Genomic DNA, 57671 nt, shown 5'->3' with positions numbered 1-57671 from the left:
TGACCGTTGTTATTACGACCACCAGTACGTTTTTTAGCTTCTACCAACGGAGCATAAGGCGCACCTTTGTGAAGATGGTCGTGAACGACTTTCTCTACAAAGCGACGTCCTGGAGACGTTGGCTTACATTTTTGAATAGGCATAATTCTCGTCCTTATTCCGCTGTGCTTTCAGCGGTATCGCCCAAGTCAGCCATTTCTACATCTTGGCCAGCTTTCAGGGTGACGTATGCTTTTTTAACATCAGAACGACGTCCGATAGTTTTACCAAAGCGTTTAGTCTTACCTTTAGTGATAGTCGTGTTAACTTTAACAACTTCTACACCAAATAATTGTTCAACTGCTTTTTTGATTTCAAGTTTGTTTGCATCGATAGCAACTTTAAACACTTGAACACCAGCAGTTTCACCTAAAACTTGTGCTTTTTCTGAGAATACAGGTCCTTTTAGGACTTGATAGATACGTTCGTTGTTCATCCGAGTTCTACCTCAATTTTCTTAGCAGCAGCTACAGACATAACAACTTTATCGAACGCGATCAAGCTAACAGGATCGATAGCAGCAGCATCAACCACATCAACGTGTGGAAGGTTACGAGCAGCTAGATACAAGTTCTCATCAACAGCATCAGTAACGATTAATGCACGAGTAGCATTCAAGTCGTTAAGTTTTGCAAGCAATTCTTTAGTTTTTGGAGCAGCTACAGCAAACTCTTCAACTAAAACTAAGCGATCTTGACGAACAAGCTCAGCTAGGATGCATTGCATAGCACCGCGATACATTTTACGGTTTACTTTTTGAGACCAGTCTTGTGGACGAGCAGCAAAAGTTTTACCACCGCCAACCCAGATTGGGCTACGAATAGAACCAGCACGAGCGCGACCAGTACCTTTTTGACGGAATGGTTTTTTACCACCGCCAGAAACGTCTGCACGTGATTTCTGAGCTTTTGAACCTTGACGACCACCAGCTAAATAAGCTGTAACAACTTGGTGTACAAGAGCTTCATTGAATTCACGACCGAACGCAACTTCTGATAATTCAACAGCAGAGCCGGAAACAGTATTTAAATTCACGTTATTTCCCCTCAAGCCTTGATAGTAGGACGAACAGTTACGTCACCACCGGTAGCACCAGGAACCGCGCCTTTAACTACAAGAACTGAACGCTCTGTATCGATAGCAACGATTTCAAGACCCTGTGTAGTTACGCGTTCAGCACCTAAATGGCCAGCCATTTTTTTGCCTTTGAATACGCGACCAGGAGTCTGGTTTTGACCTGTAGAACCTAGAACACGGTGAGAAACAGAGTTACCGTGAGTAGCGTCTTGAGTACGGAAGTTCCAACGCTTAACACCACCTTGGAAACCTTTACCTTTAGACTGACCAGTTACGTCAACGATTTGACCCACTGTGAACAAATCTACACCGATAGTTCCGCCAACTTCACGACCTTCAAGATCAGCTTCTGTAACACGGAACTCTTGAACTAAACGACCAGCAGCAACACCCGCTTTAGCGAAGTGACCTTTCTGAGCATTAGTAACGCGAGATTCGCGACGTTCACCAGTAGTGATTTGAATCGCTTGATAACCATCAGTTTCAAGCGTTTTGATTTGAGTGATGCGGTTAGGATCAACCTCAATCACTGTAACAGGTACAGAAACACCAGCATCTGTAAAGATACGTGTCATACCGCACTTGCGACCGACTAAACCAATAGCCATGTGCATAAACCTCTAAAAAAGCGGCTTAATTAACTTAGAGTGTTAATTAACCGAAAGCCTTAACCCAATGCGATCTGAACGTCTACACCAGCTGCAAGATCTAATTTCATCAATGCATCTACAGTTTTGTCTGTAGGTTGAACGATGTCGATCAAACGCTTGTAAGTGCGGATTTCATACTGATCACGCGCGTCTTTGTTAACGTGCGGTGAAGTTAGAACGTTAAAACGCTCGATGCGAGTTGGCATCGGGATTGGACCACAAACTTGTGCACCAGTACGTTTTGCTGTTTCTACGATCTCTTGAGAAGATTGATCAATTAAACGGTGATCAAAAGACTTCAAACGGATACGGATTCTCTGGTTAGACATACCAGTAAACTCCAAGCCAAATATATAAAGAATCACCCATGACGCATCTCCCCCTGTCCGAAAACAAGGCAAGTGTCAGAGGCAGTGAAAATCACTAAGGTCGTGATCGATGCCACGACTGTAACGATCTAAACAACAATCAACGTTGTTTAGCCCTTAATATCAAAGGGTCGCCCATTATAACGATTGTTTAACTGTTAAGCAAACCTATTTATCATTTTTTCTCAATTTACGGTTAAGCGTTGGCGGCTTTCTTTTGTACACCCTGCCCGAACCCCAATACATAATTAATTGCATCGATCAGCAATTCATTCCCTTTTTGGAACCTCGTTTTTTTTGTTTGTTTTAAGGTATCTAAAGATTGTACATAAGCGCCAGAAAATACCTTCTCATGCTCTTCATTCTCAATATACATTTGTAAAACTTTCGGCGTTATTTCTGGATGAAACTGAAAACCCAGCACATTCTTTCCAATTTGGTACATTTGATTTGCACACACATTATTTTCAGCCAGTCTGACGCCTCCTTTAGGAATCTCAAAAGTCTCACTGTGCCATTGCATTATTTCCAATTCTTTAGGTATTTCAAAGTAATCTGATAAACCATGTTGAGTTCTGAAGACATTAGTCCAACCTAACTCTTGTTGTTCATTTAAACGTACACTTGCTCCCAAAGCATTGGCTATAAGCTGACCTCCGAGACACAAACCAATGGCAGGCTTGCCTAGTGATAAATATCGACGGATCCATCTTTTTTCTATTTTTAGCCATGGATAATTTGCCTCATCATTTACACTCATTGCTCCACCCATGATGATTAGTAAATCAATATCTTCAATTGCTGGTAACGCCTCGATTTCTAATGCCATCTCAACAGGTAATGCAAAAAACTCCGTAGCACTAATTTGTGCTCCAATTGATTTTAAATATTCATAACAACTTCCGAACCCTTCACCAGCAATATGCTGAAAGTAATGCACTTTTAATGGCTTCATTTTCCAACCCGAACTTTTCTTATATTGCACTAGCAGTTGCAAAAATGAAGCCAACCTATAGGTTGTTAAATAATTTTAAACAAAGCACAGCTATGCAGTTTTTTAGTAGTATGTTTTGTTAGTTATAAAATGACGGTTTATACAGGTAAATTGTGAAAATAAATACGCAAACTCAACTCATACATAGCCCTAGAAAAGCACCTCAACTTTTAAATAGTATTCAACCCCCTATTTATCGTGCATCAACGATCATTTTTGAAAATACCGATGCTCTTTTCAATCGCCATTGGACCGATGCTTATGACTTTAGTTACGGAACACATGGCACCCCTACCACGTTTACGCTAGGCGACAATATTGCACAATTAGAAGGCGGAGAATACTGTCTACTTGCACCAAGCGGACTCTCTGCAATCAACTTGGTGAATTCTTGTTTTTTAGCACATGGTGATGAAGTTTGGGTCGCGGACAATATTTACGGTCCAAATATGGAGCATTTGCGAAACCTAGAATCACGTTATGGTATTGCCGTTAAGGTCTATAACCCAATTGATGTTGAGAGCTTTAAACCCAGTGATAAAGCTAAGTTAATTTGGTTAGAGGCTGCAGGATCTGTAACACTCGAATTTCCAGATTTAACGAATCTGGTCAAAAAAGCTCAAACGCATAAGATCCTTACCGCACTTGATAATACTTGGGGAGCGGGTCTAGCTTTTAATGCTTTTGATTTTGGTACAGAACACTTAGCAGTCGATATCACCGTCCATGCACTCACCAAATATCCAAGCGGTGGTGGTGACATTCTCATGGGGAGTGTCGTAACAAAAAACAAGGATTTATACCACAAGCTATTTCGCATGCATGCAATTCAAGGGATTTCTATATCAGGCGATGACACCGCACAGATTCAGCGCAGCCTATCTTCAATGGAACTCCGTTATACGCACCAATCTAAATCAGCGCTAACTTTATTAAGCTGGCTTCTACAGCAAAATGAGTTTGCACAAGTATTGCACCCTGCCAATCCAAAATCTGCAGGTCATACTTTTTGGAAAGAAGTTTGCCTATCAGAATTGAGCGCAGGTTTGATCAGTGTAATTTTTGATAAAAAATATAATCTTCAAGATATACGCTATTTTTGTGATGCGCTTAACCTGTTTAAATTAGGTTTTAGCTGGGGTGGCCCAGTGAGTTTAGTAATGCTCTATCAAATTGATCAAATGCGTGAGCTTGCACATACACATTTACAAGAAGGAATATTGGTTCGTTTTTGTATAGGACTGGAACATCCTCACGATTTGATAGAAGATATTCAACAAGCACTCAAAATAATGCAACAACAAAAGATCGAATAAAAAGGAATAATTATGGGCACACCAATTGTAATCGCAAAAAAAACCTCAGATACATCCCAAGAGATTGTTTTACATTCGCAACTGGCAAACCGACATGGCTTGATTGCCGGCGCAACAGGAACAGGCAAAACATTCACTTTAAAGGTCTTGGCAGAAAACTTTTCTCGTATTGGTGTGCCGGTATTTTTAGCCGATGCAAAAGGTGATGTCTCGAGCCTTGCCAAAGCAGGTGAAAGCAATTCAAAATTTGATGAACGCATCAAGAGCCTCAATATTGAATCAATCCCATTTAGCCCATCACCTGTGGTCTTTTGGGATTTATTTGGCGAACAAGGTCACCCGATTCGGACTACAGTATCAGAAATTGGTCCATTGCTTTTAGCCCGAATGCTGAATTTGAATGACACCCAAGAAGGTGTGCTTTCTGCGATTTTCCGCATCGCGGATGATCAAGGTTTATTACTGATCGACTTTAAAGACCTCAAGGCGATGATCACTTATGTGACTGAGCATGCAGCTGACTTTAAAGCAGAATACGGCAATCTTTCTCCTGCCAGCTTGGGTGCAATCCAACGTAATTTGCTAGCACTGGCCGATCAAGGCGGTGATCAATTTTTTGGTGAGCCTGCATTAGACCTCATGGATTTTATCCAAACCGATACACAAGGACACGGCAATATTAATTTGCTCGCTGCCGACAAATTAATGAACACACCAAAGCTTTATGCGACTTTCTTACTGTGGATGCTTTCCGAACTGTTTGAACAATTACCTGAAGTCGGTGATATGGATAAACCGAAATTGGTATTTTTCTTCGATGAAGCTCATTTACTGTTTGACAATGCCAGCCCTGCTTTGCAAGAAAAGATCGAACAAGTGGTACGCTTAATCCGCTCTAAGGGAGTAGGTATTTATTTTGTCACCCAAAATCCGCTCGATTTACCTGAAAGTGTTTTAGGACAACTAGGTAACCGTGTTCAGCATGCACTTCGTGCCTTCACACCAAAAGATCAAAAAGCAGTAAAAACTGCAGCTGATACTTTTAGAGCAAATCCTGCATTCAAAGTACAAGATGCTATTACGGAGTTGGCAGTTGGTGAAGCGCTGATTAGCTGTCTAGATGAGAAAGGTACGCCACAAATGGTTGAACGCGGTTGGGTTATGCCCCCATATTCATCTTTTACACCTATCACGCTTGAAGAGCGTAAGACGCTCATGACAAACAGTGTGGTTGCAGGTGTTTATGAGCAAGTACTTGATCGAGAAAGTGCTTTTGAAACGCTGCAAAACAAAGTAGTTCAGCGTCAACAACAAGCCGAACAAGAAGCATTAGCAAAACAACAGGCTAAGGAACAAGAGGCCTACGCAAAGCAAATTGCTAAAGAGCAAGAAGCTTTCGCAAAACAGCAAGTCAAAGAACAAGAACGCCTTGCCCGGGAACAACAAAAAGAAGCAGAACGTGCAGCCAAACAACGTGAAAAACTCACCCAAGATATTGTCGGTACGTTTGCTAAAAGCGCTGCACGAAGCCTCGGCGGAAGCACTGGACAAAAAATCGTCCGCGGTCTACTAGGCTCATTATTTGGAAAAAAATAGTCCTCCCTTTACCCATCATTTTTAACTTCATTATGGGATATTTTAATATCCCATAATTATTTTAAGGTTTTCTATGCAAGTCATATTGCAGCTCGACCCTAAAAGATGTATTTTAAATATATCTTTTAATAAAGCCAAAGTTGAAGCTCATGACGCCACAACATATTGAACTTGTAAAAGCGACTGTTCCCGTTCTGCGTGAGAATGGTGTTGCTCTTACGACCTATTTCTATAATCGCATGCTGAACAACAACCCCGAGTTAAAAAATACATTTAACATGGATCATCAAAGTACTGGTCGTCAGCCACGTGCTTTAGCTGCTGCTGTTTTGGCATATGCTGAAAATATTGAAAATCCTACAGTTTTGGCAAAAGCGATTGAGCGAATTACCACTAAACACGTAAGTTTAGACATTCAAGCGGATCAATACTCGATTGTGGGTGAAAACCTTCTGCATTCAATCAGCGAAGTATTAGATGTGCCAATGGACTCTGATCTGATTGCTGCTTGGAAAGCCGCGTATATGCAATTGGCAGACATTTTAATTGGTGTCGAAAAATCAAAATATGAAGCTTTGACTGCACAAAATGGTGGTTGGGCTGGCTGGCGTGAATTTAAAATTACAGCGATTGAAGCTGAAGCTAACACCAAAACCTTCACTTTAGCTGCCAAAGACGGTCACACCATTGCGACGGCTGAAGCAGGTGAATATATTTCGGTGCGAGTCCAAGTACCGGGGCAAGAGATGCGCCAACCACAACAATTTAGCTTTGATGTTGCACAAGCTGATCAGTATCAAATCACAGTAAAAGCGGTAGATGAAGCAACTGAATATTCTGTGGCAAATATCTTATTAAACCACTATCAAGTAGGTGATGTGGTTGAGGTATCTGCACCACTAAAAAATTAATTCATCTAAATCTTTAACCGAAATAAGATTTTAAGAGATCATTGAAAGCTCCGTTCACGGGGCTTTCAATGTTAAGATGGAAATAAGCTATCTTTTATGATGATCTATGCAACTGAATAAATTTACCGACTATGCGCTGCGTATATTGATGTATGTCGCACAACCTCGCGACTTGCCTTATACCATTGCAGAACTGGCAAACCAATTGCAGGTCTCAGAAAACCATGCCATGAAAATCGTTCACTTTATGGCAAAACAAAATTGGCTAATGACCAGTCGAGGCAAAGGTGGCGGTATACGTCTAGCCCCTCAAACTCTGAATATCTCATTAGGGACTTTAGTGAGAACACTTCAAGGCGATCAGCAAATTGTAGAGTGTCATAACCCGCCATGCGTATTAAGAAGTGACTGTGGCTTGAAAGGCATTTTAGATCATGCAGTCCAACAGTTTTATCAGCATTTAGATCAATTTAAACTGAAGGATGTTATACCCACCTCAGGTATAAAATTCAATTCAGATTCACCCATTCCTTTCATTCAAGTTACACCATAGATTGACTCAATTCGATTGAGTATTCGCTTGCATGCGCGACTTCCTTTATAATAGCTGATTGTAAATTGAGTTATTGAAGTTGAGCTATGCATCACAGCAGAGGAAAGTCGAAAAACAGTAAGGCGTCAAATGCCCCAAAGCAAAAGATCAGCTATGAGAAAAAAGCCGATCCAGCGATTACTGAATATTCGGTTCAAGCGCTCAACTGGTTGCGCAAAGCCGAATTCTTAATGAGTGCACCAAAACTGAATTTATGTGTAGAAGACACAGGTTATGAGATTGCTTTTGCAGGTCGTTCGAATGCTGGTAAATCGAGTGCGATTAATGCATTAACTAATCAAAAACAACTTGCACGTGCGTCTAAAAAACCTGGTCGCACACAAATGATTAACTTTTTTAGCATGGGCAATGCCGAACAAAGATTAGTTGATCTTCCTGGATATGGCTATGCTGCTGTACCTGAAAGCATGAAAATCGTTTGGCAAAAAGAGCTTGAAAACTACCTCATTCATCGTGAAAGTTTACAAGGGCTTGTATTGTTAATGGACATACGACACCCTTTACAACATTTCGATGTCATGATGTTAGAATGGGCTTATTCACGTAAATTATTTGTCCATGTTTTATTAACAAAATCAGATAAGTTAAATCGTGGTCCAGCTTCTAAAGCATTGCAAGAAGTCAAAGCTCAATTAAAGAAAATGAAGCTTAACTTCTCTATCCAATTGTTCTCATCCCTCAATAAGCAAGGTCTTGAAGAACTCGCAAGCGTTATTGCTGGTCGTTTAAATTTTACGCTTGAGCAACCTAACGGATTTGATCTAAGTGCAATTCCTGAAGTAAGTGAATCAGACATCGATGAAGATTTTGATCATGATATTCAACAAGATGATGAATCACCAAGCGAAACAACCGAACTAGAATCCAACAAAGCCGAATAGTATCTACCCTACTGAATGGTTAAATCATTACATTCACTAATTGATACATCAATGTCCTCAAATGCTAAGGTTATTTGAGGGCATTTTTTTATACTGAAAAATGATAATCACAACAAAAATTCAGGAAAGTGTGATGAAATTATTGTCTCGATTAAGAAATAGTAAGATTGGATCTTCTATTGAGTATCACATCAAACCTCGTAAAGTTAAATTTGAGTGGGCGGATACACCAGTAGATTGGGTTCCAAATCAGCCTTTCGTTAGTTATTTTATCAATGAAATTAACAATATCTTACCAGCAGGCGAATTTTGGTTTTGTCGTCTGTACAACAAAGTATTACCCAAAATTACTGATGAAAAACTTGCAGAAGATGTGAAAGCTTTTATTCGCCAAGAAGCGATGCACGCTCAAGCACATAATTCAGCAAATAAAGAATATCTCAGCGCACGTCATATCGATATTCAACGTAACCTCGATATCATGGACTTTCTTTTTGGAAAACTTTTAGCGGATAAACCTTTAGGTCTAAACGTCCCAAAAGCCTTAGATCATCAGTGGGATTTATTTAGATTAGGTATTATTGCTACTGTTGAACATATGACTTGTGTCCTCGGCAAATATGCCTTGTACAACAAAAAATGGGGAGAATTGGGTGCTGATGCCAATATGCTCGATCTCGTAAAATGGCATGGTGCTGAGGAAATTGAACACCGTACCGTTGCATTTGACTTATATCGTCATCTTGGCGGTGGTTATATTTCTCGCTATTATCAAAGTGTAGTTGTGATTGCTGCTGTATTAGGTTTATGGGTTGATGGTGCTGCTCATATTATGGGTCAAGACCCTCGCTTTAAATCAATTAAACCAGCTGTTTACAAACCTTGGATTTGGCGTGAATGGGCACGAATTGCCCAAAAAGACAATGGTTTACTTCCTCACCCATTCTGGCTTGTTTCTCAACAACTCGGCTATTTAATGCCTTGGTATGACCCTGTTCATGAAGCAAAAACTGAAGATGCGATCAACTATCTAAATCAGTCACCAGCAGCGGAACGTGCAGCACTGAAAGTTGCATAATGTATTCAATAAAAAAGCAGGGTGATCCCTGCTTTTTTTATATCTGATCTAATCTTTTAAGCTGTATTTTTTTCAATAGGTTCATGATCAGGATTCGTGTAACGATCTACAACAACACTAATCATCATATCCCCCTGCACATTCACCACTGTTCTAACGGTATCTAACAAACGGTCAATCGGCAATAATATCGCGATTGCTTCTGCCGGGAGTCCAACTGATTGTAAAACCATAATCATGGTAACCATACCTGCGCTAGGTATACCTGGTGCCCCTAAAGATGCAATCATTGCTGTCGCACACACAATCAATTGTTGTCCTAACGTTAAGTCAAGCCCCATTAAATTCGCAATAAACAGCGCCGCCGCAGCCTCATACAATGCCGTCCCATCCATATTCAACTGTGTCCCGAGAGGGATCACAAATCCTGCAGTCTGGGGTCTTACTCCTAAATTTTCCTGAGCACACTTCATTGATAGCGGCATGGTTACGGAACTTGAGCTAGTAGCAAACGCCGTAATCAAGGCTGCTCGTGTTCCCTTAAAAAATGTAATTGGATTCATTCTCCCGAAAATCCAGAGCAACAAAGGCAAAACAACTAGGCCATGAAAGATGGTCGTTCCCGTGACTACTGCTGCAAATTCTGCTAATCGACTCAGAACAGATAGGTCCTCCGTCGCGATTAACTTTGCCAGTAACGCAAAAATCCCTATTGGTGCGAGCTTCATCACCCAACCAATCATCAACATCATGATTTCAAAAAATTGCTGACTCAACGCTTTCACTGTTTTAAATTTTTCACCACCTTTAACGAGAGCCACCCCAATTAAAAGTGCAAAAACGACAACGGCTAACACATTACCTTCAGCAAATGCTTTAAACGGGTTTATTAGTGTATTTTGGATAAAGTTGGTAAAAAAACTCGAGGGCGTCAAAGTATCAGGCGTCTGATGCTGATTCATGGTCTCTTGAAAAATAGTGATGTCTACACCCTTCCCGACCTCAAAAAGATGCGCACACGCAAGCCCCAAAATCAGCGCCAACGTTGTGGTTGTGACACAACAAGCGAGGGTAATTTTCCAAGTTCTACCAAGTTGGCCACCAGTCTGTAGATTGGAAACTCCGACAACAATAGAACTAAAAATTAGAGGAATCAGTAATAGTTTCAGTAGGCCGATAAAGATACTACTGGCAATCCCTAAGCCATATAAACTTCCGTTAAAAAATGCTGTATGAGGGAATACATTTAACAAGAAGCCAAAAGCCACACCTAAAATTGCAGCAATTAAAATTTGCGTATTTAGACTCATGTCATGTGCTTTTCATTTTGATTTATTAGTCGCACTATGCCATGAGCGCCCTCAAGAATCGATCATTTTTTCTTGTTAGCTTTGCAACCGAAACGAATAATTTATAAATACAAATATGAAGTAAAAAGCCAAATCTGAAGATTTGGCTTGAAGCATGGATCAATTATCTTATTGCGTTTCGATTTCACGAATTCGAATTAGACCTTCTTGCACTGTACTACAGACCAATTGTCCATTTTGCCACATTCGTCCAAAGTTCAATCCTCTAGAACTTGCACTAATCGTTGCTTCCATGTCATAGAGCATCCAATCATCTACACGAAATGGTTTATGAAAGTACATGGTATGGTCAATACTGGCACATTGTAAACTCGGTGAAATATAACTGAGTCCGTGTGGTCGTAGTGCAGTTGTCATCAAAGTAAAGTCTGAATAAAAAGCAGCGATCGCCTGATGTAATGCATTTTCATCTACATCATCAGCCAAACGATCGTGTGTACGAATATAGTGCGCGTAAGACGGCGCTTCAGGTTGTGGTTGGAATGGATTGACTGGCATTACAGGCTTAATTTCAACATGACGATCACGCATAAAGCTGGCACGCACATTCTCTGGTACGAAATCGACAATCATTTTCTTGAGTTCAGCTTCAGATTTTAGCCCATCTACTGGCGGGTATTCTGGTTCAGCAACTTGATAATTGAGACCCTCTTCTTGGTCTGCAAAAGATACCATACACATGAATATCGTCTTGCCATGTTGAATCGCACGAACTTGGCGACTCACAAAACTACGCCCATCTCGGATTCGATCTACCTCATAAATAATGGGTGCATTAACATCTCCACCAAATAAGAAATATGCGTGCAATGAGTGTGCAGGGCGATCAGTTGTATATGAAGCAGCACGTAACGCTTGACCTAGAACTTGCCCACCAAAGACACGTTTGCCAACCAAATTTTGGCTTTTGCCTCTAAAAATGTTTTCTTCAAGTCTTTCTAGCGTGAGTAAATCTACGAGTTCTTGCGTGAGCTGATTCATATCGGACCTATATATTTCATTGCTACGACATTAAATTGGGCCTGTTGAATTTAAACAGATTTTCCAATTTAATGACTCAATCTCTATATTGCCATAATTTCCGAGTAAACAACTAAACTTTGCTTGACTATATTGTCATAAAACAAATTTGATATTTTGGCTAAAAATACGATTATTAACGAAAATTCATCCAAATTCTGTGCATTTTGTTAGAAAATGACATATTGTTTTGATCACAGATTTAAGAAAATAATTGCCTTCATTCGCGTCATGCGAAATTCGTCTTTGGCTAGGAGTATGTATGTCCAAGAATGGCTTTGGTCAAATGTATCGTCGACTTTCCAGTAAGTTGCTTGACCTCGTAGTAACACCGCATGTTCTTGGAGAGGTTCCTACTGAAACCCAACCTTCAACACCACCCACTGAAAATAATACGACTCACAAAAAAGTGGTGTGCTATGTATTACAAAATTACTCGCGTAGTAATGCGTTAGTGGTTGACGGCGAAACTCGTCGATTAAATCTCGCGCCAGCACTTGACCCACTCATGATCGGGGACCATAAAGAGAAAGCTGCTGTATTATTTTTACAACACCAAGATGAAACAAACTTACTTAATCCGCCACCCCATGCATTTCCACCTCGTCTCCTCAGATTGATCGAGATATTGGATAAGCATCCAGATACTGACATTGAACTTATACCTGTGACTGTATTGTGGGGCCGCTCACCGGACAAAGAAGATTCATTATTTAAATTGCTATTTACGGACACTTGGGCAACGCCAAGTACTGTTAAACAACTGATGAATATTGGTTTACATGGTCGCCAATCTTTTCTTGAATTTCATGAACCAAAATCACTGCGCGAATTGGTAGATTACGCACGTGTAACACATCCAAACTTGTCTCCTGCAACATATATCGTCAATCAACTCAATGATTATCTAGATCGTCAGCGTGAAGTTGTATTAGGTCCAGATTTGTCAGATCGTCGAAACGTGATGCAATCATTGATTAAATCTCAAGATGTTCAGGACGGAATTCGCAAAGAAAGTATTCGCTCTAAAATCAGTTTGATTGAAGCTGAGCGCCGTGCGATCGGCTACGTGAATGAAATTGCATCAGACTATTCTCATGCAACCGTGCGTTTTGCAGAACAAGCCCTGACGCGTCTTTGGACTCAACTCTATGACGGCGTAGAAGTACATAATTTCAATACAGTTCGTGAATTAGCGAAAGACTACGAAATTATTTATACACCTTGTCATCGTAGCCATATTGACTACCTATTACTCTCTTATGTGATTTATAAGCGTGGGATGATGGTACCGTACATTGCTGCAGGTGATAACCTGAATATGCCATTCGTTGGACAGCTTTTACGTGGTGGCGGTGCATTCTTTATACGTCGAACCTTCCGTGGAAATGCGTTATACACCACTGTATTCAAAGAATATTTATACAGCATCCTATCGCGCAACACGCCATTAGAATACTTTATTGAAGGTGGACGTTCACGTACTGGACGTTTATTACCGCCAAAAACAGGTATGTTGGCAATGACTGTGCATAGTCATTTGCGTGGTCGTGCTAAACCTATTGTATTTGTCCCGACCTATTTTGGTTATGAACGCCTGATGGAAGGTGCAACTTACGTCGGTGAAATGAATGGTAAGCCTAAAGAGGCCGAATCTATCTTTGGTATTTTACAAACCTTAAGAAAGATTGAACGCATCTTCGGTAAAGTACACGTAAACTTTGGTGAACCCGTCTTCCTTGATGAGATTTTGAAACAGCATGGTGCTGAACATATCAAAATTGAGAAGAATGATGACCCGATTCCTCAAGAAGTTTCTGATGCAGTCAACACCTCAGCAAATGCAATTCTTGAAAATATTAACCGTGCTGCTGTTATCAACCCAGTTTCGTTATTGTCACTTATTCTTTTATCGACTTCCAAGCACACGCTTGATGAAGAGATTTGTATTAAACAGTTAGATACCTATCGCAATCTTCTAACAGCTTTACCTTATGATCATCGAGTTCAAATCACACCACTGTCTGGTAAAGAAATCATTGCTTATGGTTTAAAACTCAAGTTGATTAAGCGTGTAAAACATGTCCTTGGCGATATCATTGCGATTGAAGATGGTCAAGCAGTATTACTGACATATTTCCGCAATAATATTTTGCATGCTTATGTCTTACCATCACTGATTGCTGCGATGGTCGAGCACAATGGTAAAATTTCACAGGGCGATTTGATTAATGTCATTCGTACACTTTATCCATTCTTGAAAGCTGAACTTTTCCTTAAGTGGAATACGGATGAGCTTAAAGAACAGATCTGTAACTATGTTCAAGGTCTGGTAGAAGCACAGTTGATTACGATTGATGAACATGGAAATTTATGTAGCCCTGCACCTAACTCTGAACAACACAATCAGTTAGTCGTGCTTGCTGCTCCAGTGAAGCAAAGTATTGAACGCTACTACATGACACTTGCCCTAATTACTCAACGTGGCTCTGGAAATATTACGACCAAGCAGGTCGAAGATTTAAGCCATCTATTAGGTCAGCGTTTATCTGTACTTTATGAGTTCAACTCACCTGAATTCTTTGATAAAGCGCTCTTCCAAAGTTTTATCAAAGTTCTGACTCAACAAGGCTATATCAGTAATAACGAAGAAGGCGCAATAGTCTTTGATGCACAATTCAAAGAGGTTGCTCAATATGCCAACTTGGTACTAGATGATGTAACCTTACAAATGTTGCAACATATCACTTCATTTAACGATGAAGAGCTCAAAGAAGCTTTGGATGCAGTTGCTGATCAACAAGCCAAAAAACGCTTAAAACGCAAGAAAAAATAGTATCTAAAACCCTCCCCAGCGAGGGTTTTTTTTATGTCTAAATGAGATCTCGATAATCCTTAAAAAATTGATCATATCTCAATTTAAAACCAGTGCTTAACATTCGAGAGGCATAAATTTTCTTTCCACGCTGTGCCTCACTCAATAATTTTAATGGAGGGATGTTTAACTGCTTTTGGAACCACAGAATAATTTCATGTAATGGAATAGGTTGATTATTACTACAAATATAAGTTTTTTCTGGATGTTCCACGTGAAGTAAATGGACAAGAAAACCCGCTAAATCTTCGATATGAATTCGATTCGACCAATGCACATTGGGATAGGTCATTGTATTTTGAGCAAGCTGCATCATTCTATTCACGGATACGCCATAAATACCAGTGGGTCTCACAATGATACATTGCTGTGGGAAGGCTTCTTGCCAAAGCTTCTCCATTGTGGCTAACACTAATGCTTTCTCATCTTGCGGATTGATCTCTGTTTGGTCATCAATCTCCTCCCCTTGATCTTGTCCGTAAACGCGTGTCGATGAGACAACAATAATCTTTTGGATAGGATGCAGTGCCAGCTGATTTCTCATATGTGGAATCGCATCTATGAAAGCTGCTTTATACCCGTTTAGTGATGGGTCTTTGGGTGCAATCAACACGTATACTGCATCAATAGGCGACAATTTCGATAAATCAAGTTGGTGTATATCTTGTTGAAGATGCATAGCACCTGCTTGATCTTTCCTGCTTAAACTGACTGTGGTAATTTGATGTCCTTGTTGAAATAATTGTTTAGCAACATGTTGCGATGTTTTACCATAACCGATAAATAGAATATGCATGTAAGACCTATTCTCTAGTGTTATAAATTCAATTTAAGCAAAGTTGAGGGGACATGACTGCAGTCCATCAGTTGCAAGGTGTAGGAAACGCCGCTGCCGCTTTACTCGAAAAATTAAATATCTGGAATACGGATGATCTTTTGTTTCATCTGCCTCGAGATTATGAAGATCGCAGTACTATTGTGCCCATGAATCACCTTCAAGTAGGTCGAAGCTATTTACTTGAAGGCACTGTCGCATCAATGGATATGCCGCCCGGTAAACGCAAATCCATGGCAATATTATTACAAGATGATTTTGGAAAAGTCACCTTACGTTTTTATCATATTTATAAAGCATTGATGGATCGCGCAAAGCCTGGAAATCGTTTAAGAGTGTTTGGTGAAATCCGAGTAGGCGCTCGTGGCCTAGAAATGTATCACCCAGAAATTCAATTGATTACTGAACATACACCACTTCCAAAAACGCAGCTAACCGCAATTTACCCATCAACGGAAGGACTCACTCAACCTAAACTGCGCGAATATATTAAACAAGCTTTAGCACAACATGCCTATGATTTACCAGAACTGATTCCTGCAAAATTTACCAATGGGTATGCTTTAAAAGAAGCACTAGAATATATTCATCACCCTCCCACCGATGCCAATATGTTGCAACTGGCTGAAGGACAGCATCCTGCGCAGCAACGTCTCATCTTTGAAGAATTAGTCAGTCATCAAATTAGTTTATTGACTCGTCGTGCATACATTCAGCAGATCTCCGCACCTGCATTTTCAGCCAGTCGAACATTTGCCAAACAACTTCTCTCCATACTTCCCTTTGAAATGACGAATGCTCAAAAACGTGTTTCAAATGAAATTGTGAAAGATCTTAAACAAAACAAACCGATGCTCAGACTAGTGCAAGGTGATGTAGGTGCAGGCAAAACCTTAGTAGCAGGCATTGCGGCATGTCATCCACTCGAAGAGGGATGGCAAGTTGCTCTTATGGCACCGACTGAAATCCTCGCAGAACAACATTATTTAAATTTTAAAAAATGGTTCGAACCACTCGGCATCCAAGTTTCTTGGTTATCAGGCAAACAAAAAGGGAAAGCACGCGCTGCTGCAGAACAGCAGATTAGAGAAGGCTCTGCCCAATTGGTCGTCGGCACTCATGCACTATTTCAGGATAACGTCCAGTTTCATAAATTGGGTCTTGTCATCATTGATGAACAGCATCGATTTGGAGTTGACCAGCGTCTAGCATTACGAAATAAAGGGACACAGGATACGACACCACATCAGTTGGTAATGACCGCCACGCCTATCCCACGTACGTTAGCAATGTCAGCGTACGGCGATTTAGATACTTCTGTGATTGATGAGTTACCCCCAGGGCGTACCCCAATCCAAACAGTCACTATTCCACTCGATCGTCGTGAAGAGGTCCTGCAGCGTATTGCGACAAACTGCGCTGAAGGTAAGCAGGCTTATTGGGTCTGTACATTAGTGGAACAATCAGAGACGTTAGATGCCCAAGCTGCTGAAGCGACTTATCAGGAGATTAAAGAACGCTTTCCGCACCTCAATATTGGTTTGGTTCATGGCAAAATGAAAGCTGATGAAAAACAAGCTGTCATGCAACAGTTCAAAGACAATCAATTACAACTGCTGATCGCAACAACTGTGATCGAAGTTGGAGTGGATGTACCAAATGCATCCATCATGGTCATTGAAAATGCGGAGCGACTGGGTCTATCTCAACTACATCAATTAAGGGGGCGTGTGGGTCGAGGTGCTAAAGCAAGTTTTTGCGCATTATTATATAAAAGTCCTTTATCGCAGAATGGACAAGAGCGTTTACGCATTATGCGTGAAACCAATGATGGCTTTTTAATAGCAGAAAAAGATTTGGAAATCCGTGGCCCAGGCGAACTGTTAGGAACGAAACAAACTGGAGACATGGGTTTTCGCGTGGCTAAATTGGAACGTGATGACCATCTGTTAACTCAAGCGCACTATGTCGCGACTCAAATTTTAAAAGATTACCCACATCAAGCGGATGCTCTTCTTAAACGATGGTTACCAGAAGCACCTAGATATGCGTATGTTTAATATGTTCCTTAATCAACGAGCTCAGTTATAATCATAGGTACTCACAATAAAAATAACTTGAGCCATGATGCTGAGCCCTATTCATAACCTCTATCACACATTATTATCACGACGCGCTTGCCAATTATGTGGATTCTCTCCAACTCAAACCCACAGATTATGTGATGACTGTTGGACAATGCTCCCATGGAAAAGCCCTTCACTCATTCATCGACATGAAAGAAATATTTATGCTTGTTTCGACTATAGCTTTCCTATAGATCGCATTATTCACTTATTCAAATATGAACAACAACTTCATTATCAAACTTTTCTAGCACACACATTGCTAGAACTTAAACTGAAACGTTTTCAAGCGATTGTACCTATGCCTATTTCAAACGAGCGCTTGAAAGAGCGTGGTTATAATCAAATGATGGTCATCGGAAAAATTCTTTCCAAAAAACTGCAAATACCCATTTGGCAGCCAATTGAACGTTCAGCACAACACTCACAGAAAGGCTTAACACTTGTAGAAAGAATCGAGGATATTCAATCTCAATTCAAACCAATACGTTCAGAAAAAGGAAAGTTTAGAAATATCCTGATTATTGACGATGTCGTGACCACAGGGAGTTCAGTCAATGCGTTGGCCAATGCACTAGAAAAGCTCGGCTGTCAGAACGTTCAGATCGCATGCATTGCAGCCGCAGAATATTGACACAGTCACTTTAAGTTTTAATTGGCATTAAAATGCTGCCTACACCAAGGAATCACGATTTCTCGAGTTAACGGTGCTAAAGGCGTAGCATCATCATCTAAATCGATCCATTTCATTTCAGCAATTTCTGCATGAATATGAGGCTCTTGTTTAAGCTGAACTCGATAGAGATAACTAATCAACTGATGATCCGCTTCATTTGCAGCTTTGGTTTCAAAACGACCTATATATTGATCTATTACTGCCTCAGCGCCAATTTCTTCTTTAATTTCTCGCAGAATCGTGTCCTCAGAAGGCTCATTCTCCTCTAACTTCCCACCAACTTGCATGAAAAACTGGGTATTCTTTTTTCGAACCAACAACAACTGCTGATCCTCATTGGAAATAATCGCTGCTGCGACAGTAATGACTTTGCTCATGTATCTATTTTCACCAAATCTTCTCGATCTTGGACACCCCATTTCGGTTGTGGTGCCTGATAAGACTCGAATTTTGACACAATATCCTCGATTGAAGTTGAATTGATTAATGCATTGGTAAAGCGAGCTCGAGTAAACTCTTGATCTGTCGTATGTTGAATGAATTGTAATAGACCATCATAAAACCCGTTAATGTTTAAAAATGCGCAGGGTTTAAGATGAATACCGAGTTGCGCCCATGTCCATTGTTCAAAAATTTCTTCAATTGTTCCTGCACCACCCGGTAAGGCAATAAAACCATCCGACAAATCTGCCATCAGCGTTTTACGCTCATGCATACTGGTAACAACGTGAAGTTCAGTCAAATTTGGATGTGCTAATTCACGATCCACCAATCCTTGTGGAATCACGCCAATGACCTTTCCACCAGCCTCTAATGCACTATCCGCAACAATCCCCATTAATCCTGAACGACCGCCACCATACACCAAGGTCTTGCCTTGTTGCGCTAAATATTTCCCTGTTTTCTTTGCTGCATCAGCATAAACAGGATCGGAACCTAATGTTGAACCACAAAATATTGCAATAGAATTCATTTAAAATTAGCCTTAAGTTTTTATAACAACAATTAAAATGATATGTTCTGTGTTTTTTAACCTAATTAATGATGGAATCAGTTTTTTTTCATGGCATCCTTGTCTAAAATACACCCATCGTTCACACACAAACTGCGCAAGGGAGAAAAGATAAAATGCTTGAAGCCTTTTATGCCACAGAGCGCGGTAGTCTAGAAGATGCAACGATCAATGGTGGGTTTGATTTACACCCTGAATTGGTTTGGATCGATTTAATTGCACCCTCTCAAGATGAGCAAGAATGGGTTTTAGATGCCTATAAACAAAATCTTCCAACACTAAAATCATTAGAAGATATTTCTTCATCTGCACGATTCTACCGTGATGATGATGGCATTTTACATATCAGTACGTATTTTTTAACGAAAAATAAAAACTACCAAGTCGATGGTGACCCTGAAGAGTCATCCAATATGCTAGGAACGGTTCAAACCGTTGCATTTATTTTACATAAAGATCGACTATTTACTTTACGTGGTGAAAAGCTCGTTGCTTTCCGTGCCTTTCGAGCACGTGCTCGCCGTAATGATTACGACATTGACTATAAAGATCCGACTTGGATACTTTTGGGTTTACTCGAAGCTAAACTCGATGAGCTTGCGGATATCTTAGAAGATATCCACAAGGATCTAGAACTCTACTCTACAGAAGTATTGAATGTTCGCCACCGTGAACAAATTCTTGATCTCGATGATATGATTACCCGTCTTGCTCAAAAAGAAGATATGTTGGGTAAAGCACAACTCTGTTTGATTGACTTACGCCGCGTTCTGACCTTCTTAGCAAGACCTCGTGCCTTAGGCAGTCATATTTATGATGCTGATATTCGAGAACTCAGTGAGGATGTTCGCTCATTAGTAGAACATGATGCATTCTTGTTCCAAAAGGTTCGATTCCTATTGGATACCACTTCGGGTTTCATTAATACTGAACAGAATGATACGATTCGTCGATTCTCGATTTTACCTAGCATGCTTGCTCCCCCGATGTTGGTGGCCAGTATTTATGGTATGAACACTGATGTACTGCCCTTTGCTCAAGGAACGACGAGCTTTGTTGTTGTCAGTTTGATTATCCTAGTGTTCTTATTTGGACCACTCATTTATTTTAGATGGAAAAAATGGATTTGAGCGCTTTGATGTCGCGTTTTTTAAACAACGTATGAAGTACCTTCTGTTGAGTAAATTACTATTTTAAAGCGATAAAAAAGCACCCTAAGGTACTTTTTTATTTTTCAATCAAATCAATTTTAAATCATTTTCTAAATGGCAAGATTGAATGATTTTCATCATTTTTTCTGGCACAGATTTAAACTGTAAACTCGATGTTCCAGGTGCTTGACGCAATAAACGCACTAAAACAGCTAGCGCCAGAGTACTACCATGTTCAAGACCTGATAAATTTACAGTAAGTGGAAACTGCTTTGCCTGCTGAATCAACATTAAACCTTGTTGATAATACTGTTCAGCATTGTCGAAACTAATTTTTCCAGAAACCATAATTTCTTGATCTTTGAGTGAAATCACAATTGTTCTCTGTTATTTTTTCTCAACTGCAGCTTCAGCATCAGGCTTGAAGTTTGCAATTGCTTTATTGATATCGCCACCATTACGCTTCACAGTAGCAGCAAACTGATTACGGAATTGCAAACCTAAGTCAATTCCAGAAACGTTGATATTGCGAATCTTCCACTGATCACCTTTATCAGCCAATTGGAACGATACAGGGATCTTCTCACCCTTGTTAATAAAATCAATCGTTACAACAGGGTTTTTAGTGTTAGATGCTTTATACGGACGAATTGTATATGTCTGATTAGAAAACTTAGAGAAAGCACTGCCATAGTTTTCAATCAATGTTTCACGGAAGTTCTTCTCAAACTGTGCGCGTTGAGCAGCATTACTATATTGATTCGTCGCATAAGTTCCCATCACGATACGAGTAAATGATTGCGAATCAATATATGGATCTAAATTTTGACGAACAATTGCGCGTACCGCAGCAGGATTATTTTGTAACTTAGCTTGGTCTGCTTTTAAACGTGAAATTAAGCCATCAGCTACTTTTTTGATAAATGCAGGAGGAGTCTCCGTAGGTGCAGCAAATGCTGTACTCGCAATCATCGTCGATAAAACGCTAACAGTCAGTGTTTGCTTTACGAACGTATTCATTTATTTTTCCTCTATTTAATCATTCAACAAAAGAAGCAGTTTCATCTGTGAATTCTACAGTTTCTGCATCTGATGAACCATTTGAATCTTTTTTCGCAGCTGAATCACCAGCACCACCAGTCACAAATTTAGACACTAAGTCTTCAATTTCCATTGTGCTTTGTGTGTTGCCAATTTGATCACCACGTTTTAAATAATTTAAACCACCACCTGGAACAATTTTGAGATACTTCTCGCCCAGTAAGCCATTTGTCGCTACCATAATGTAAGCATCTTCATCAATGTTGGTGATGGAGTTCATGTTAGCGATCAGTTGCTTTTCCATTTCTTTTTGTTGCGATGGCGTAGCAACTTCATAGTCACTGCTATAACGCAACTCTTCTAAAGCACCTTCTTGCACAGTTTTAAGTTGTTCATCATTGAAAGATGTCAGCTCACCATCTAAATTAATTTTCACTGTTGCAAGACGTGTTAACGGATCTAATGTGATTGACTCAACTTCACCAACTTTTACACCGCTCAGTGCAACTTTAGCACGTGGTTTAATACCATTCACATTATCAAAAGTTGCGGTCATGCTATAACTGTCTTTTAAATTTGTCCCAGCTAAACCACTTACTTTCATTGCCAAGAAAAATAATGCACAACCAAATAGAATCACGAATATTCCAACTGCGAGCTCACTCGTACGTGATTTCATTACACACCTCCAAACATGACCGCAGTCAAAACAAAATCAAATCCTAAAACACATAGTGATGAATACACTACCGTTCTTGTTGTTGCTGTCGCAATGCCTTCTGATGTAGGCTCGCATGAATACCCCTGATATACGGCAATCCACGTACAGATTAAAGCAAATACAAAGCTTTTGATGATCGTGCCATTAAAGACATCTTTATAAAATTGAACGGCACTTTCCATACCACTCCAATACGAACCTTCATCAGCACCTAAAAAATCCACACCGACCATTTTTCCGCCCATGATCCCCACAGCAGCAAAAATTACGGCAAGCATAGGCAAACTAAATATACCCGCCCATAAACGTGGTGAAATAATGCGTTTAAGTGGATCAACACCGATCATTTCCATACTAGACAATTGCTCAGTCGCTTTCATCAAACCAATTTCGGCGGTTAAAGCAGATCCTGCACGCCCCGCAAAAAGAAGTGCAGCAACCACTGGCGCAAGTTCACGCAACAAGGTCAACGAAACTGCTGCACCAAGCATCGCTTCACTGCCGAAAGTGACCAAAATGCTATACATCTGTAAACCCAAGACTGCTCCTATAAACAGCCCTGACACCACAATGATAAGCAATGATAATACGCCAACACGGTACATTTGATAGATAAAGAGTTTGACTCCAATCCAAGTCGGCATCGAAAATAAAATTTGAACTAGCATAATGGCTGCAACGCCAATACCTTGAACACGCTCTATAACGCGTCTACCTAGTGAGGCTATCGCATTCATGTACGCACCTCATCACTTAAATACGCTTGATGACTAAATTGATAATCCACAGGACCTTCGACCGAGCCTGTTAAGAATTGACGAACGAAAGGCGAACTATGATTCTTTAACTGATCAGGTGTGCCCTCGCCTTGTACTTTACCTTCCGCAACCACATAAATGTAATCTGCGATCGATAATGTTTCAGCAACATCGTGAGACACGATAATGGTCGTTAGGTCTAACGCTTCTCGTAAAGAACGAATCAATCGGGTTAAAACCCCCATTACGATGGGATCCTGACCAGCAAATGGTTCATCGTACATAATCAAATCTGGATCTAGTGCAATTGCACGAGCTAACGCCACACGGCGATTCATCCCCCCTGAAAGCTCAGAAGGCATCATTTGCTCAGCGCCACGTAATCCCACAGATTCGAGTTTTAAAGCGACCAGTTCTGCAATCAAATGTTCAGGCAATTGAGTATGGGCGCGGATAGGGAAAGCTACATTTTCATAGACAGTCATATCAGTGAAAAGCGCACCACTCTGAAAGAGCATCCCCATACGAGCACGAGCTTTAAACAATTCCTGACGACTCATTTGGCTAATATTTTTACCATCCAACAAGACCTCGCCTGCATCAGGTACAAGTTGCCCCCCAATGAGTCTAAGAAGCGTGGTTTTCCCCGTCCCTGAAGGCCCCATAATGGCAGTAATTTGACCCTTACGAATCTTTAAATTGACTTGGTCGTAAATAACACGATCACCACGATTAAAGCTTAAACTTTTTACTTCGATCAACGCTTGCTCATCGATTTGTATTTGATTATTCATAGCTGAGCGTGTTCCTACAATTTTTCAGCTTGCATACTATACTCTGAAATAACTGAATTTAAATGTTATTTATAAAATACAAGGTTAAGCGGACATTGTAGCATTATTGATCATTTTTATTAATTTTGCTTATAGAAAGATGTGTTTTATTTATGAAACAATGATTTGAAATTATTCTTTTTTATAAATTTATAATGTGATACTAAAAAAGTAATAGGCAAGATTAAGTAATACCAATAAAAAGAACACGTACATCATGATTGCACCAACATTCATTTGCTTCGTCTCAATCATTATAATCTTATTATTCATATTTTACATTTACCATAAATAATGTGAAATTATTCACTTTTATTCTAACAGATTTTTTTATATGAGCAATAAAAAACCAGCCCGAAGGCTGGTTTTTATTTAGCTTTACCGATTAGTCGTTAAATTTACGACGTGGGCGATCGCTATTGAATTCACGCTTTGGACGGTCATCACCAAATGTACGTTTTGGACGATCAAAACCACCTTCACGACGTGCTGGACGGTCACCGAAATCACGTTTTGGGCGGTCACCAAAACTGTTTTCACGAGGTTTATAATCTACACGGTTACCACGATTGTCATCGTTAGAACGAGGGCGATCACCGAAATCACGCTTTGGACGATCATCAAATGAACGTTGCGGACGGTCACCGAAATCGCGACGTGGACGATCTTCGCCATTAAACTCACGACGTGGACGGTCATTGTTAAACTCGCGACGTGGACGATCTTCACTATTGAATTCACGACGTGGACGATCGTTGTTGAACTCGCGACGCGGACGATCTTCGCCATTAAATTCACGACGTGGACGGTCGTTGTTAAACTCGCGACGTGGACGATCCTCACCATTGAATTCACGACGTGGACGATCTTCACCAAACGAACGGCGTTCGCCATCACGGTTACCTTCGCGACGTTTGAAGTTTGATTCACCTTCAAAACGACGACCACCACCGAAACCACCACGGCCACGGCCTTCACCACCACGGCCACGACCGCGACCAGCGCCATCACGACTACCGCGTGCTGGAGGTGGAGATGGCTCAAGACCTTCAATTTCAGAAACTTCTAGACGTGCATCTAAGTAGTCTTCTAAAGCACGAATTTTACCACGTTCACGGTAAGTCGCTAATGTGATTGCTTTACCAGTACGACCTGCGCGACCTGTACGACCAATACGGTGTACATAATCTTCGTTCTTCATTGGAAGACCAAAGTTAATCACGTGTGAAATTGTTGGTACATCTAGACCACGTGCTGCAACATCAGTTGCAACTAAAATTTTTGCGCGACCTTCACGGATGCTGCGCAAACGACGGTTACGTACAGTCTGTGGCATTGCACCATGAAGTGCTACAACTGAAAGACCAGCTTCAGACAGTTCTTCTGCAAGCATATCTGTATCTTCTTGTGTAGAAGCAAATACAACAGCTTGATCAAGATCTTCTTCATTTAACCAATGTGTTAAAAGCTTTTTCTTGTGCTCAAAACCATCAGTCCAATGTAGAGTCTGAGTGATGTCAGTATTCGTCGTGTGACCAGTTTCAATCGCAATACGTTCTGGCTCATTCATCATACGTTCTGCCAACGTAATAATACGTGGTGCGAACGTCGCAGAGAACATTAATGTTTGATCACGGTTACCCGCTAAATCACTGATCGCCTCTAAATCTTCAGAGAAACCAAGATCAAGCATACGGTCTGCTTCATCTACGATTAATGATTTAACTTTGTCCAATTTGATTTGACGACGGTTTACTAGATCAAGTAAACGACCTGGAGTCGCCACAACAACTTGTGCACCTTTTAATTGTTGGATTTGTTTACCAAAAGGCATACCACCCATAATCGCAGCAATACGAACACCTTTCATGTGACGTACAAATGCAATCGCATCTTGGCTCACCTGTTGAGCCAATTCACGTGTAGGGCAAAGTACTAAAATTGTAGGTGCAGTTACAGCACGCATACGCTCTTTGAAAGAAAGCAACGTATCTTCACTACCCGCTAAAGCGTGAAGTGTAGGTAATAAGAATGCAGCAGTTTTACCAGAACCTGTTTGGCTTGATACTAAAAGATCTTTACCATCTAAAGCAGCAGGAATTGATTGTTCCTGAACAGGAGTAGGCGATGTAAAGCCTAATGCTTGTAATGCTTGTTGAAGTGATTCGTGTAGTGGAAAATCAGCAAAAGTTTTGCTCATAGAGTTTTTCACCCGAAAATTGGGTGCTCCATTAAATAAAGTCTGATGGACATCGGCAAAAAGCGGTACAGCAATAATCGCTGAAAATATAGAATCAGCGGCGATCCGAGAACGACGATGCGTATAACGCACACATGATTACAGCCTGAACCTGAAGGAATCGCTTTTAGCGATTGGGTGGGGCGCGAAATAATGTCCTCTCTTTGGACCGGACGCGCATACACAATATAGAAGAGAAATGTTCAGGTAATGAACGAAATTTAGTGCGTGCGCGGAGTATAACAGATTTTTTTATAATGTCATTAAGTTTAATTGCTTTTTGGTGCATTCAAGTACAAATATTCAGATTTATCATGTTTTGGACATAAAAAAGCTCCCAGTTAGGGAGCTTTCATAAATTTGATCTGCTTATTTAGCAGCAGCACCCCAAGCTGGGACAACTGCTTGCATCAATGGTTTCAATAATTTCATAGAACAAGCCAAGACTTGACCATTTTCCATTGAATTTGAACCACCGCGCGCATCAACTACTGTACCACCAGCTTCTTTTACAATTAGTTCACCCGCTGCAATATCCCATGGTTTCAAACCAAGTTCGAAATAACCATCGTAACGACCAGCAGCAACATAAGCTAAGTCGAGTGCTGCTGAACCTAAACGGCGGAATTGAGCACCTTGCTCAGATACTGCCAACAAAGAATCGAAGTGATTTTTTGCATAAGAAACTACTTCGCCATCGCGTTTAGCACGATATGCATGACCAACAGCCAAGAATGTACGATCTAAACTATCTTTTACATTCACACGAATACGACGTTGGTTCATCATTGCACCGCGACCGCGACTCGCAGAGAACAATTCATCTTTGATTGGGTCATACACAACACCGTGTTGAGTCACGCCTTTGTGTTGAACTGCAATAGAAATACAGAAGTGTGGGACACCATTAATGAAGTTTAAAGTACCATCTAAAGGATCGATCACCCAACACCAATCAGCATCGTGACCTTTACCTTCTTGCATACCAAACTCTTCACCAAGGAAGCTGTGATTTTTATAGCTTTTGCGCAAGATATCGATCGTCAATTCTTCAACATAGCGATCAACGCGAGTCACAGGACCTTCGATACCTTTTTCTTCAACTTGCAGATCAAGTTTATGACGATTCTGATGCGCTTTTAAAAGCTCTTGACCAACTGTTTGAGCCGCACGCGCAGCCATCACCACCATAGGTTCCATTGAACACCCACTACAAATTTGAAGATACTGATAAAGAATAATGCATAAAAGCGCCGACATTTTATCAAATATCGGCGCTTTTAGGTAAAAAATGTTTCTAAAATTTTATGACTTGTATTTAAACCACCTGTACAAGCTTTAACCAAGCTTGTTGAATTGAAGATTGGATACCTTCTGCATCCAATCCACAATCTTTAAGCATCTCACCATGACTGGCTTGTGCTAAGAATTGATCAGGTAAGCCTATGTTCAAAACTGGCTTGAGAATGTGTTCGGCCATTATAAATTCATTCACAGCACTTCCAGCACCACCCATGACTGCATGCTCTTCAACCGTTACAAAAAGTTGGGTTTGATCTGCATATTGTCGAATGATTTGACCATCTAGGGGTTTAACAAAACGCATATTCAAAACGCGTACTGCAACATCCAATTGATCAACTAAAAGCTGAGCAGCATTTTCTGCAACACTCACGCGGCTACCGAAAGCTAAAATAGTAATCACTTCTTCGGCTTTTACATTCAGCTCCAAAGTTAACTCAGCTTTACCAATTTCAAGCGCTGTCAGTTCTTTTTGAATTTCAACACCTAAACCATTTCCGCGTGGATAACGTACTGCAGCAGGACCCGGGTGCAAATAAGCGGTATGTAGCATTTGACGGCATTCATTTTCATCTTTTGGTGCCATAATCACGATATTCGGAACTGTACGCATAAATGCGTAATCATATGCACCAGCATGAGTTGGTCCATCCTCACCTACTAAACCTGCACGATCGATACCAAATGTGACATCAAGGTTTTGTAATGCCACATCATGAATGAGCTGATCATAACCACGCTGTAAGAAGGTTGAATAAATTGCCACTACTGGTTTTAAACCTTCACATGCCATACCAGCAGCTAAGGTCACTGCATGTTGTTCTGCAATTGCCACATCAAAGTAACGATCAGGATATTGTTTGGCGAATTGCACCATACCTGAACCTTCACACATGGCAGGTGTAATGGCTAACAACTTATCATCCAACTGGGCTTCATCACACAACCATTGCCCAAAAACATCAGAATATTTGGGTGCTTTTGTTGAAGCTGATGCAGCATTTAATTTAGCAATTGCGTGATATTTTATTTGATCTACTTCAGCAGGTGCGAAGCCCTTACCTTTCTTGGTATAGATATGAATTAAGCGCGGCCCCTTACGTTTTTTTAAGGCACTAAATACATTAACAAGTTCATCGACATTATGACCATCGAATGGACCAAAATAGTCAAATCCAATCGCTTTAAATAAGTTATCTGCAGCCTCTGTAGCAGCACAATGTAAGCGTGAAGTGTAGTCCCACTCAGGATAATCCCGAATAAATGGATTACCCTGCTCATCAATGTGTACAGATTGCCCTTTTTCCCAAATAGCAGCCAAATGTTTTGCAAAACCACCCGTGCTACATGAAATCGACATATCATTATCGTTCAGTACCACCATGAGATCAGCATTATGTGCAACAGCATCATTCATGGCTTCGAATGCCATCCCTGCTGTCATTGCACCATCACCGATAATTGCAACCACTTCACAAGGATCTTTTTGATAACGACGAGCTAAAGCCATTCCCAAACCCGCTGAAATAGCAGTTGATGAGTGGCCCACACCAAAAGTATCAAACTCAGACTCTTCACGAGCGGGGAACGCCGCTAAGCCATTTTTTGCACGAATTGTTGTTAGTTGCTCACGACGTCCAGTCAAAGCTTTATGTGGATATGCTTGATGACCCACATCCCAAATAAGACGATCATGTGGTGTATTGAAACAATAATGCAAAGCAACAGTTAATTCGATTACACCCAGATTGGCACCGAAATGCCCACCACTTTGTCCAGCAGCATACAAAATAAATTGACGTAGCTCGTCCGACACTTGACTCAATTGTTCTTTGGCTAGTTGACGCAATTGCATTGGATGATCAATCGCATCCAACAAAGGCGTAACAGGACGTTGACTAGGTATTTCGGTATACAACATATGTGGCAATGCCTTCTAAAGCCTGGCAAATCCTAAGCTAGGTAAATGGGTTAGCTCGATTCTTCTTATTGATCGAGAAATCGAAAAAAAACACCTTAAATCAACCACATTTATATTGGTCCAGTGTTGAGCTTTCGCTAAACGGGCGTTGTTAGGTAGCTAGATTATCCTGAATATCGATGCTACTTATCAACTATTATCTTGTGCTTTGCAAAAAAAAGGAAATCTTCTGTGTAAATTTGCACAATGATACTCAACTATGGTCTGATCATTCAGCTATACTTTAGCCAAATTATGAACATGTAATGGAAGTCGCTGTGCCTATAGAGTTTGTTGCCACATCTAAATTACCCACTGCCTTTGGTGATTTTAAAATCACTGTTTTTCAAGATCCTAAAACAGGTGAAGAACACGTAGCATTGTCAAAAGGATTAGATACAGCACCCACCTCTCCTGTCTTGGTACGAATCCATTCCGAATGTTTAACAGGTGATGCTTTTGCTTCATTAAAATGTGATTGTGGCCCACAACTTCAAGCAACTCAAAAACTGATTAACGAAGCAGGACAAGGCGTAATTTTATATTTACGTCAAGAAGGTCGTGGTATTGGTTTAACCAATAAAATTCGTGCTTATGCCTTGCAAGATCAAGGACATGACACAGTGGATGCCAACCTGATGCTCAACTTACCCGCTGATGCGCGTAAATACGATATGTGCAGTATCATGCTGGATCACTTACAAGTGAAAAAAGTCAAACTGGTTACGAATAATCCTCTCAAAATTAAAGCTTTAACTGATTTAGGAATTGATGTGGTTGATCGTGTCCCGTTAACGGTCGGTTTGAATAAATTCAATGAAGAATACTTAAAAACCAAACATGAGCGCATGTCACATATGTATCAAAAGGATGATTTTTAACTACAGCATAATTTAATCGTTGTAAAAAAATACCCCAATGCTTAGGGGTATTTTTTCACTTAGACTCAATCTAATTTGTGAAGATGACTATATCGTCATCGAAAATATCCGATTTTCAGGTTTGTTTCTTTTTAACCTTAAATCGAAAGCCATACAGATATTTCGTACAAATGGTTTTCCAGCTTCCGTTACCTTCAATCCATATTCACTCATCTTCACAAGTTGGTCATTTTGCATTTCAGCTAAATCTTCTAAAACTTGTGGTCGCTGTGCAAAATCCATGTCACCTTGCCAATTCGTCTCAAAGTGGCACATGAGATTTAAAATGTGTTTTCTGATTTTCAAATCTTCTTCTGTTAAAAGATGACCTTTAAAAACTGGAATTTCATTTTGTTCTAATCGAGCATAATAATTTTCAAGCGTCTTTTCATTTTGGGCAAAACCTTGCCAACAATCGCCAATAGCTGACATCCCTAAGCCAATCATCACTTCTGTTTTTGAAACGGTATATCCCATAAAATTACGATGTAATTGTTGGGCTTGAAATACCTGATACATATCATCATGCTCAAGCGCAAAATGATCCATCCCTATTTCATGATATCCAGCAGACAATAATTTTTGTTTTCCTTGCTCATAACACTGTCTTTTCTCTTCATCGCGCGGAACATCATGGTCTTTAAAACCACGTTGCCCATTACCTTTGATCCATGGTACATGTGCATAACTGTAAAAGGCTAAACGATCTGGCTTAATTTGAATGGTTTGATCAATTGTGTTTAAAACATCATCTAAATATTGAAAGGGCAGCCCGTAGACCAAATCATGCGAAATAGACGTATAACCAATTTCACGCGCCCATTCTGTAACCTGCTTTACGTGTTCAATAGGTTGAATTCGGTGGATCGCTTTCTGCACGGTTTCATTATAATCCTGCACACCAAAGCTAACGCGTCTAAAACCCAATTCAAACAGCGTCTTTAAATGTTCGTAGGAAGTATTATTAGGATGTCCTTCAAAACTAAATTGATGATCTTCAGCTACTGCTGATAACGCTAAAAGCCCATCAATCAACTGTTTAAGATGCTGAGGAGAAAAAAATGTAGGTGTCCCTCCGCCTAGATGTATCTCTTTAATCAAAGGACGCTCTACAAATAACTCACAATACAATTTCCATTCTTTTAACAGAGCCAAAATATAGGGCTGTTCCATTTCATGTTTTTTAGTGATTTTTTTATGACATCCACAAAAAGTACATAAGGACTCGCAAAAAGGTAAGTGAATGTAAAGGCTAATACCATGTTGGCTATTCGATTTATCAAAACGTATTTTTAGTTTTTGCTGCCATAGTACTCGATCAAAAGTCGACTGCTCCCAATACGGAACTGTGGGATAGCTCGTATATCGAGGACCTGGAACATTATATTTTTGCACCAGTGAAACAACGTTTTCGAACATATCCCCACCTTTAAAATCACCACATATTAAAAGCTTAACTGCTTTCAGTCGTCCTATTTTGAGGAGCTTATTCTTTTAATTCAACCTAGTATCTTGATCAGGATTCATAAGCAAATTCAAATCACAAAGTACGTTTACCCTGACTAAACTTAAATCTCGATCTGCTATATCGATAAAATCACCTTAATCTTTCATACAATTTATGTTTTGATGTAGCTAGTTTTTCATTGCCCAAGAGGCTTGGTATGTCACACCCGACTTCTGCAGATATTCAACGTGTTCGTGAATTTTTACTCGACTTACAAACTCGAATTTGTGCTGCGCTTGAACAACAAGAACAACAAGGTGGCGGTAATGCCCAATTTGAGATCGATGATTGGGAACGTCCCGAAGGTGGTGGTGGCAGATCACGCGTATTGCAAGATGGTACAGTGATCGAAAAAGGTGGTGTGATGTTCTCGCACATCAATATCTCAAAGTTACCAGCATCTGCTACCGAACGGCACCCACATATAGCTGGCGCACAAGCACAAGCCATGGGGGTTTCTTTAGTGATCCATCCTAGAAATCCAAATGTGCCGACCTCACATGCCAACGTAAGACTATTTGTCGCAGAAAAAGAAGGACAAGATCCTATTTGGTGGTTTGGCGGCGGTTTTGATTTAACGCCATTTTATCCGAATGATGAAGATGTTAAATCATGGCATCAAACTGCGCACGATCTTTGTGCACCTTTTGGCGATCATGTCTACCAAGATCATAAAAAATGGTGTGATGATTATTTTTATTTGAAGCATCGTGATGAACAACGTGGTGTCGGTGGGTTATTTTTTGATGACTTAAATCAGTGGGATTTCGAAACTTGTTTTAAATACATGCAAGCTGTAGGCAATGGATATCTCAATGCGATTCTACCAATCTTCCAACGTAATCAAGATAAACCCTATAGTGAAGCTCAACGCGATTTCCAATTGTATCGTCGTGGGCGCTATGTGGAATATAACTTAGTTTACGATCGAGGGACGTTATTTGGATTACAAACTGGCGGTCGAATTGAGTCTATTTTAGTAAGTCTTCCTCCATTAACGGGTTGGAAATACAGACCTGAATGGGATGAAGGCTCTGCTGAAAAAAAATTAACCGACTACTATTTAAAACCGAGAGATTGGCTCGCTGAACTGCATTAAATGTAAATCACTCGCCCTGTTAAAACAGGGCTTTTTTGTTGAGCAATATATTCATCCCATTGTCTAACGAAATTGAATAATTCCATTACATTCTCTTAAAAAAAAAGGCACAATAGATAAAATTGATTAAATTTTGTCACACTTCTGACACAGCTCTTAAGTTTAATTTAAGCAAAGTACTGTACAATCAATTCTTACTTGTATTACTCATGGAAGTTTTTACTTCTGCATAAGGAATCGATATGCAACACAACTCTATTCGCGCACGTGTTGTCGTATTTTGGACACTGGTTATTGCTCTTTTGAGTGCAATCAGTACCACTATATTTTCAGAAACACTACTCAATGATAGCTTTGGTTTTAGCTTGATGGTGTTTGCAGCTGTTGGTCTACTGCTCAACATTGCGCATATTTTACTTCATACCCTATTTGAAATTTGTAACCCAAGTCATTAATACACTTCATTAAATATGTTCATATTGGGAACTTTCTGCATTTGACGTATATTGTTTGCCACTTCTTCATCAGGAATTAGAGCAATGCGCAAACAATTTGCCGTAATTGGAAATCCCATTGAACAATCTCGATCTCCAGAGCTTCATCATGCGTTCGCACAAAAGACTGGGGTGATCCTTGAATATAGCAAACGCCTTGCTCCTCTCGATGGTTTTACACAGAGTATCAATGAATTTTTTAAGGCTGGTGGTATTGGTCTGAATGTCACGGTGCCGTTTAAAGAACAAGCTTTTGCACAATGTGATGTACTCACTGAACGTGCCAAAATTGCAAAAGCAGTAAATACACTATGGATGAAAGATGGTATATTGCATGGCGACAATACCGATGGCCAAGGACTTGTTGCAGCCATTCAACATTTAAATTGGCCTCTTGAGCAAGCAAGCGTGCTTATTTTAGGTGCAGGTGGTGCAACACGTGGCGTGATTTATCCACTGCATAAAGCTGGTGTAAATAAAATCATGATTGCTAATCGAACGGTTGCTCGCGCAGAGCAATTGATTCAGGACTTACAACCTGCTGTCCCAGATCTAGAGCTAAACGCTTGTGGTCTTGATCACATAGCAGGTGAATTTGATATTGTTATTAATGCTACCTCGGCAAGCTTATCTGGCGATGCAATCAATCTACCCCAACACTTAAAATTCAAATATGCCTATGAAATGGCCTATGGCAAACCTTCCACTTTCCTTGATCAAGCGAAACAGCGTGGAATTCCGACTGCAGAAGGATTTGGAATGCTCGTTGGACAAGCGATTGAATCTTTCGCGATTTGGAATGGTGTGCGTCCAGAATTAAAAGATTTTATTTAGTTTTTGCACACGTTTAGTGCCTTGTGAACAGTGCAATTTTTTAAATTGCACTTTTTTCTCTCTATAATATCGATTAAATCTCTTCGAATTGATTTTAGTGACATATTTTTAGTGCATATTCAAATTGAATAAATTCAAATTAAACATATGGTCATCCACACAACAAAACCAACCTAAGCTTATGTATTAATAATATTATTTTTTCTAATAAACTCCTACTACAACAAATGAATTCAGTTTATATTCATTCTAGAGCCTAAACACTAATTCGCAATTCTGACATTTATTTCCGTGACTTACATCAATGTTTTTTTAGTGTTGTAGGTCAATAATCGGATCATCTAAAAAGTATTTTCGCTATTCAAATTAGGAAAAGTTCAATGCCTGCATATAAAGCGCCCGTACGTGATATTCGTTTCTTAATGAACGAAGTTTTTGATTATCCTGCGCACTATAAAACTCTAAGCAACGGCGAAGCTGCTGACTCTGATACTGTCGATATGATTATCGAAGGTGCTGCAGATTTCTGTGAAAATGTATTATCTCCACTTAATCAGCCTGGAGATGAAGAAGGCTGTCATTTTAAAGATGGCGAAGTCAAAACGCCTAAAGGTTTCAAAGAAGCTTACGAGCAGTTTGTACAAGGTGGCTGGCAAGGTCTTTCGTATCCTGAAGAGTTTGGTGGTCAAGCACTGCCTATGTCGCTGAACCTGATCAAATCAGAAATGATGGGTACAGCAAACTGGTCTTTCACGATGTATCCAGGCTTAAGTATGGGTTGTATGAATACCATCATGCAATTTGGTACTGAAGAACAGAAAAACACCTACATGCCTCACCTCACTGCTGGTACATGGTCAGGCACAATGTGTTTAACTGAACCACAATGTGGTACAGACTTGGGTCAAGTTAAAACTAAAGCTGAGCCTAAAGGTGACGGTACTTATGCTATCACAGGTACTAAAATCTTTATTTCTGCGGGTGAACACGATTTAACTGAAAATATCATTCATATTGTGTTGGCACGTCTTCCAGACTCTCCAGCTGGTACACGTGGTATTTCTTTATTCATTGTTCCAAAATTCATCCCAACTGCTGATGGTGGTGTAGGCGAACGCAATCCTGTGACTTGCGGTTCTATTGAACACAAAATGGGGATCAGAGCATCTGCTACTGCCGTACTGAACTTTGATGCTGCAACGGGTTATCTGATTGGTGAAGTCAACAAAGGCTTACACGCAATGTTTACCTTCATGAATACGGCGCGTATCGGAACTGCTGTTCAAGGTTTAGCACATGCAGAACTTGCATTCCAAGGTGCATTACCTTATGCAAAAGAACGTATGTCAATGCGCGCACTCTCAGGTAAAAAAGAGCCTGAAAAAGTAGCTGACTCAATTATCCATCATGCTGATGTTCGCCGTATGCTTTTGACTCAAAAAGCGATTGCTGAAGGTGGCCGTGCAATGATCTATCATGCTGCACAACTTGCTGACAAAATGACTGATGCTTTAGCTCAAGGTGATCAAGCGAAGTTTGATGATTACGATGATAAACTAGGTTTCTACACACCAATTTTGAAAGGCTTCTTAACTGAGTTAGGCTTAGAAGCAGCAAACCACGGTATGCAAGTCTTTGGTGGCCATGGTTATATCAAAGAACATGGTATGGAGCAGATCGTTCGTGACGCGCGTATTTCAACGCTTTACGAAGGTACAACTGGTGTTCAAGCACTAGACTTAATCGGTCGTAAAGTACTGTTATCTTCTAAAGGTAAAGTCGTTCGTGACTATACAGCTGAAATCTTAAAATTCTGTGGCCAGCACGCACGCAATAAATACATGCGCCGTTTTGCTTGGGACTTAACTAAGATTTGTGCACAATGGAACGCATTAACTGTACGTATTATGCTTGCTGCACGCAAAGATCGCGACATCGTTTCAAGTGCTTCTGTGGATTACTTAATGTTCTCTGGTTATGCAATGATGGCATATTACTGGGCTCAACAAGCGGCAGTGGCATCAGCGAAGTTGGCATCAGGTGATGGTCAAGAAACTCCAGAATTCTACAAAGCGAAAATCAAAGTTGCAGATTTCTACTTTGAGCGTTTACTTCCTCGTGCTCAAGGTCATGCTGAATCTATGGTTAACCCTTCGAAAACTTTAATGTCTTTAGAAGCTGAACACTTCAGTTTTGATTACTAAGATTTCATAGAAAAAAGACCGCCAAGGCGGTCTTTTTTTATTGATCGAATAAACTATCTTACTTTAAGAATACGAAATTACATTTAGAGCAAGAATACAACAGTGGTATCTTGATCAAGCGATATAAATATTCCAAACGAGCTTTTATCAATATACAAAAAGGAAAATAATATGCATAAGACCTTGATCTCCCTCTCTTTACTCATTGCAGTCTTTTTCGCTACAAATAGCTTCGCTGAATCGGATATTAAACATCACCAAAAAACCACGACGTATTCAACAAAGAATTTGAATTACTCGACGAGTGGATCTGCTGAGGTCATTATTAATCGCCCTGTGAGTGAAGTCTTCAATATTTTAACCAATGTGAATCTCTGGCCAAAAATTAATTTGGGTGCAACTCAAGCCATCGAGCCTAAGAATATTCGCGTTCAAAAAGGTACGACTTTTAAAGAGTTTATTAGCAGCCCGATTCCAGGCATAAAAGATTGGAGTAATGAATGGCATGTGATTGAGTTTGAGAAAGATAAGAAGTTTGTTATCGCAACCATAGAGCAATTTGCTCAAGTCCCAATCCATTCAAAAATTACCTATGAATTTGATCGTATCAACGCCAATAGCACAGAATTTGAACGAAAAATTGAAGTAACTTTAGATGATAAATTTATTCAAGGCGCGACAAAACAAGAAGTTGAAGCCCTATATCGTTTTATTGGTTCTCAGTGGGAAATGGCCAATCATTTAAAAAAGTATGTTGAAGATCAACGCTCAAATTAAGGAATAAAAAAGCACCTGATTGAACAACCAATCAGGTGTTGTAAATTAATGCATATATTTTAATGCTCACGGTACTCTTTAATCTCTATTGGCTTATCTTTCACGAGTTCGACTGTTCCCTCATTCAAACCATTGAAATTTTTAAAATGAATTGAAACACCATTTTCATTTGCAAGTTTCACACCACTTGCAGCAACCGCGTTCTTCAGGTGATAAACCGCATCCGAGTTATCCCTGAGTTCTGCCGTTTGAAAATTGTCATTTGTTTTTAGCTCTAATGTTAAATCCATTGGTCCAGTAAAATGGATCACCTGTTCACCTTCAGCACGAGCAACTTGATCAACAGGCGCTGAAGCTTCAGCATTTAAATGCGCTGGTCTCTCTTGTTCTGACATTTGCTCACTATTTTTGTTTTTTATCAGCACAACCAACGAATGCCAATCCCAAGATTGAAGCCACTAGAACTAATTTCATTTTTATTACCTATCTTGATGAAAACCATTAAAAAAATCATCATTATTTTCACAGTAAAAAAGCGAAATAAATGTGGATTTAACAGTTTCGCTGTTAAAAATTACATTGGAGTTTAACTATAGAACTTACAGAAACTCCTCAAGCAATGAGTTCAAATATAAATGTCCTTGAGCAGTGCATGACAAACGGTTTGGATCATCTACCATTAATTTTCTGCCAATCAATGATTGAACTTGATCTTGGATTGATTGCAAAGATAAACCTGTACGAGCTTCATAATGTGAAGTTGGTACACCTTGATTAAGTCGAAGTGCATTCATCATAAATTCGAATGGCATTTCATCAGCTTCAATTTTCTTAAAATGCAAATGCTCTGCAGGGACTTTCGCTAGATAATCTTTCGGTAATCGTGTTTTTTGGTAACGATATACACCATCACTTAGCGTCACTTTAGCATGCGCACCAGCACCAATCGCTAAGTAATCGCCAAATTGCCAATAATTTAAATTATGTGCTGAGGGTTTTTCTTTACGCCAAGCCGACACTTCGTAGTTAGTAAAATCATTTTCGATTAAATAGGCCTCACCCTGTACCTGAATTTCTTCTAATACATCATCGACAGGCAATATAGGTTGAGTTCGAAAAAATACGGTATTGGGCTCAATGGTTAACTGATACCACGAGATATGTGTAGCACCGTGCTCCACGGCAAGTTTTAAGTCAAGTAATGCTTGTTCAAGCGTTTGTTCAGGTAAGCCGTGCATTAAATCGACATTAATTCGCTTAAAGCCTGCATCTTTCGCCAAACCAATTGCTGAAATTGCATCTTGGTTGGAATGAATACGCCCCAGTTTTTGAAGATGATTCGAGTTAAAGCTTTGGACACCTAAAGACAACCGATTGATCCCCGCCTTTAAATAATCTGCAAATGGATCATGTTCTACCGTTCCCGGGTTGGCTTCTAAGGTAATTTCACAATCATCCTCAAACGGAATCAAAGCGCTTAGCTGAGCAAATAGCCATTGATACCCTTGAGCAGAAATGAGAGAAGGAGTACCTCCACCTATGAACACGCTATGAATTTGACGACCCTGAGCAAAATTTATCTGTGTTTTGAAATCCTCAACCAATGCTTGTAAATATTCTTTCTCCAACGTCATGGACAATGCCCCATTGGGTACTGCATGCGAATTAAAGTCGCAATATGGACATTTACGCACACACCACGGCATATGAATATAAAGTGACAATGGAATATCTTGTGGATTCAAAGTAGCCAAACGTACAGCTCAAAACTTAAAAAACTTATTTTAACATGACTACACCATAACGCTCAGAACTGATTCAGTTTTTACTTTACACTCAATATAAAACAAGGACGTGGGTGCATTTATGTTTAAAGTCGCGAGCCAATTTTTATTCTTTATCCCTTTAGCGCTGGGGATCGGAATCGCAATGACCTTCCAAACTGCGATTAACACACAATTACGTGAATATTTATATTCTCCATTACAAGCTGCACTTTTATCATTTTTGATTGGTACAATAGTTCTCGCAATACTGGTTTTTTTTCAACAGACTGAAAAACCACAATTGAGCGAAATTGTACAAATTCCTTGGCATCTTTGGCTTGGCGGTTTTTTAGGTGTTTATGCCATCAGTATTAGTATTTATTCCGCACCTAAATTAGGTTTCTTAACCTTATCGGCATTAATTATTTTTGGACAGATTGTTATGTCCATGATAGTCGACCATTTTGGAATTTTAGGTACAGAAAAAATTGCCATTAATTGGCAGCGCATTTTGGGTGGCGTGGTGATTTTTATAGGTGTGCTTCTCACTTTACAACGCTAAACCTTCATTCTAAGCACATAAAAACGATGAGTAATTTTTGTGTCTAATGTGACTGCAACTTCCAACATCAGTTATGAATTAAAAAAACTATTTCATCTCATGATCCCAATCTTGATTACGCAATTTTCGCAAGCAGGATTAGGACTGATTGATACTATTATGGCAGGACATTTATCTGCATTAGACTTAGCGGCAATTGCTGTCGGGGTAGGTCTTTGGATTCCTGTCATGTTGCTATTTAGCGGTATTATGATTGCAACAACGCCGTTGGTTGCTGAAGCAAACGGTGCGAGGACTCCAGAGAAAATTGCCACTATTACACGACAAGCATTATGGGTAGCCTTAGTTCTCGGGATTATTGCTGGTCTAGTCTTACAGATTCTCCCCTATACCCTTCCCCTTCTTGGCGTTCCAGATTCACTTCACCCTAAAGCTGGCCTATTCTTACATGCGATTGGATTCGGTATGCCAGCGGTCACCATGTTTGCTGCACTACGAGGATACTCTGAGGCGATTGGTAATCCACGCCCAGTGACTGTGATCAGTTTAATGGCCTTAGTCGTACTTATTCCGCTTAATTTTGTGTTTATGTATGGTCTAGGTCCAATTCCTGCATTAGGAAGTGCTGGATGTGGATTTGCAACGGCAATTCTACAATGGCTGATGCTGATCACGTTGGCATTGTATATCTTGAATAATCAGGCATATCAAAAAACCCAACCCTTTAGTCATTTTGAAAAAATTGATCGCTACTGGTTAAAACGCATCCTTGCTTTAGGTTTCCCAATTGGCTTGGCTATTTTCTTTGAGGTCAGTATTTTCAGTACTGCAGCAATTGTATTGAGTCCATTGGGTGAAATTACGGTAGCAGCGCATCAGATCGCCATCTCCATTACGTCACAATTATTTATGATCCCGATGTCTCTCGCGATCGCACTTACCATCCGAGTGGGAACGTATTATGGTGAAAAGGATTACCAATCTATGCGTAAAGTCCAATGGTTGGGTTTAGCAACAGGTACTGTACTGGCTGTAATGACCATGGTTTTATTGTGGGTCTTCCGCCATCAAATTGTCGCGTTATATACCTCTGATGTATTGGTGACTCAAATTGCGGTTTACTTGGTGCTATTCGCTGTTGCTTACCAACTGATGGACGCTTGGCAAATCAGTGCTGCAGGATGTCTAAGAGGCATGCAAGATACGAAGGGTCCTATGTGGATTACTATGCTTGCCTATTGGGTGATTGCATTCCCTGTAGGCGTATATCTCTCTAGATTTACTAACATTGGTCCTGCGGGTGTATGGATTGGATTGATCGTGGGGTTAAGTATTGCCTGTGTACTCTTACTCGGACGTTTATATATGAATAATCAGCGACTTGAGCGTAGTCAATCATCATGAACAATAAATCCCGAATGCTCGGGATTTATTTTTTTATGCCAATCATTTACTTACAACTCATTAACAATTTCAAATATGCATCTTTTGATTTGTCGCCTATGATCAAATCAGAAGATGAAAATAATGAATCGAGGTTCTCAACTCATGGCAAACAAAGCGAGCTCTCCCGGCCGTCGTTTCATGAAACTCGCAGGTATGACTGCAAGTATTGCTACTAAAACCGTGTCCAACTCTATCCGCACCTTTAATGCAGATGATGATAAAAAAAACGAAGCACGCAGTAAGCTCTTTCAAGACATTGGTGTTCAAATTGCAGACACTCTTGGGGAAATGAAAGGTGCTGTAATGAAAGTTGGTCAAATTGCATCACAATACAAAGATATTTTCCCGCCTGAAGTCGCAAAGGCTATTGCTAAATTACAACGTCAAGCCCCTGCGATGCCCTTCCAGCAAATCAAGCAACAAGTTGAAAAAGAACTTGGTCAGCCACTGTTAGATGTTTTTAAAACATTTGATGAACAACCTTTTGCAGCAGCTTCGATTGGGCAAGTTCATAAAGCAACCTTAAAAAATGGCCAAGAAGTCGTTGTAAAAGTACAGTACCCAGGCGTAGATGAAGCATGCGAAAGCGATTTAAAACAAGTCCGCTTGGCTTTACGTTTGATGGGTGTATTAAAAGTCGATAAAAAATTACAAGATCGATTATTTGCAGAAATTCAAGACAGCTTACACGAAGAGCTCAACTATGAAATTGAAGCGCAAAATTTAGAGGTATTTAGAACCTTCCATCAAGCATTGGATTCTAAAATTATTATCCCACAAGTTTTCAAAGATTATTCCAGCAGACGAGTTCTTACATTGAGCTTAGAAGCAGGTGACAATATTGAAACCGCAAGCACTTGGCCGCTTGAAACACGTAACGAAATTGGTCGTCGACTAATTCAGGCTCTTGGCCATCAGATTTTCTATCTAAAACGCTTTCATTGTGATCCGCATCCTGGCAATTTTGCTTTCCGCTCAGATGGTAGTGTCATCATCTATGATTTTGGTGGTGTTAAAACCTTATCTGCTGAACTGGTGGATCGATTTAAAAAATTAGTTCGCGCTGGTCGTGCTGAAAATATCCAAGAGATTGAACAACATCTATTCGCGTTGGATGCTCTTGCTGAAACAGGAAAATTCCCTGAGGAACTTTACAAACAATGGTTAGAAGTGTTGCTCAGACCCCTTACCACTCAATACAATTTTGCTGAAAACTCATCTCATCATGATGGCGTCATTTTAGTGAAAAAATCACTTAAGTATTGGGATACATTTAAGCCCTCTCCAGACACATTAATGGTCAATCGTACGATTTCTGGACACTATTGGAATCTGATTAACTTAAAAGTCGATGACAATATCAATGATTTGTTTGAAACGCTCATTCCTAATTGAAAAATTAACAAGACCTTACAATGCTCATTGTTGTTATGTTATATTATAACAAAATATAAATAATTAGGAGTGTTTCCATGCGTCCCAATATTCATCCTGAATACCATGAAGTACTGTTTCATGATACCAACGCAGATCAGTATTTCATCATCGGTAGTACGATTCAGTCAAAGCAAACCAAAGAATATCAAGGGAAAACTTACCCCTATGTCACGCTAGATATTTCAAGTGCTTCGCACCCTTTCTATACTGGTGAAGTCCGTCAAGCTAATAATGAAGGACGTGTGGCAAGTTTCAATAAGCGTTTCGGTCGCTTTAAACGTAAATAATAAAATTTTCGACTCTCACTATTTTAAAGCCTAAATTTACTCCTCCAATTTAGGCTTTTTTTTATTCTTATCGTTATTTATGGGTTAAATAAAATTGAGTAAAGGAAAAACTCAAAACCAATCCCAAGAGTCCAATCATGATACTACTCACAACATACATCAGTGCCAAATTGTATTGCCCAGATTTTATCAATTGAAAAGTTTCCAAACCAAAACTTGAGAATGTTGTAAAACCACCTAATATGCCAACCATAAAAAATAGGCGAGCCTCATGTTGTAATACAGGATATTGTAAACTGAATGCAAAAAATCCCCCTGCTAGAACACAGCCCAAGATATTCACAATCCAAGTTGCCCATGGAAATTGATCTGCATTTTGCATGAACCACATACTGGTCATATATCGAAGTGTTGCACCAATCGCTCCACCACATGCTACCCATAACCAACTCATATTATGTCCGTTCTCGTGTATTGATCATATTTCCCCCTTAAAAAGTAACGAATTATTGTCTTGGATTCACGCGTTTTTTCGTTAAGATGTAGCAAATTTAAACGTGTAAGGACTCAATTATGGCTCAAGCATTATTGGAACAATTAAAAAATGGCGAAGCAAAATTTGCCGACGTAATTTCATTTATTGAAGCAGGTTATACACATACGCCAACCGCATTTAGTAATGGTCAACAATATAATGCCAGTAATGAAAATCAAGGGAGTGCTAAAGTTTTTTCCTTTGCCAAATTAAATGGTCTTTCTCAAGAACAAACATTACAGCTTTTTGCAGAACACTACGCTTCTGTTCTGGCGACACCTGAAGCATCAGATCATCAAAATATCCGTCAATTCATGATTCATGGATGGGATGGCATTAAATTTGAAGGAAATGCACTCACTGCGAAATAATCATAAATAAAGACTAGCGCTTGGCTAGTCTTTTTCAACAGTTTTATTTAGGTATTCAATTACACCTAATCCTGCTGCTCGACCTGTTGCAAAACATGCTGTAAGTAAATAACCACCTGTCGGGGCATCCCAATCCAACATCTCTCCACAGCAGAAAACAATTGGATTACTTTTCAACTGTAACTGTTTAGTCAAGGCAATTTCCCGTACACCACCTGCGCAGCTAATGGCTTCTTCAATGGGTCTAAAACCATCTAGTTTGATAGATAAATGTTTAATATGCTGAGCCATTTTCTCTGCAATCGCCCAATCATGCTTTGGGGTCAATTCACGTAATAAATTTGACTTTGCAGTGTCTAATCCCATTTTTCGCCAAATATTATTAATACTTTGCTTCTTAGCATTCTTAAGTTTAGAGATGATTTCATGCTCAGATAATTCTGGCAGTAAATCTAAATTTAAAACCATGGAATCTTGATATTGCAATTGTGTTCGAAGTGCCCGACCATGCTTATAGACCAACCCACTCTCCAAACCATAATGGGTGATCACGATATCACCCTTAGCTTTGGGCTGATGATCCACCCAAGCTTCAACTCGTTTGAGTGGCGAGCCAAATATAGGTTCCATATACGAAGACCAAGCTCTGACTACACCAGCATTACTCGGGGAAAACGCTTTTAACTCTTCTTTAGCCAACCATGACTGCCAAGCCCCATCACTACCCAACTGCGCCCATGACACAGCGCCACACGCCAATACAATCGCATCAAATTGCTCAGTTCGTATTGAATTGGATTGAGTATCAAAAACTGTCAGTTCATTTTGATTAAGCGCGGTAATTTGATGCCGATAATGAAAATTGACCTTGGTATCTACTAAACTTTTTAACCAAGCACGCAGTAATGGAGCTGCTTTCATTTCATTGGGAAATATACGACCAGAGCTTCCAACATAGGATTCAATCCCTAGGTTTTTCATCCAATTTCGAATCCAACGCGCATCCCATTTTTTTACCCAAGGTGCAAGCCATTCGGCATGATCATAACGACCAATAAATTGATCGATAGGTTCGGCATGAGAAATATTTAAACCTGTTTTACCTGCCATCAAAAATTTACGTGCAGCTGAAGGCTTTTGTTCAAAAATATGAACTTCAAATGCAGGATGAGCAGATAAAACTTCAGCAGCCATTAAACCTGCTGGACCTGCGCCTACGATTGCGATTCGCTTTGAATATTCCAAATTCATAGATTATTCGTTTGTTGATTTTCAGAAGAGATCGGCATTTGCCCTTGCAGAGGCATAAAGTGATCGAAGCGAGTTTGGTACGCTTCAGGTTTTTGAATAATCAACTGCTGGCATAATTCACCACGCTCTAGATACTTTACTTCAAAATGCGTTCTTGCCGAAGTTGAAGAGATTCGTTCTTTAACATAAGAAAGGTTCCAAACATTAAGCAGTTGTTGCTCTGCCTCGTCAATATATTCAGGAATATTGCTGGCTAAAGTGATCGTACCATTCGGTTGCAATCGAGACAGTAAAAATTCAAAAAAAGGCATATTCAACCAACGTTGCGCTGGATTATGAGGTTCAGGATTCGGATATAAAATAAAAAAATCTTCAACTTGCTGTGGAAATAGCGCATGTACGATCCAAGGGATTGCATCTGCATGTACAGGTCGCAAATTGGTTTGTCCCTCTAGTTGATGCTGTTTTTGCATCGCTAGAAATTTTTCTCTAGTTCGTTCAATCGCGATTAGTTGTCTTTGCGGATTTTGTTGCGCAAACAATAAAGCATGTTTACCTTTACCCGCCCCAATCTCAACACATAGTGGTTCAGCTAGAATCGGTAGAAAGTCGCGTGGCGCATGCATACGCTGTGCTTGAAATTGACGAATCGGCATAATCAGATCAAACTTATGAAAACGCGACAAGTCTAGCAACTCTAGATGCTTTTGCCTATTTTAGCTGTTTTATTTTACTAGGATTGATTTATGCCAAAAACATTTCCGTGCCCACGCTGTGGACAGCCTAGTCAATGGACTGGCAATGAATTTCGTCCATTTTGTTCTGAACGATGCAAACTTATCGATTTAGGGGCTTGGGCAAATGATGAATATCGCCTTCCGACACAGGATTCTCCTCAAGCTGATCAAGGGGAATATCATGAATAATGCCAACTTTGCTCAATATTAAAAGAATAATTCAATTATATTTACACAAACAAAAAATTAGCTTTTTTAAGAAAACTCAATAAATGTGATTTTATTTAAGTTTGTGTTGTGATATTGTGATAACAATCACATTAAAACAACAATTCTACTTTCATAAATACATGAGACTTTATAAATTCACATTCACACTCAGTATAATTTTAACTTGCCTAGGCCTCCTTTTTGCAGGTCTAGGCATTTATCAACATGATTTCGTCTTGATTTTAATCTCTGCACTATTTGTGTTAGCCGCTGCCCTTCTCTTTTGGGAATTGAATGACATCAATCGAGATCACTTTTTTCGTTTTTAATTAACCAGCTTTACCTGCCACAAACGGGTTAAACTTTTTCTCATAGCCAATGGTACTGATTGGACCATGCCCTGAAATAAACTGTGTTTCATCTGGCAAACTAAAACATTCTCTCTCAATGGAATCTAGCAACTGTTGATGATTTCCCTTGGGAAAATCTGTTCGACCAATTGAACCCTTGAAAAGAACATCGCCAGTCCATAACAAGCCATAGTTAGCATTATAGAACATGACGTGGCCAGGCGTATGACCGGGAGCGAATCGAACCTCAAAGGATTCATCCCCTAATTTTAAAGTTTCACCACCTTCAAGCCACTGATCAACCACAACAGGTTCAGGTATCGGAAACCCATATCGTGCTGAAACTTCCTGAATCATATCTAACCAAAATGCATCTTCTTTATGAGGACCAATTACTGGAATACCCCACTCTCTCGCCAATGCTCCGACCGCACCAGCATGATCAAGATGACCATGAGTTAACCATAGCTCCTTCACTGTTAAGTCTAACTCTTGCACAACTTGCATAATTTTTTCAGGCTCACCACCTGCATCAATTAACACAGCTTCTTTGGTCTCTTGATCCCAAACCAATGAACAATTTTGCTGAAATGCTGTCACAGGAATAATTTTAACTTGAAGCATAGGAACCTTTAAATTTACGCAGAATGTTGGAGGGTAATCTTGAGTGCATCCAGTTGAGCTTCTACTAAATCGACCAACAAATCAATATGTGCTGCATCAGTGTTTAACGCTGGAATATAGGCATAGTCTTTCCCGCCCGCTGTTTTAAAGGTTTCGGCATTTTCCACAGCCAACTCTTCTAAAGTCTCTAAGCAATCTGCTGAAAAAGCAGGGCTGAGAACATGGACAGATTGAACTCCTTGTTGTCCCCACTCAGTCAGCAACGCATCTGTATATGGCTTGACCCACTCTTGTTTACCGAATCGTGATTGGAAGCTGATAGCCCATTCATCGTCACGTAATCCCAGAGCCTCTGCGACTTTTTTCGCTGTAACCCTACAACGGTCGGCATATGGATCACCTTTATCTGCATAAGGCTGAGGAATCCCATGGAAAGACATTAATAATTTTTCCGCTTTACCGTGTTGCGCCTGAAAAACCTGAACACTCTTTGCCAAAGCCTGAATAAATTTTGGATGTTGATAATAATCGCGTATTAAACTTAAGCCAGGTAAATTTCTCTGCGTTAAAACCCATTTCGCCAATGCATCATACAAAGGTGCTGTAGATGTCGCTGAATATTGAGGAAAAAGTGGAAATAAAATGACGTGATCTTGCGGTGTCTGAGTAAGTTTTTTTAGAACCTCATGAATACTAGGATGACCATAAGTCATCGCAGGAACGACCTGAACATCAAAATCTGGATAATCTTGAATAACTTTTTGACGGATTAAATCTGTTTGCTTTAACAGAATTTCACGCATAGGTGAATCTTCATTCCACACCTGCGCATATGCTTCAGAAACATGCTTTGGTCGAAATGGTAAAACAAAACAATGTAAGATAATTTTCCACAAAAACGATGGAATCTCAATCACACGCTGATCAGATAAAAACTGTTTTAGAAAGGTTCGTACCGCAGGCACTGTCGGGGCATCTGGTGTTCCCAAGTTGGCAATAATTACGGTGATTTTCGGCTTTAACTCAGACATCTGATCCACATCAATTCACTGTTTAATTGAGAAATACTTTATCAGAGTCTAAGTAAATTCGGCGTGATTTTATGATTGCTTTTTAAAATGTGAATGAAAGAGAAAAACTATCATATGAACTTGATCTATTTATTCATGCATTTCCATAACATCCGCTGACGATCATCTCGTCCTACAGGAACGATCCATTCATTATTACGCATTTGTTGCTTGATGGTATGCAATGCACGTACATTAATCTGTGCTCTAGATACCATATGTGCCTTAGGAAGTTGCAATTGAGCATCGACCAGCCCCGTATCAGTCAAATACTGATTCAACACTTTAGAATAAAAATCTTCTGGTGTTGCTTGGGAAAATTGAGACTCAAGAACAGTATAAATTTCATGCCATCGCATGGAACGTATACAAATAATTTCTTTAAAATGACTATCAACATAGGCATGCATACGATAATCAAAACTGAATTGATCATCCCACTCTATTCTAGGCAAAGATAGAAAAGGATCGACTTCAGATTTGGCTTGTTCCATTTTTGCTTGTGCCAGCTGAGCTCTTAATCGATCAATCTCATCTTGTTTTGCTTGAATGCTTTGTGGTCTTACCCAACCCAAAACAGGGTAACGTTCAAGCATTTGAGGCATATGAGACCTGAGTGCTAGCTCTAATTCACGAGCACTTTTAAAAAATACGACCTGATCAACTTCTTTAATGATCTGTTGACGGAAATTTTGAAAGCGCTGTTGAAGATCCACTTCATGCTCTCGTAAATGCTCCTCACGCGATTCTGGCTGTTCATGCATAAATACAATAATGGGCTTTTGCTTAGTCACGGCATAGATATATTCCAAGTGCATGTAACTAATACCAGAGACAGATTGCTCACCATACTGGCTTCCTAAAAGCAGAAGTACATAATCACAATCATCAATTTGACGGCGTGCAAAAGCGGTTGTTACAGGTGTTCTTTGTTCTAAACCCCATGAAAAAAAACCCATACCGATCAGCGTTTGAGACACAACCATACGCTCTGGCTGCATCTCTTTACCAGAAGTTGTAATAAACACTTGGTAACGCTTATCTAGCATGCCTTAATCCAATCCTGCATCTAGGTAAAAATGCCTTACTCATAAGGCTTAAAATATATAGCTTGATATTGATCATTCTTCTTCGAATGTATCAGTTAAATTTTCAATTGACCATAGTATTTCATGCCCGATCATATTTTGAAGTACAGGCTGAAGTTCAAGCGCATTTCCGCCACTGACGACACAACGCAACTGCACTGATTTGTCATATGGTTGAGTAGCATTGAATTTATTTTTGATAAGGACTCTTGCTGTTTGGCGTGCAACAGCAAATCCTGAATCAACCAAAGTCAGTCGCTCTGTATAAAGATGCTCAATTGCTGATTTTAAAAATGGATAATGCGTACAACCCAACACCAAATAATCGGCTTGATCTTGCATGACGGGATCAAGTATCCGTTGTAATGTTGCAATACAGGCTTGCGAATTTTGTTGCCCTGCTTCCACGAAAGGAACCAAATCCAAACTGGTGACTTGATGAACTTTAACACCTAAAGGATCTGCAAAATTCTGCATTACATCCTTGATTAACTGGCCTCTAAAAGTCGCTGGAGTCGCCAATACAGCCACCACTTTAGACTGTGTCTGTAACACTGCAGGTTTTAACGCAGGAACCAACCCAATGATCGGAAATCGCTCACCATAATGTGTCCTTAAGTAATCCAGACTAAAAGCTGATGCCGTATTACACGCAACAACCGCAACTTTACATCCTTGACGATACAACCACTCAATTGCATGTGCTGTGAGCTGACGAATATCTTGATCTTCGCGCGGACCATAAGGGACATGAGCTGTATCTGCATAGTAAAGGATATGCTCATTGGGTAAATATTTTGCTATTTCCAATGCAACTGATAAACCACCAATCCCCGAGTCGAAAATCCCAATAGGGGCATGTTCAAGTGCATGAGGCATAGGCTCATTAGAGCTCGGTTGGGGTAAAATTGCAGACATCTCAACGACTACTTTTATAATGCTTAAATGAATGGGCTAAGCTTAAACCTCAAGTCCCTAATTGCAATAGCAGATTACCACTTTTTAAATTCAAAACTGATTCACCTTGCTCATTTTCGCTCAACTCCCCCATTTCAACTAAATGAAAAAAAGTTGATCGTTGTATCAATGCGTTGATGCCGAAACGCACATACACGTAAGGACGCATCTCTCCTTGAAAATCACGCATAAAGATTGGATGATCTTGATCCACAATAATGAGATCTTGAGTGGTCGTTGTTAGCTGTAGATAAGAAAGCCCTTGAATCTCGACTTGATCTACCTGATTGACCAATAAAGGTTCATCTTCGACTTCAATTTCGATTTGCTCAACGGGTGTTTTTAAGTAAAATTTGTTGTCTTCTTTCCACAGTACTGTCGAGAATAGGTCAATGAGGCTTTGTCTTTTAATCAATTGACCTTCGTGCCACCATTCACCATTCGCTTTTACTTTCAAATCCATTGAGCCACAATGCTTTGGGTTCCATTGTTCAAGAGGTGGGATTGACCTTTTGTGACTTGACTGTGCATCTTTTAGATATTGTACGATATTGATTAAGTTTTTATCATCAGGTACAAGTGAATCAGGCTGTGCTGTTATAGAATCATTTTGTTTTACCATGGTTTATGCCCTGCTGACGGAAAATAAAGCGACTCAGCCAATTGGCTTGATCAAGGTTTGAACCTATACTAGCGCAAAATATATAAAAGGTACGAGAGCAAAATTGTACCTGCAACTAAGAACACTCATGGCAGCACCGTCGGAATTATCGGTTGCCACCCTTTACTTTATGAGGAGTCCTTTATGGAACACATCGAACGTGAATCGATGGAGTTTGACGTTGTAATCGTTGGAGCGGGCCCTGCGGGTCTTTCAGCTGCGATCAAAATCCGTCAACTTGCAATTGAAAACAACCTCAACGATTTATCTGTATGTGTCGTTGAAAAAGGCTCTGAAGTAGGTGCGCATATTCTTTCTGGTGCTGTGCTTGAACCACGCGCTATTAATGAATTGTTCCCAAATTGGAAAGAAGAAGGTGCGCCTTTAAACGTACCTGTTACAGAAGATGAAACGTACTTCCTTCTTTCAGATCAAAAATCTCAAAAAATGCCTCATGCTTTTGTGCCTAAAACAATGCACAACGACGGTAACTATGTCATCTCTCTTGGTAACGTCGTACGCTGGTTAGGACAAAAAGCTGAAGAGCTTGAAGTATCCATTTTCCCGGGCTTCGCAGCAGCGGAAATTCTGTATCATGCTGATGGTACTGTAAAAGGTATCCAAACAGGTGATATGGGTATTGGTAAAGATGGTGAGCCAACACATAACTTTACCCCAGGCTATGAGCTCCATGCGAAATACACGTTATTCGCTGAAGGCTGCCGTGGTCATTTAGGTAAGCGCCTAATCGCTCAATTCGGCTTAGATAAAGATGCTGATCCTCAACATTACGGTATCGGTATTAAAGAACTTTGGGAAATTGATCCAGCGAAGCACAAACCAGGTAAAGTCATGCACGGTGCGGGTTGGCCTTTAACTGAAACTGGTTCATCTGGTGGTTGGTGGTTATATCACGCTGAAAATAACCAAGTATCATTGGGTATGATTGTCGACTTATCTTACCAAAACCCTCATATGTATCCATTCATGGAAATGCAACGTTGGAAAACACATCCATTAATTAAAGATGTATTGGAAGGCGGTAAACGTATTTCTTACGGTGCACGTGCAGTAGTTAAAGGTGGTTTTAACTCTCTTCCTAAATTTACCTTCCCAGGCGGAAGCTTAATTGGTGATGATGCTGGTTTCTTGAACTTTGCAAAAATTAAAGGTTCACACACTGCTATGAAATCAGGCATGTTATGTGGTGAAGCTGTATTTGAAGCAATTAAAGCTGGTGTAGAAAAAGGCGGCGACCTTGCAATTGCTCGTGTGACAGAAGGCGAAGATTTCTTTGCTAAAGAGTTAACGTCATATACAGAGAAATTTAACAACAGTTGGTTAAAAGAAGAGTTATATAATGCTCGTAACTTTGGCCCTGCAATGCATAAGTTTGGTACATTCTTCGGTGGTGCATTCAACTTTATCGATCAAAATGTATTTAAAGTTCCGTTCACTTTACGTGATTTGACACCTGACTACAGTGCTTTAAAAACTGTTGATGCTGTGAATTTCAAACCAAACTATCCAAAACCAGATGGTAAGCTTACATTTGACCGTTTATCTTCAGTGTTTGTTTCAAATACAGTACACGAAGAAAACCAGCCAGCGCATTTAAAATTAACTGATCCATCAATTCCAGTAAACGTTAACCTTCCTCAATGGGATGAGCCTGCTCAGCGCTACTGCCCTGCTGGCGTATACGAAATCATGGAAAATGATGATGGTTCTAAGCGTTTCCAAATTAATGCTGCGAACTGTGTTCACTGTAAGACTTGTGATATTAAAGATCCGTCACAAAACATTACTTGGGTTGTACCTGAGGGTGCGGGTGGTCCGAACTATCCGAATATGTAATCTCGTTTGAGATCAAAAAAAACCCGCGAAAGCGGGTTTTTTATTAAACTGCGATAAATACGAAAGTTTCCCCTTGAGCGATATAGTTTTATTCTTCACCATCAAAATACCAATATACTTCACCCCAGTCTTGTTCTGAAAGCATTGGTAAAATGTCATCTCTATCAAAATATTGACGCTCATTTGGTTGGGCTGGAGTCGTCCAATAACCTGTTTGTGGACATTTATCCCCACCTTTGATTTTAATTTTTTCTACTGAATCTTGTGTTTGTACTTTTTCTGATTGTGCTTTAGAAAAATCAACTAAATCTTTCGGATAAAATTGATGCTCTCGATAAGTTGTATCATCAATATCTAACAACCATGTAACAGCTGCCGCTTCCCATGACCAATAACCAAAATAACTGATACCTGATCTAATATCAGGTTGTGGATGTTGATCATGATAAGGTTCACGACGACTGGCTTCATACCAATCTTCTAAGTATTGCAACATCATCGCTGGACGTTTTTCAGGTGCAGCATCAAAAACTTTAATGAGCTTGCGATAAGGCAAATGTCGACGTGCATCATTCGGTGGTATGCCTCGATCTGTTACAAATGGAGCAACCAATCGCTCGATTAAGCCATCTTTTTCTTGTCCTTCAGGTGTTGCTTCTGTGTAGTCGATAATCGTCATAATTCGACTCATTTGATCTGCATACCCTGTCAGTAAACCAAAGCATATCAATCGTAAAGCAATATACCAATAATCTTCAGTTCCCAAGGAAATATGCCAGACATAACGTCCACCTGCATCAGGGCTTAAATTATAAAGATGACTCGTTTCAGCATATTCTTCTGCCCAATGAAGAAGATACGGGTAAAGTTCTTTTATAGAATTTAAATCTCCGCCTGCTGAATATTGTAAAGATATCAAGTTCAGAGCATCTTTTAATCTTTGATGACCAGATGCTATATATCCACCAAATTTAGAATCATTTTTATAATCGCTAAATCCATCAACAACTGTATATATACCATTAACAAACGTATCAAATCTCTTGTGATACATTTCTTGCTCAAGCAGCTTATCTCTAAATAAACTTGTATCTTTTACTTCTAAACTCAACCATTTTTGCCAATCTATTTCTTGATCATCTACTTGTGTTGACATTCTTTAATCTCTCCAACATCTCTTTTGGTAAAACAAATTCTAATTTAATACCGTGTGCAGTTACTGTCCGTGTACACTTAGGTTTATTTAAACCTATACATTTTTCATGATGATCGAATTTATCACCTGTAATCGTTACTAAACTACGATCATAAGGACATCGAATCGCAACAGTTTGACCTTTACCATTTTTAAATACTCTTTCAGTAGATGGTTTAAATTCAACTCGTCTCCAAGCTTCTATATCCTCTAATAATTTATTTTTATGTGAATTTATAAGTCCTGCTGTCCTAATTTTTTGTGAAACCCAACGGTATGACATTTGTATGCCATCACTTTTTGTATTGCCAACAGAACGCTTAACCTTATCATCTTGGTCTGATGCCATATAAACATCTAACCCTTTCTTAATACCATCATGGCTGCTTTAGGTATCATCAGTGTTCGCTGGCTCAGTGCATTTTGTCAGCTTATCTATATTTGATGCGATGTATCTTGGTTTCTACCAAACTGCGACGATGATAAACCAACCATTATTTTCATAGGTTTCTGCCTAAACCTAAGCAGTGAATTATTCGAAGTAACTCATTACGTTCTAGGAACTCAGTTTTATCTTTCCAAGGTTTGCATTTTTTCTTAGCGGAACTACTGCAGTAATTTTGTGCACCATTGAGTCTGAAGATCGAAACAAATCGAAATATTTCCACGATTAATTAAAACTTTTTATTGTAATTAGGCCAGTTGGATGTCGAATAGATTTTAGGTGTGGGCTTACTCGTCTCACAATTATATTGCTAAATTAAACCTAACAAACAACTTTGTGAAACAAAGCCGACCAAATATCCTATCTCATATATTGCCAAACATCAGGGTCTACATAGCTGCCATCAATATGATAGCCTTCCAGTTTAATTTTTTGTTCCTTAAATTTACGATCTTTTTCATTTTCCCTCCTTTCATCTAAAAAGGCTTGTTTTAACTGTTCTGCTGTCATTTCATCTGAGTTAGAAATAGCATTAAAACCAGTATATCTAAAATGCTCAAAACTGTATCTCAGCATATACTGTTCTTTTTTATCATCTTTATATGTTTTAGAAAGAGATATCCCCAAATTAATATTACTATTATATAAATTAAAATACATATGGCCATTAGTCAGATCCATCATTTCTTGCCACTCTTTAAAACTTAAAATATAGCTAGGGTCAATAACCTCTCCCATGTTTTGACTCATATATTTTAAATTATCTTTTTTATCTATACGTTCCGAATAAGGTAAAAAATACTGCTTCCAGTTTTTCTCACTCATTTGCTTCATAAGTTTTACATAAGCCTGATATGCATCTTCTCTAGTCGTATATTCATTAGCATGTAAACTAGCGGTTACATCCATAATCAAAACACCATCATTGCCCATTCGTGCAATTTGCGTCCCCATTACACTAATAACATTATCAATTTCAAAGTTACTTTGTTCAGTTACAATTTTAACCTGTCCCAGTTTGGGCGGTCTCCAATCTAGTGACAAAAAATTCATCCCCGCAGGTTGGCGGTCTATTGACGCATTACTATATTGAATAAAATCTTTTAATCCTTGCTGTCCAAAATGTAAAATAGCACTTTGTAGTGGCATGATTTCATTTCCTTTACTTTTCGTATTTGGAGTACAAGCCAATAATAGGCAACATATCGAAAATCCAAAAATTAAACTCAGATAATTTTTCATATTGAAACTTTTGTTAAAAAAATCGTTATTTTTTCCCTTCATTACTACTTGGATGTATTGCAAAGAGAAAGTTTGCTTTGCTCTGACTTCACCCCGTTATTGTTTTTAATTCCTGATGTAAAAAGGCACGCCTTTATCATCCAACATTAAACGGTGATATTTTTCCGCAGCCAAATTAATCTTAACTAAAGATCCGTTATAAAAAATTACTTAGGTTCCACCTGAGGGTGCAGGTAGTGTGAGCTATTCGAATATGTAATGTCTTTTTAAAAAAACCGCTAAAGAGCTCTTTCTCGTTAATTTATCAATCAATTTTTAAAGTTAATCGGTTAAAATTCAGATCATTGCCTTTGAATTCTATGTTTGAGAAAAATCTCATCACTACTTTCTTAGTATTTAGATTGATTGAAAATACATGTACATATATGTAATCTTGATTATTTTTTAGCTCTGTATTGATATATCTGATATTAAGATTATTAATGCAATTTGCATTTAAAATTAAGTCATTTTTGAAGTGATGCCTTGCATTAGGTGATAAAATCATCTCACTTGCAACTCCACCATCTAGATACACAACAATTTTACCAGGAGTACCCAATATACTCTTTGATAATCTATACATACCCCAATTAGAAGGACGACCATCTTTGAGAACATGCAATTGAAATGGTCCTAAATTTTTAGCACTATTTAAATTCTGACTTTCAGATACTTTAAATATCTCATTCAAAACAGTGCAGAAATTTTGATTATCTATCACAATAGCCTCACGATTTGATTCTTTAATTATATTTGATGCTGTAACATTTGAGTAAAAACAAAGTAGAGTTAGAAACATATATGTTAGAAATTTATTCATTTATATAGCCCCAATCTACTAACGGATCAACATCACCCACTCCCAAAACCCAATACTCTTCTTTTGTGGCATCATCACCTTCTCTCCAGATGATATCTTCTGAATTATAATAATGAGTCAAATTTCTTCCATAAAGTCTATGGACATAGTTTGGTTCATTATCTTTCATTATTTTTCCAAGCATTGATTTAGCAATACCAAGCTCGGGATATTGTGGATATTTAAATTTATTTAACGATGACTTTTGTAATTTTTCCCACCAAGAATATGGATTGACTGCAGGAATTGATATAGGACCGTACTTTACGAAACCTTTCCCATCTGGAATTATATCACCTAAGTTTTTTTTTAGAATTTTCTCAGCTTCTTTTGCACAAGTTGAATTCGTTAAAGCCCTATACTTTTTTTCAGAGGAATTATTTTCAATGTATTCTTGTTTTTCCTCATCAAAAATCATACTCAAGCTTTTTTTTCTAATCTGATTTACATCAAACATAATTTTTCTTGCACTATCTTCATTTATTTTAGCACGATATAAATAGCTAACTTCGGTTATAGGATAATCACAGGTTGATAAGTTGCCTATAATATTACTTCCATTAGCTGCAGGCCCAAAACTAAAAAATGTTAATACCTCTTGATTTTTCGTGATATAAAAAAATGCATGACCCCATTCGCCACTATTATTATTTTCAGGGAACTCTGATTTCAAATCGTGATGATTTTTACTTTTCAAAGCAAAGGTTCTTTTAGGTAAATAAGCCAATTCTGGCAAATTAGTCTCTGTTCCAATAACCACATAATATTCATCTAAGGCTACTTCAGATATGGGATTATCTAAATCAGTTTGATATTGTTTATTATTCATTTTAAATATCTACGTCCAAATTGAAATTTTCTTTTTCAGAAGTATAAATTCTCTTTGTTTTTCCTTCTCTGTCCGTAATACCTCTGATCAATTTACCATTTTTACCTGTTAGTACATATTTAGTATTCGTTAGAACCAACCCAAATTTGTTTTTTAAAATGAATTGATGCGAATAAATATCTGTAATAGGTAGTAACGGAATTTCATAACTTATAGAACTGGCCCCCACAAACTGATGCTGCCCTGCCTTAACCTCAAACTTACTTGCAGTCGTAGGAAATACCCCTGAAGCATTTATTTTTAGCTGTGAACCGCCTGCGGTCAGTACGACTTCTTTCGCACTCGTGATGTCGACATTTGCCTCCGTGGAAATAATCTGCACACCCTTTCTAGCAATCAGATCAGCACCATCCCCTTGAGCTTGAATCTCGATCTTACCTTTCCCTGCATACAGTCGTGCCCCTTCTTGCGCGGCAAATAAACTGATCTTTTTGCTGGCATGTCCGATGATGCTGTCTTGCGTGCTGGTGTTAATGCTTCCTTGTGCAATCTGGTTGATCTGCCCATCTGCAC

At 39.4% G+C, this 57671-nt stretch carries 58 protein-coding genes and 1 pseudogene (1 of these 59 running past the window's edge); 23 read left to right on the top strand and 36 right to left on the bottom strand.

Annotated features, from left to right (window positions below):
* The 6 genes from rplB to AC1M9B_RS12375 all read right to left on the bottom strand — a co-directional run.
* Positions 1–143, bottom strand: the beginning of a protein-coding gene (rplB, locus tag AC1M9B_RS12400; protein WP_035265099.1) for a 50S ribosomal protein L2. The gene continues 682 nt to the left of window position 1, outside the view; only the first 143 of its 825 coding nucleotides appear in the window; it begins with the start codon at positions 141–143; its stop codon lies beyond the left edge, outside the window.
* A gap of 11 nt (positions 144–154) precedes the next feature.
* Positions 155–475 (bottom strand): 50S ribosomal protein L23, encoded by a 321-nt coding sequence (gene rplW / locus AC1M9B_RS12395; RefSeq protein WP_035265097.1) that lies wholly within the window; start codon positions 473–475, stop codon positions 155–157.
* Positions 472–1074, bottom strand: coding sequence for a 50S ribosomal protein L4 (rplD, locus tag AC1M9B_RS12390; protein WP_035265093.1), 603 nt, complete (start codon positions 1072–1074; stop codon positions 472–474). Before rplD ends, rplW begins: the two co-directional genes overlap by 4 nt.
* Positions 1075–1085: 11 nt before the next feature.
* Positions 1086–1724: a 50S ribosomal protein L3 gene (rplC, locus tag AC1M9B_RS12385; protein WP_035265091.1), complete on the bottom strand. Its 639-nt coding sequence runs from the start codon at positions 1722–1724 to the stop codon at positions 1086–1088.
* A 59-nt stretch (positions 1725–1783) separates the two neighbouring features.
* Positions 1784–2095, bottom strand: a complete 312-nt coding sequence (rpsJ, locus tag AC1M9B_RS12380) for a 30S ribosomal protein S10 (protein ID WP_004725677.1) — start codon at positions 2093–2095, stop codon at positions 1784–1786.
* Positions 2096–2330: 235 nt separating this feature from the next.
* On the bottom strand, positions 2331–3089 hold the full coding sequence (locus AC1M9B_RS12375; protein ID WP_035265089.1) for a type 1 glutamine amidotransferase: 759 nt from the start codon (positions 3087–3089) through the stop codon (positions 2331–2333).
* Positions 3090–3241: 152 nt separating this feature from the next.
* On the opposite strand from AC1M9B_RS12375, the gene AC1M9B_RS12370 reads away from it, so the two are divergent.
* The 6 genes from AC1M9B_RS12370 to AC1M9B_RS12345 all read left to right on the top strand — a co-directional run bounded on the left by AC1M9B_RS12370 (position 3242) and on the right by AC1M9B_RS12345 (position 9523).
* Positions 3242–4444: a PLP-dependent transferase gene (locus AC1M9B_RS12370; RefSeq protein WP_481609209.1), complete on the top strand. Its 1203-nt coding sequence runs from the start codon at positions 3242–3244 to the stop codon at positions 4442–4444.
* A 12-nt stretch (positions 4445–4456) separates the two neighbouring features.
* The gene (locus tag AC1M9B_RS12365; protein ID WP_481609208.1) at positions 4457–6040 is read left to right on the top strand and encodes a helicase HerA-like domain-containing protein; all 1584 of its coding nucleotides are present in this window, start codon (positions 4457–4459) and stop codon (positions 6038–6040) included.
* 149 nt (positions 6041–6189) lie between these two features.
* Positions 6190–6951: a globin domain-containing protein gene (locus AC1M9B_RS12360; RefSeq protein ID WP_481594893.1), complete on the top strand. Its 762-nt coding sequence runs from the start codon at positions 6190–6192 to the stop codon at positions 6949–6951.
* 106 nt (positions 6952–7057) lie between these two features.
* Positions 7058–7504 carry an RrF2 family transcriptional regulator gene (locus tag AC1M9B_RS12355; protein ID WP_035265081.1) on the top strand — a complete coding sequence of 149 codons (447 nt, stop codon included), beginning with the start codon at positions 7058–7060 and terminating at the stop codon, positions 7502–7504.
* Between the two features lie 86 nt (positions 7505–7590).
* A complete protein-coding gene (gene yihA, locus AC1M9B_RS12350) occupies positions 7591–8445 on the top strand; it encodes a ribosome biogenesis GTP-binding protein YihA/YsxC (protein ID WP_035265068.1) in 855 nt (284 codons plus the stop codon).
* A 133-nt stretch (positions 8446–8578) separates the two neighbouring features.
* Positions 8579–9523, top strand: coding sequence for a metal-dependent hydrolase (locus tag AC1M9B_RS12345; RefSeq protein WP_035265065.1), 945 nt, complete (start codon positions 8579–8581; stop codon positions 9521–9523).
* A 56-nt stretch (positions 9524–9579) separates the two neighbouring features.
* Here the strand turns inward: AC1M9B_RS12345 and AC1M9B_RS12340 are convergent, their stop codons facing one another.
* Together AC1M9B_RS12340 and AC1M9B_RS12335 are read right to left on the bottom strand one after the other, a co-directional pair.
* On the bottom strand, positions 9580–10833 hold the full coding sequence (locus tag AC1M9B_RS12340; protein WP_481609207.1) for a dicarboxylate/amino acid:cation symporter: 1254 nt from the start codon (positions 10831–10833) through the stop codon (positions 9580–9582).
* Positions 10834–11001: 168 nt separating this feature from the next.
* On the bottom strand, positions 11002–11874 hold the full coding sequence (locus AC1M9B_RS12335) for an acyl-CoA thioesterase (RefSeq protein ID WP_035265059.1): 873 nt from the start codon (positions 11872–11874) through the stop codon (positions 11002–11004).
* 301 nt (positions 11875–12175) lie between these two features.
* Here AC1M9B_RS12335 and plsB point away from each other — a divergent pair, with 301 nt between their 5' ends.
* Positions 12176–14749, top strand: a complete 2574-nt coding sequence (gene plsB / locus AC1M9B_RS12330) for a glycerol-3-phosphate 1-O-acyltransferase PlsB (protein WP_035265057.1) — start codon at positions 12176–12178, stop codon at positions 14747–14749.
* A gap of 37 nt (positions 14750–14786) precedes the next feature.
* Here the strand turns inward: plsB and AC1M9B_RS12325 are convergent, their stop codons facing one another.
* Positions 14787–15584, bottom strand: coding sequence for an NAD-dependent epimerase/dehydratase family protein (locus AC1M9B_RS12325; protein ID WP_481609206.1), 798 nt, complete (start codon positions 15582–15584; stop codon positions 14787–14789).
* Positions 15585–15637: 53 nt separating this feature from the next.
* On the opposite strand from AC1M9B_RS12325, the gene recG reads away from it, so the two are divergent.
* Positions 15638–17683, top strand: a complete 2046-nt coding sequence (gene recG, locus AC1M9B_RS12320; RefSeq protein ID WP_481609205.1) for an ATP-dependent DNA helicase RecG — start codon at positions 15638–15640, stop codon at positions 17681–17683.
* Positions 17684–17750: 67 nt separating this feature from the next.
* The gene (locus AC1M9B_RS12315) at positions 17751–18383 is read left to right on the top strand and encodes a ComF family protein (RefSeq protein WP_481609204.1); all 633 of its coding nucleotides are present in this window, start codon (positions 17751–17753) and stop codon (positions 18381–18383) included.
* A gap of 17 nt (positions 18384–18400) precedes the next feature.
* Here the strand turns inward: AC1M9B_RS12315 and AC1M9B_RS12310 are convergent, their stop codons facing one another.
* Both AC1M9B_RS12310 and AC1M9B_RS12305 read right to left on the bottom strand, forming a co-directional pair.
* Positions 18401–18802 (bottom strand): NUDIX hydrolase, encoded by a 402-nt coding sequence (locus tag AC1M9B_RS12310; RefSeq protein ID WP_481586778.1) that lies wholly within the window; start codon positions 18800–18802, stop codon positions 18401–18403.
* Entirely contained in the window at positions 18799–19398 is a 600-nt protein-coding gene (locus AC1M9B_RS12305) for an LOG family protein (protein WP_481609203.1), read from the bottom strand. Before AC1M9B_RS12305 ends, AC1M9B_RS12310 begins: the two co-directional genes overlap by 4 nt.
* 155 nt (positions 19399–19553) lie before the next feature.
* On the opposite strand from AC1M9B_RS12305, the gene AC1M9B_RS12300 reads away from it, so the two are divergent.
* Positions 19554–20567, top strand: a complete 1014-nt coding sequence (locus AC1M9B_RS12300; RefSeq protein WP_035265042.1) for a CorA family divalent cation transporter — start codon at positions 19554–19556, stop codon at positions 20565–20567.
* Positions 20568–20675: 108 nt separating this feature from the next.
* On the opposite strand, the gene AC1M9B_RS12295 is transcribed toward AC1M9B_RS12300, so the two are convergent.
* The 8 genes from AC1M9B_RS12295 to dxs form a co-directional block, all read right to left on the bottom strand.
* Positions 20676–20936, bottom strand: coding sequence for an STAS domain-containing protein (locus AC1M9B_RS12295; protein WP_218945337.1), 261 nt, complete (start codon positions 20934–20936; stop codon positions 20676–20678).
* Positions 20937–20975: 39 nt separating this feature from the next.
* Positions 20976–21608 (bottom strand): MlaC/ttg2D family ABC transporter substrate-binding protein, encoded by a 633-nt coding sequence (locus tag AC1M9B_RS12290; RefSeq protein WP_035265038.1) that lies wholly within the window; start codon positions 21606–21608, stop codon positions 20976–20978.
* 19 nt (positions 21609–21627) lie between these two features.
* Complete coding sequence (mlaD, locus tag AC1M9B_RS12285; RefSeq protein WP_481609202.1) at positions 21628–22308, bottom strand: outer membrane lipid asymmetry maintenance protein MlaD; 681 nt, start codon at positions 22306–22308, stop codon at positions 21628–21630.
* Entirely contained in the window at positions 22308–23087 is a 780-nt protein-coding gene (gene mlaE, locus AC1M9B_RS12280) for a lipid asymmetry maintenance ABC transporter permease subunit MlaE (RefSeq protein WP_035265034.1), read from the bottom strand. The genes mlaD and mlaE overlap by 1 nt, the downstream gene beginning before the upstream one ends.
* Positions 23084–23902 (bottom strand): ABC transporter ATP-binding protein, encoded by an 819-nt coding sequence (locus tag AC1M9B_RS12275; RefSeq protein WP_481592052.1) that lies wholly within the window; start codon positions 23900–23902, stop codon positions 23084–23086. Before AC1M9B_RS12275 ends, mlaE begins: the two co-directional genes overlap by 4 nt.
* A gap of 424 nt (positions 23903–24326) precedes the next feature.
* Positions 24327–26141: a DEAD/DEAH box helicase gene (locus tag AC1M9B_RS12270; protein WP_481596539.1), complete on the bottom strand. Its 1815-nt coding sequence runs from the start codon at positions 26139–26141 to the stop codon at positions 24327–24329.
* Positions 26142–26549: 408 nt separating this feature from the next.
* Positions 26550–27380 carry an inositol monophosphatase family protein gene (locus tag AC1M9B_RS12265; RefSeq protein WP_035265030.1) on the bottom strand — a complete coding sequence of 277 codons (831 nt, stop codon included), beginning with the start codon at positions 27378–27380 and terminating at the stop codon, positions 26550–26552.
* 118 nt (positions 27381–27498) lie between these two features.
* Positions 27499–29403, bottom strand: a complete 1905-nt coding sequence (gene dxs / locus AC1M9B_RS12260) for a 1-deoxy-D-xylulose-5-phosphate synthase (RefSeq protein ID WP_481592053.1) — start codon at positions 29401–29403, stop codon at positions 27499–27501.
* A gap of 317 nt (positions 29404–29720) precedes the next feature.
* On the opposite strand from dxs, the gene ribA reads away from it, so the two are divergent.
* A complete protein-coding gene (gene ribA / locus AC1M9B_RS12255; RefSeq protein ID WP_180028265.1) occupies positions 29721–30323 on the top strand; it encodes a GTP cyclohydrolase II in 603 nt (200 codons plus the stop codon).
* A gap of 87 nt (positions 30324–30410) precedes the next feature.
* Here ribA and hemN read toward each other — a convergent pair whose 3' ends face one another.
* The gene (gene hemN / locus AC1M9B_RS12250) at positions 30411–31781 is read right to left on the bottom strand and encodes an oxygen-independent coproporphyrinogen III oxidase (RefSeq protein WP_481592054.1); all 1371 of its coding nucleotides are present in this window, start codon (positions 31779–31781) and stop codon (positions 30411–30413) included.
* A gap of 245 nt (positions 31782–32026) precedes the next feature.
* Between hemN and hemF the strand changes: the two genes are divergently transcribed.
* From hemF to AC1M9B_RS12225, 5 genes are all read left to right on the top strand, one after another.
* Complete coding sequence (gene hemF / locus AC1M9B_RS12245) at positions 32027–32968, top strand: oxygen-dependent coproporphyrinogen oxidase (protein WP_035265021.1); 942 nt, start codon at positions 32027–32029, stop codon at positions 32966–32968.
* A gap of 242 nt (positions 32969–33210) precedes the next feature.
* Positions 33211–33423, top strand: coding sequence for a hypothetical protein (locus AC1M9B_RS12240; RefSeq protein ID WP_035265018.1), 213 nt, complete (start codon positions 33211–33213; stop codon positions 33421–33423).
* An 84-nt stretch (positions 33424–33507) separates the two neighbouring features.
* On the top strand, positions 33508–34296 hold the full coding sequence (gene aroE / locus AC1M9B_RS12235) for a shikimate dehydrogenase (RefSeq protein ID WP_481609201.1): 789 nt from the start codon (positions 33508–33510) through the stop codon (positions 34294–34296).
* Positions 34297–34676: 380 nt separating this feature from the next.
* Positions 34677–36500 (top strand): acyl-CoA dehydrogenase C-terminal domain-containing protein, encoded by a 1824-nt coding sequence (locus AC1M9B_RS12230; protein WP_481597859.1) that lies wholly within the window; start codon positions 34677–34679, stop codon positions 36498–36500.
* Positions 36501–36671: 171 nt separating this feature from the next.
* The gene (locus AC1M9B_RS12225) at positions 36672–37277 is read left to right on the top strand and encodes an SRPBCC family protein (protein ID WP_481609200.1); all 606 of its coding nucleotides are present in this window, start codon (positions 36672–36674) and stop codon (positions 37275–37277) included.
* A gap of 59 nt (positions 37278–37336) precedes the next feature.
* On the opposite strand, the gene AC1M9B_RS12220 is transcribed toward AC1M9B_RS12225, so the two are convergent.
* Together AC1M9B_RS12220 and hemW are read right to left on the bottom strand one after the other, a co-directional pair.
* The gene (locus tag AC1M9B_RS12220) at positions 37337–37672 is read right to left on the bottom strand and encodes a hypothetical protein (protein ID WP_481586769.1); all 336 of its coding nucleotides are present in this window, start codon (positions 37670–37672) and stop codon (positions 37337–37339) included.
* 204 nt (positions 37673–37876) lie between these two features.
* Positions 37877–39031, bottom strand: a complete 1155-nt coding sequence (hemW, locus tag AC1M9B_RS12215; RefSeq protein WP_481609199.1) for a radical SAM family heme chaperone HemW — start codon at positions 39029–39031, stop codon at positions 37877–37879.
* A 112-nt stretch (positions 39032–39143) separates the two neighbouring features.
* On the opposite strand from hemW, the gene AC1M9B_RS12210 reads away from it, so the two are divergent.
* The 4 genes from AC1M9B_RS12210 to AC1M9B_RS12195 all read left to right on the top strand — a co-directional run bounded on the left by AC1M9B_RS12210 (position 39144) and on the right by AC1M9B_RS12195 (position 42775).
* Positions 39144–39605: a DMT family transporter gene (locus AC1M9B_RS12210; protein WP_035264998.1), complete on the top strand. Its 462-nt coding sequence runs from the start codon at positions 39144–39146 to the stop codon at positions 39603–39605.
* 99 nt (positions 39606–39704) lie between these two features.
* Entirely contained in the window at positions 39705–41009 is a 1305-nt protein-coding gene (locus AC1M9B_RS12205) for an MATE family efflux transporter (RefSeq protein WP_481609219.1), read from the top strand.
* A 144-nt stretch (positions 41010–41153) separates the two neighbouring features.
* Positions 41154–42446, top strand: coding sequence for an ABC1 kinase family protein (locus tag AC1M9B_RS12200; protein WP_481609198.1), 1293 nt, complete (start codon positions 41154–41156; stop codon positions 42444–42446).
* Between the two features lie 77 nt (positions 42447–42523).
* The gene (locus tag AC1M9B_RS12195) at positions 42524–42775 is read left to right on the top strand and encodes a type B 50S ribosomal protein L31 (RefSeq protein ID WP_035264993.1); all 252 of its coding nucleotides are present in this window, start codon (positions 42524–42526) and stop codon (positions 42773–42775) included.
* A gap of 73 nt (positions 42776–42848) precedes the next feature.
* On the opposite strand, the gene crcB is transcribed toward AC1M9B_RS12195, so the two are convergent.
* Positions 42849–43229, bottom strand: coding sequence for a fluoride efflux transporter CrcB (crcB, locus tag AC1M9B_RS12190; RefSeq protein WP_481586767.1), 381 nt, complete (start codon positions 43227–43229; stop codon positions 42849–42851).
* Between the two features lie 119 nt (positions 43230–43348).
* On the opposite strand from crcB, the gene AC1M9B_RS12185 reads away from it, so the two are divergent.
* Positions 43349–43681, top strand: a complete 333-nt coding sequence (locus AC1M9B_RS12185) for a HopJ type III effector protein (RefSeq protein WP_035264987.1) — start codon at positions 43349–43351, stop codon at positions 43679–43681.
* Between the two features lie 24 nt (positions 43682–43705).
* Here AC1M9B_RS12185 and AC1M9B_RS12180 read toward each other — a convergent pair whose 3' ends face one another.
* On the bottom strand, positions 43706–44932 hold the full coding sequence (locus AC1M9B_RS12180; protein WP_481608149.1) for a TIGR03862 family flavoprotein: 1227 nt from the start codon (positions 44930–44932) through the stop codon (positions 43706–43708).
* Positions 44929–45594, bottom strand: coding sequence for a class I SAM-dependent methyltransferase (locus AC1M9B_RS12175; protein WP_481609218.1), 666 nt, complete (start codon positions 45592–45594; stop codon positions 44929–44931). Before AC1M9B_RS12175 ends, AC1M9B_RS12180 begins: the two co-directional genes overlap by 4 nt.
* A gap of 84 nt (positions 45595–45678) precedes the next feature.
* On the opposite strand from AC1M9B_RS12175, the gene AC1M9B_RS12170 reads away from it, so the two are divergent.
* Positions 45679–45858, top strand: a complete 180-nt coding sequence (locus tag AC1M9B_RS12170; protein ID WP_035264978.1) for a DNA gyrase inhibitor YacG — start codon at positions 45679–45681, stop codon at positions 45856–45858.
* Between the two features lie 350 nt (positions 45859–46208).
* Here the strand turns inward: AC1M9B_RS12170 and AC1M9B_RS12165 are convergent, their stop codons facing one another.
* The 5 genes from AC1M9B_RS12165 to AC1M9B_RS12145 form a co-directional block, all read right to left on the bottom strand.
* The gene (locus AC1M9B_RS12165) at positions 46209–46853 is read right to left on the bottom strand and encodes an MBL fold metallo-hydrolase (RefSeq protein ID WP_092768141.1); all 645 of its coding nucleotides are present in this window, start codon (positions 46851–46853) and stop codon (positions 46209–46211) included.
* A gap of 14 nt (positions 46854–46867) precedes the next feature.
* Entirely contained in the window at positions 46868–47884 is a 1017-nt protein-coding gene (gene hemH / locus AC1M9B_RS12160; protein ID WP_481609197.1) for a ferrochelatase, read from the bottom strand.
* Between the two features lie 125 nt (positions 47885–48009).
* Positions 48010–48972, bottom strand: coding sequence for a DUF4062 domain-containing protein (locus tag AC1M9B_RS12155; RefSeq protein WP_481609196.1), 963 nt, complete (start codon positions 48970–48972; stop codon positions 48010–48012).
* Positions 48973–49044: 72 nt separating this feature from the next.
* Positions 49045–49929: a glutamate racemase gene (gene murI / locus AC1M9B_RS12150; protein ID WP_481592062.1), complete on the bottom strand. Its 885-nt coding sequence runs from the start codon at positions 49927–49929 to the stop codon at positions 49045–49047.
* A 49-nt stretch (positions 49930–49978) separates the two neighbouring features.
* Positions 49979–50590, bottom strand: a complete 612-nt coding sequence (locus AC1M9B_RS12145; RefSeq protein ID WP_481609195.1) for a DUF1285 domain-containing protein — start codon at positions 50588–50590, stop codon at positions 49979–49981.
* A 183-nt stretch (positions 50591–50773) separates the two neighbouring features.
* On the opposite strand from AC1M9B_RS12145, the gene AC1M9B_RS12140 reads away from it, so the two are divergent.
* Complete coding sequence (locus tag AC1M9B_RS12140; RefSeq protein ID WP_481592064.1) at positions 50774–52486, top strand: electron transfer flavoprotein-ubiquinone oxidoreductase; 1713 nt, start codon at positions 50774–50776, stop codon at positions 52484–52486.
* An 88-nt stretch (positions 52487–52574) separates the two neighbouring features.
* Here the strand turns inward: AC1M9B_RS12140 and AC1M9B_RS12135 are convergent, their stop codons facing one another.
* The 6 genes and pseudogenes from AC1M9B_RS12135 to AC1M9B_RS12110 all read right to left on the bottom strand — a co-directional run.
* Positions 52575–53642, bottom strand: a complete 1068-nt coding sequence (locus AC1M9B_RS12135; protein ID WP_481592065.1) for a PoNe immunity protein domain-containing protein — start codon at positions 53640–53642, stop codon at positions 52575–52577.
* Positions 53623–54104, bottom strand: a pseudogene (locus AC1M9B_RS12130) (hypothetical protein); the annotation flags it as partial. The gene AC1M9B_RS12135 and the pseudogene AC1M9B_RS12130, both read right to left, overlap by 20 nt.
* 382 nt (positions 54105–54486) lie before the next feature.
* Entirely contained in the window at positions 54487–55275 is a 789-nt protein-coding gene (locus AC1M9B_RS12125; protein ID WP_481592066.1) for a hypothetical protein, read from the bottom strand.
* Positions 55276–55672: 397 nt separating this feature from the next.
* Entirely contained in the window at positions 55673–56230 is a 558-nt protein-coding gene (locus AC1M9B_RS12120) for a hypothetical protein (protein WP_481592067.1), read from the bottom strand.
* Complete coding sequence (locus AC1M9B_RS12115; RefSeq protein ID WP_481592068.1) at positions 56223–57098, bottom strand: hypothetical protein; 876 nt, start codon at positions 57096–57098, stop codon at positions 56223–56225. Before AC1M9B_RS12115 ends, AC1M9B_RS12120 begins: the two co-directional genes overlap by 8 nt.
* 1 nt (position 57099) lies before the next feature.
* A partial coding sequence (locus AC1M9B_RS12110) for a DUF2345 domain-containing protein (RefSeq protein WP_481609194.1) occupies positions 57100–57671 on the bottom strand: 572 nt, incomplete at its 5' end.

It is taken from the genome of Acinetobacter sp. ANC_7513, assembly GCF_056779915.1.
Note: the sequence above shows the minus strand (reverse complement) of the source record. Positions and strands in the feature narration are given on the sequence as shown.

Coding starts and splice junctions, on each gene's coding strand:
- hemN (WP_481592054.1), bottom strand. CDS start 31,781: ATGTTCGAAAACGTTGTTTCACTGGTGCAAAAATATAATGTTCCAGGT.
- AC1M9B_RS12270 (WP_481596539.1), bottom strand. CDS start 26,141: ATGAGCAAAACTTTTGCTGATTTTCCACTACACGAATCACTTCAACAA.
- AC1M9B_RS12195 (WP_035264993.1), top strand. CDS start 42,524: ATGCGTCCCAATATTCATCCTGAATACCATGAAGTACTGTTTCATGAT.
- AC1M9B_RS12325 (WP_481609206.1), bottom strand. CDS start 15,584: ATGCATATTCTATTTATCGGTTATGGTAAAACATCGCAACATGTTGCT.
- AC1M9B_RS12200 (WP_481609198.1), top strand. CDS start 41,154: ATGGCAAACAAAGCGAGCTCTCCCGGCCGTCGTTTCATGAAACTCGCA.
- AC1M9B_RS12335 (WP_035265059.1), bottom strand. CDS start 11,874: ATGAATCAGCTCACGCAAGAACTCGTAGATTTACTCACGCTAGAAAGA.
- dxs (WP_481592053.1), bottom strand. CDS start 29,403: ATGTTGTATACCGAAATACCTAGTCAACGTCCTGTTACGCCTTTGTTG.
- AC1M9B_RS12125 (WP_481592066.1), bottom strand. CDS start 55,275: ATGCCACTACAAAGTGCTATTTTACATTTTGGACAGCAAGGATTAAAA.
- AC1M9B_RS12170 (WP_035264978.1), top strand. CDS start 45,679: ATGCCAAAAACATTTCCGTGCCCACGCTGTGGACAGCCTAGTCAATGG.
- AC1M9B_RS12220 (WP_481586769.1), bottom strand. CDS start 37,672: ATGTCAGAACAAGAGAGACCAGCGCATTTAAATGCTGAAGCTTCAGCG.
- AC1M9B_RS12155 (WP_481609196.1), bottom strand. CDS start 48,972: ATGCTAGATAAGCGTTACCAAGTGTTTATTACAACTTCTGGTAAAGAG.
- AC1M9B_RS12230 (WP_481597859.1), top strand. CDS start 34,677: ATGCCTGCATATAAAGCGCCCGTACGTGATATTCGTTTCTTAATGAAC.
- AC1M9B_RS12340 (WP_481609207.1), bottom strand. CDS start 10,833: ATGAGTCTAAATACGCAAATTTTAATTGCTGCAATTTTAGGTGTGGCT.
- AC1M9B_RS12310 (WP_481586778.1), bottom strand. CDS start 18,802: ATGAGCAAAGTCATTACTGTCGCAGCAGCGATTATTTCCAATGAGGAT.
- AC1M9B_RS12365 (WP_481609208.1), top strand. CDS start 4,457: ATGGGCACACCAATTGTAATCGCAAAAAAAACCTCAGATACATCCCAA.
- AC1M9B_RS12140 (WP_481592064.1), top strand. CDS start 50,774: ATGGAACACATCGAACGTGAATCGATGGAGTTTGACGTTGTAATCGTT.
- rplW (WP_035265097.1), bottom strand. CDS start 475: ATGAACAACGAACGTATCTATCAAGTCCTAAAAGGACCTGTATTCTCA.
- hemH (WP_481609197.1), bottom strand. CDS start 47,884: ATGTCTGAGTTAAAGCCGAAAATCACCGTAATTATTGCCAACTTGGGA.
- AC1M9B_RS12145 (WP_481609195.1), bottom strand. CDS start 50,590: ATGGTAAAACAAAATGATTCTATAACAGCACAGCCTGATTCACTTGTA.
- AC1M9B_RS12345 (WP_035265065.1), top strand. CDS start 8,579: ATGAAATTATTGTCTCGATTAAGAAATAGTAAGATTGGATCTTCTATT.
- rplC (WP_035265091.1), bottom strand. CDS start 1,724: ATGGCTATTGGTTTAGTCGGTCGCAAGTGCGGTATGACACGTATCTTT.
- AC1M9B_RS12375 (WP_035265089.1), bottom strand. CDS start 3,089: ATGAAGCCATTAAAAGTGCATTACTTTCAGCATATTGCTGGTGAAGGG.
- plsB (WP_035265057.1), top strand. CDS start 12,176: ATGTCCAAGAATGGCTTTGGTCAAATGTATCGTCGACTTTCCAGTAAG.
- murI (WP_481592062.1), bottom strand. CDS start 49,929: ATGTCTGCAATTTTACCCCAACCGAGCTCTAATGAGCCTATGCCTCAT.
- AC1M9B_RS12360 (WP_481594893.1), top strand. CDS start 6,190: ATGACGCCACAACATATTGAACTTGTAAAAGCGACTGTTCCCGTTCTG.
- AC1M9B_RS12185 (WP_035264987.1), top strand. CDS start 43,349: ATGGCTCAAGCATTATTGGAACAATTAAAAAATGGCGAAGCAAAATTT.
- AC1M9B_RS12300 (WP_035265042.1), top strand. CDS start 19,554: ATGCTTGAAGCCTTTTATGCCACAGAGCGCGGTAGTCTAGAAGATGCA.
- AC1M9B_RS12165 (WP_092768141.1), bottom strand. CDS start 46,853: ATGCTTCAAGTTAAAATTATTCCTGTGACAGCATTTCAGCAAAATTGT.
- AC1M9B_RS12240 (WP_035265018.1), top strand. CDS start 33,211: ATGCAACACAACTCTATTCGCGCACGTGTTGTCGTATTTTGGACACTG.
- AC1M9B_RS12205 (WP_481609219.1), top strand. CDS start 39,705: ATGATCCCAATCTTGATTACGCAATTTTCGCAAGCAGGATTAGGACTG.
- aroE (WP_481609201.1), top strand. CDS start 33,508: ATGCGCAAACAATTTGCCGTAATTGGAAATCCCATTGAACAATCTCGA.
- AC1M9B_RS12290 (WP_035265038.1), bottom strand. CDS start 21,608: ATGAATACGTTCGTAAAGCAAACACTGACTGTTAGCGTTTTATCGACG.
- hemF (WP_035265021.1), top strand. CDS start 32,027: ATGTCACACCCGACTTCTGCAGATATTCAACGTGTTCGTGAATTTTTA.
- AC1M9B_RS12135 (WP_481592065.1), bottom strand. CDS start 53,642: ATGTCAACACAAGTAGATGATCAAGAAATAGATTGGCAAAAATGGTTG.
- yihA (WP_035265068.1), top strand. CDS start 7,591: ATGCATCACAGCAGAGGAAAGTCGAAAAACAGTAAGGCGTCAAATGCC.
- AC1M9B_RS12120 (WP_481592067.1), bottom strand. CDS start 56,230: ATGAATAAATTTCTAACATATATGTTTCTAACTCTACTTTGTTTTTAC.
- mlaE (WP_035265034.1), bottom strand. CDS start 23,087: ATGAATGCGATAGCCTCACTAGGTAGACGCGTTATAGAGCGTGTTCAA.
- mlaD (WP_481609202.1), bottom strand. CDS start 22,308: ATGAAATCACGTACGAGTGAGCTCGCAGTTGGAATATTCGTGATTCTA.
- crcB (WP_481586767.1), bottom strand. CDS start 43,229: ATGAGTTGGTTATGGGTAGCATGTGGTGGAGCGATTGGTGCAACACTT.
- AC1M9B_RS12275 (WP_481592052.1), bottom strand. CDS start 23,902: ATGAATAATCAAATACAAATCGATGAGCAAGCGTTGATCGAAGTAAAA.
- AC1M9B_RS12225 (WP_481609200.1), top strand. CDS start 36,672: ATGCATAAGACCTTGATCTCCCTCTCTTTACTCATTGCAGTCTTTTTC.
- AC1M9B_RS12210 (WP_035264998.1), top strand. CDS start 39,144: ATGTTTAAAGTCGCGAGCCAATTTTTATTCTTTATCCCTTTAGCGCTG.
- AC1M9B_RS12265 (WP_035265030.1), bottom strand. CDS start 27,380: ATGGAACCTATGGTGGTGATGGCTGCGCGTGCGGCTCAAACAGTTGGT.
- AC1M9B_RS12355 (WP_035265081.1), top strand. CDS start 7,058: ATGCAACTGAATAAATTTACCGACTATGCGCTGCGTATATTGATGTAT.
- AC1M9B_RS12305 (WP_481609203.1), bottom strand. CDS start 19,398: ATGAATTCTATTGCAATATTTTGTGGTTCAACATTAGGTTCCGATCCT.
- AC1M9B_RS12295 (WP_218945337.1), bottom strand. CDS start 20,936: ATGGTTTCTGGAAAAATTAGTTTCGACAATGCTGAACAGTATTATCAA.
- AC1M9B_RS12180 (WP_481608149.1), bottom strand. CDS start 44,932: ATGAATTTGGAATATTCAAAGCGAATCGCAATCGTAGGCGCAGGTCCA.
- rpsJ (WP_004725677.1), bottom strand. CDS start 2,095: ATGTCTAACCAGAGAATCCGTATCCGTTTGAAGTCTTTTGATCACCGT.
- recG (WP_481609205.1), top strand. CDS start 15,638: ATGACTGCAGTCCATCAGTTGCAAGGTGTAGGAAACGCCGCTGCCGCT.
- AC1M9B_RS12115 (WP_481592068.1), bottom strand. CDS start 57,098: ATGAATAATAAACAATATCAAACTGATTTAGATAATCCCATATCTGAA.
- AC1M9B_RS12315 (WP_481609204.1), top strand. CDS start 17,751: ATGCTGAGCCCTATTCATAACCTCTATCACACATTATTATCACGACGC.